Source organism: Vibrio rumoiensis 1S-45, from assembly GCF_000286955.2.
In the GTDB taxonomy this organism is placed as follows: Bacteria; Pseudomonadota; Gammaproteobacteria; order Enterobacterales; family Vibrionaceae; genus Vibrio; species Vibrio rumoiensis_A.
Window position 1 is genome coordinate 1 of record NZ_AJYK02000052.1, and the last position, 57,671, is coordinate 57,671.

The following is a 57,671-nucleotide window of genomic DNA, read 5'->3' on the forward strand; positions in this document are numbered from 1 at the left end:
CGTCACATTGGCAAGCCCTTTTTTAACTTTTTCTTACTTTTTTGATCGTTTGATTACTTTTGAAGCAAAAAGGCTTGTTTTTGATAGTTTCTTCGCTGTTTTTCATCATAATCAAGCCAACTAAGGAGTCAAAATGAGTCATATACGTAGCTATAAAGGCATTTACCCTAAAATTGGTGAAAATGTTTATATTGATGAGTCTTCAGTTTTAGTTGGAGATATTGTAATTGGTAAAGATTCCAGTATCTGGCCATTAGTTGCCGCGCGAGGCGATGTTAATCATATTCATATTGGTGAATGCACTAACATACAAGATGGTAGCGTATTGCACGTCACCCATAAAAATGCTGAAAACCCAGAAGGCTATCCGCTTATTATCGGTAATGATGTAACCGTTGGTCATAAAGTAATGCTACACGGATGCACGATTCATGATCGAGTATTGGTTGGAATGGGTACAATTATTCTTGATGGGGCAATTATTGAGTCGGATGTCGTCATTGGTGCGGGTAGTTTAGTCCCTCCCAATAAACGCTTAGAAAGTGGTTATCTTTATATAGGCAGTCCCGTTAAGCAGGCTCGCCCATTAAAAGAAGAAGAAAGCGCATTTCTATTAAAATCAGCAGACAATTACGTAGTGAATAAAAACGACTACCTTAACGAGATAAAGTAGTCGTAAATATTTAACCTAGCTCGACCTCTCCAGCTAGGTTAAAGTTTTCATCTTCTATCGCTTCTTCTGCTAAGTCTTCCAAATCAAATCGCAAAGCGTCGAATGCCAACAATATTTTATCTTCTTGTATTGGGTAGCCAGTCATTTCAGACAATTTTTCCAACGAAACAACACACTCAATAAGCTGACCGGCTTGTTGAGCTGGAAAAATAACAGCTTTACGTTTCGCTACCCAAGTTTGAATATCCGGGAATAAAATATTTTGATTCATAAGACGACCTTTCTCTGATACTCAACTGACGAGATTTTTTCTTAATTCACGTAATACTTGGCGATTACTGGGCCTTAACCCTCGCCATAACATGAAACTTTCAGCCGCTTGACCCACTAACATACCTAAACCATCATAAGCATGGATTACGCTATGGGATTTAGCCCATTCATTAAAGTGAGTATTACCCGCGCCATAACTCATATCATAACTAATACTTTGTGGTGTAAAAATGTTGGTACTGATATTTGGCAAGTTCCCACTTAACCCAGCTGACGTTGAGTTAATGATGATGTCAAAAGGCGTATCAATTGCTTCCATTGGCATGGCGTGGATATGACCAAAAGGGGTAAACACATCGGCGAGCGCTTTGGCTTTTTCGAAGGTTCGATTGGTGATAACTATTTCAGCAGGGTTTTGATCCAATAACGGCTTCAAAACCCCTCTTGCCGCGCCACCAGCACCCAGCAATAATATTTTAGCGCCTTTTATTTGTGACTGATATTGCAATAAGTCCTGAACCAACCCTTCACCATCGGTGTTGTCACCAATGATTTGTCCGTCATCCAACTTCTTAAGTGTATTCACCGCTTGAGCCAATTGCGCTCGTTCGGTTAGGCTATCGGCAAACTCAAAAGCATCCAATTTAAATGGCGCGGTTACATTGCACCCTTTACCACCTTGAGCAAAAAACTCACTTACTGCCGTTTTAAAACCATCAACCGGAGCTTCAATAATACCGTACTCCATTTGCTGACCAGTCTGACGAGCAAATAAAGTGTGGATGAAAGGTGACTTACTATGTTTAATCGGGTTTCCAAAAACCACATAATGATCACGTTGTGTATTAATGGCCATATCCTTGCCTTTTAAATAATTACCAATCTCTTGGTTTTAAGTAATTTTGGTATAAAGAAGCTTCTGCTGAATCAGCCTCAGGCGTGTAATCATATTCCCAACGCGCCAACGGAGGCATCGACATTAAAATAGACTCTGTTCGCCCGCCACTTTGCAGTCCAAATAACGTGCCGCGATCATAAACCAAATTAAACCCAACATAACGTCCGCGACGATAAAGTTGGAACTGACGCTCACGTTCGCCATATTCATATTCTTGGCGCTTTTCTACAATCGGTAAGTACGCTTTGGTAAATCCTTCGCCCACGGCGCTCATATACTTAAAGCAAGCATCAAAACCCCATTGGTTTAAATCATCAAAAAATAAACCGCCCACACCTCGGGTTTCATTACGATGAGGTAAGAAGAAATATTTATCACACCAAGCTTTATGTTCTTGATAAACACTGTCACCAAAAGGAGCACAAATAGCTTTAGAAGTGTCGTGCCAATGCTGGCAATCTTCTTCAAATGGATAAAAAGGCGTTAAATCAAACCCACCACCAAACCACCAGATAGGCTCTTCGCCTTCTTTTTCGGCAATGAAGAAACGCACATTAGCATGAGAAGTTGGAATATAAGGGTTCTTAGGATGAAGCACCAAGGAAACGCCCATCGCTTCAAACTGACGACCCGCCAACTCCGGCCGGTGTGCCGTCGCCGAGGCTGGCATTTTATCGCCAAAGACATGAGAGAAATTCACTCCCCCTTGCTCAAAAACACCACCATCTCGTATAACGCGGCTACGACCACCGCCGCCAAGCTCTCTCTCCCAAGCATCTTCTAAAAATTTGCCGCCATCGATAGTTTCAAGTTGCAGACAAATAGAATCTTGCAATGACATTAAAAAGGCTTTTACTGCTGCTTTGTCGACTTGTGACATGAGTTACCCTTGTCTTAATACGTTGGATGTTTTGGCATCTCGAATTTCGGTTGGTTGTGTTCTGCCACCGACCTTACCTTCTAAAATCGCCACCAGTTTATCCCCCAACTGTACTTGCACTTCTTCCGTGGTACGGCAAGGTTCAAGGCCAGTTAAATTAGCACTGGTTGAAGTAATTGGCTTACCAAAAGACAAACACAGCTTTTGCACCAGCGGATGATCAGTCACTCGCACCGCAATCGAATTAAACTGGCCAGTAAGATGAGAAGAAACATTGCTATTAACCGGCATCACCCAAGTAACAGGCCCCGGCCAACTTGCTTTGACCGCTTGAAGTTGCTCATCGGTTAGTTGAGAGTCATCAAGGTAGGGCAATAATTGCTGATAATTAGCCGCAATCAAAATGAGCCCTTTTTCTATTGGACGTTGCTTTAACTGAAGTAATTTATCAATCGCCGACAAATTATCAGGATCGCAACCTACACCAAATACCCCTTCGGTTGGGTATGCAATCACCTCACCTTGGTGCAGTGCTTGTACAACAGCATCAAAATTATCCAACATTTATCCCTCTTAAACCGTGTCATTCCACTTTATTCTGACCAGTGTATAAAACCTTCGTGCTCATGCCTAAAAATTTTTCATTTCAATCCCAATTTCTTTAGCTTGAATACAATTAGATAACTCGCTTAGGTAAAAACAACCTCACGCAAACGTTTTCCTTAGTGCGTTTTCACCGTATAATGCCGAGCAATTACCCTTTATCACTAATATTAAGACCTACATTAAGGAGTTTTCGATGAAAGTTGGAATCATTATGGGTTCAAAATCCGATTGGCCAACCATGAAACTTGCCGCTGAAATGCTAGATCGTTTCAATGTGCCTTATGAAACCAAAGTGGTTTCTGCTCACCGAACTCCCCATTTGTTAGCTGAATATGCAGAAAGTGCAAAAGACCGTGGCATTAAAGTGATTATTGCGGGTGCGGGCGGTGCGGCTCACCTACCAGGGATGACGGCAGCCTTCACTAGCTTACCTGTATTGGGCGTTCCTGTTCAATCACGCGCGCTATCAGGTGTTGATTCTCTCTACTCAATCGTTCAGATGCCAAAAGGCATTGCGGTCGGCACATTGGCGATTGGTGAAGCAGGGGCAGCTAATGCCGGTATTCTTGCTGCGCAAATTTTAGGTACACATGATGAGACAGTCATGGCCGCTGTTGAAGCTTTCCGTAAAGAGCAAACCGATACCGTTCTAGCCAACCCAAACCCAGCCGAGGATTAATACTCATGGCAAATCAGCAAGTTCTTGTTTTAGGTGCCGGCCAATTAGCTCGCATGATGTCTTTAGCTGGCGCGCCATTAAATATTGATATCACCGCCTTTGATGTAGAAAGCGAAAAAGTTGTTCATCCATTAACTGGGCATGTTATCGGTCACGGATTAAATAATGCCATCGCACAAGCGGATGTGATCACCGCTGAATTTGAACATATTCCGCATTCTATTTTAGATATGTGTGAAAAAAGCGGGAAATTCAAACCTTCAACTCAGGCAATCAAAGCTGGGGGAGATCGTCGTATAGAAAAGCAATTGCTTGACGATGCGAACGTTGCCAACGCTAAGTATGCCGTTATTACCAATCGTGCTGAATTTGATGCGGCAATCACTTATGTGGGCATGCCGATGGTGCTAAAAACCGCATTAGGTGGCTACGATGGCAAAGGGCAATGGCGCTTAAAACAGCTGGACCAAGTTGATGCTATCTGGCAAGAAATGGAACAAAGCTTAATCAACACACCTTACCAAGCAATTGTGGCAGAAGAGTTTGTTTCCTTTGATCGTGAAGTCTCTTTAATTGGTGCGCGTCGCACTAACGGTGAGGTCGTGGTCTATCCATTGGCAGAAAATATTCATGTTGATGGTGTACTAAGTCTTTCAACCGCAATCGATGAGCCTAAACTACAAGAACAAGCCAAAGAAATGTTTACCGCCGTCGCCGATAAACTCAATTACGTTGGCGTTCTCGCTCTGGAGTTTTTTGATGTGAATGGTCAACTTCTCGTCAATGAAATTGCCCCACGCGTACACAATTCTGGCCACTGGACACAGCAAGGCGCAGAAGTGTGCCAATTTGAAAACCATTTACGTGCGGTTTGTGATCTACCTTTGGGGGATACCAGCCTTATTCGCCCAACGGCCATGATGAATATTCTTGGTTTAGACCGTTTACCAGAAAGTCTATTAGCCATACCAAACTGCCATATTCACTGGTATGGAAAAGAAAAACGAGCAGGGCGTAAAATGGGGCATATCAATGTGTGTGCAAAATCGTCCGAGCAACTCAATACTACACTGAGCAAATTAGCCAGTATTCTGCCGGCGGAACATTTCCCAGCGTTACATCAACGTTAAGAATATCTGTTCTATACAATTGAGAATATAAAACCAAAAAGTGGGCCTAATATGCCCACTTTTTTGTCTCTACCGACCTTACGTTCAATATTATAAAATTTGAACATGCTGACATTTACGCTCAGCGCATTGTATTTTGCTTCCAGCAGAGTTTTTCTTCTCTATTAATAATGGAAAGCCGCACTCTTGGCATTCGCCAACGACAGGTTGCGCATTAAGAGAAAACTTACATTTAGGATAATTATCACAAGCGTAAAAGGTTTTGCCAAAACGAGATTGGCGTTCAACCAAATGACCTTTACCACATTCAGGGCAAGGAAAGGCTTCTTTTTCTTCAACCGTTAATGGTTTATCCATTGATTCGATGTGATGACACTCAGGAAAGCGGCTGCAACCAATAAACATACCGTATCGACCTTGGCGCAATACCAATTCACCGAGTTGATCGTGACCTTCAGCTTGTTTCGCGCATTCAGGGCACTCTACCCCTAAGGCTTTAATAATATGCCCATCGTTTTGATGTAATGGGCGAATATAATCGCAATGGGGATACTGGGTACACCCTAAAAAAGGGCCATGCTTACCATGACGAAGTTGAAGCTCCCCCTGATGGGTTTCAGCGCATTTAGGGCAAGCTTCATGCTCTAAGGCATGTTCGTGAGCAGAGAATAACTTTTGATCGATTTTTTTACTCATATTATCCGTTCACATTAATGAACTATGCCTTGTTCAGCGGAATACAGTAACTCTTCCATTTGGGTATAGGCATTTTCATTACCAGGAACATTAAATAACACCATTAAAATGACCCATTTTAAGTCATCTAATGTGAATTCTTGCGTCTCCAAACCCATAATCCGATCAATCACCATTTCACGAGTTTCAACCGTCAGCACTTTAACTTGCTCTAAGAAAAGCAGAAAACCACGGCACGCAACATCTAATCGAAGCGTTTCTTCTTGGGTGTAAATACGAGTGGAATTGGCAGAGCCCGTCGCCATATCAAGGCGCTCACCTTGTTGTAGGGCCGCTAAGCCTTCTAACCAATGGAGGGCTTTATAAATTTCTTGTTGGTGGAAACCCGCACGTAATAACTCATCTTCAAGTTCATCTTGATCAATCATGAGTTCTGCATCGCTATGGATATAGGTTTCAAACAGATACATAAGAATGTCCATCATAGCTTTACCCTCCGCGGCAACACTTTAACTTGGCTTACTTCCTATTATTAAGAATATAGCCTCCAGAAACCGAAATAACATGACCTGCGAGTTCGAGCTCTAAAATTTGCATCATTATTTCATGTACTGGTATATGGGTACGTTCAGCCAAAATATCAACAGGCGTTGGTTCATTGCCTACGTTAGCTAACAGTTGGGGAAATGGCAATGCCTGTTGTTGAGTCGGTGACATTTTTTCAAAATTAAATTGAGGCTGAACAGGCACATTAGATACCGATTCCTTACTTATTATAGACCGAGCCACCAACGGATTGATTTCATCAAGTACATCTTGAGCGCACAATGCCATCACCGCGCCCTCTTGAATTAAACGATTGGTGCCGGAATGTCCCGAATTATAGATAGAACCAGGCAATGCAAACACATCTCGATTTTGCTCTAAAGCGTAACGGGCTGTGATTAAAGAACCACTGCGTTCAGCCGCTTCAACCACTAACACACCTTGCGACAAACCACTGATAATGCGATTTCGACGAGGGAAGTGTTCGGGTCTTGGTTTGGCATGAGGGCGAAACTCAGACACTAAAGCTCCACCTTGTTGCACAATACGTTCCGCCAATCCTTTATGTCTGGCAGGGTAAACCTGATCAACGCCAGAACCGAGCACCGCAATCGTGGTGCCTTGCGCTTGCAGTGCGCCATCATGCGCATGACCGTCAATGCCAAGTGCCAAACCGCTAGTGACCGCCACACCTTGTGAAGCAAATTCATAAGAGAACTCACGTGCAGCGCGTAACCCATCCATGCTGGCATTACGGCTTCCCACAATGGCGATTTGCGGTTGATGCAGTGCTTTGGCATCCCCTTTCACAAATAATACTGGAGGGTGTGATGACATTTGCGTCATCAAGCGAGGGTAGTCATTCGATAAAGGCGTCACAATAGAATGATATTGCGAGCTTGCTAACCAAGTTAAACATTGATCAACATCGGCATGAGATTGTTGTTGAATATATTGTACTTGCGCAGGCTTCAGGCCTAGATTTTGCAATTCTAAGCTTGAATAGCCAATAATATTTTGTGGTGAGTCCACCGACAACAGGCGGGATATCGATACCCCGCCCAGTTTAGGTGTGAAGCTTAATGTTAACCATGCAACAAGTTGAGATTCAGTCATGGGGTATCAAACAATTAAGCATTATCATTAGAAGCTTCTGAAGCCACTGCCGTTTCGGTGGTTTCTTTTGTTTGATCAAATTGAATCGGTGAAATCGCAATACTATCGACTTCTATTGGCTCATCACTTTTGGTAATCAAAGCCAAACTAAATTTAGCATAAGGGCGAATCACCACCATTTGACCAATAGGAATAGCAGGAAGCTCAGCTGAACGAAACCCATTAACACCAATGTCTTTTTTATAACGATAATTGCCTTTGCTGCCATAAATAGCCGCGCCACGTTTAGCTAAATCAAAAGTACTGCCTTGACTCAAACCATCATCTGCGCCTCGGTCAATGACCACCACTTGGTTTACCGCCATAAAGTAATGGTTATCCACTGATCCTTTAATATTAGCAACAATACCAGCAGGCGCAGGGGTTGGGAAAAATACCGTAGATAATGCTAAGTCATCACCAATAACGGGCAAAGCAATATCATTAATCATTATCTCTTGCTGTTGATTAATTACTTGTAAACCACTGTATTTATCGCTGGTTTCTTTTAGGGTGGCGCGGGCAACCAAGCGTAAAGAATAAGCACTTGCATCAACATCATCACCACTACGATCATATTTTTCGACTAAACGATAAACCGTCCAATCTGGATGCGTCACTTTACCATCAATATAAATACGCTCATTGTGACTTAAGAACTTACGGCCTTCACTGGTGCCTAAAACGCGTAATGCTGACTTTTCATCATCATTGGTCAGTAATAAATCGGATTTTAAATAAGGCATAACCAACCCATCCGCTAAGGTTGGAATAGCATCTTTAGTTTGCTTACGAACATGAGGACCGACTTTTTTCATCGGCTTTAAACTTAATAAAGGTTCCCCATTGCGCCAGGTTAACGTCAAACGGTCACCGGGATAGATAAGATGAGGATTAGATATTTCAGGGTTAACTTGCCACAAACGAGGCCACAGCCAAGGGCTATCTAAAAACAGGGCCGAAATATCCCATAAGGTGTCCCCTTTTTTCACCACATAAGTCGTGGGCGCATCCTGCTTTAATACTAAAGGCTGCTGATTGGTGGCGGCAGAAATAGAAAAACTGACCACAAAAATGGCAAAAATATTCAATAAGTATCGCATTGCTTTAGGCATGACCTTAGATTCCTTGGTCGACATTTTGTCGCTTAATGTCATTAGATGCTGTCATTTGCCTTGTAAAATGTCTAGAATTGGAACCATTAGGTTTAAGCTGTTTTCGGCACAGTTCAATATTTAGAGTGTATATGTCTGTATTACAAGTATTAACATTCCCAGATGATCGCCTTCGCACCGTTGCAAAACCCGTTGAAAAGGTGACTCCAGAGATCCAAAAATTCATCGATGACATGATTGAAACCATGTATGACGAAGAAGGCATTGGCCTTGCTGCCACTCAAGTGGATTTTCATCAACGCATCGTAGTGATAGACGTTTCTGATGAGCGTGATCAGCCTATGGTGCTGATCAACCCAGAAATCATCGAAAAACGTGGTGACGATGGCATTGAAGAAGGGTGTTTATCTGTCCCTGGTGCACGAGCCTTAGTGCCTCGTGCTGCAGAAGTGACCGTTCGCGCTCTAAATCGTGATGGTGAAGAATTCACTTTTGAGGCGGACGATTTATTAGCGATTTGCGTTCAACATGAGCTTGACCACTTAATGGGTAAGTTGTTTGTTGATTATTTATCGCCATTAAAGCGTAAGCGTATCCAAGATAAGCTGACAAAAATAAAGCGCTTTAACGAAAAACAAGATAAATAACCACCAGCGTTATATCGACCGTAATTGAAACCTCGGCTTCAACTACCAAGAACATATTAAATAAAAGGAACACCACTTGAGTCAGTCTTTAAAAGTTGTCTTTGCTGGTACTCCGGATTTCGCCGCCCGTCACTTGGCGGCGTTGTTGTCTTCGGAGCATGATGTTATTGCCGTTTACACCCAGCCTGATCGCCCAGCTGGTCGTGGTAAAAAGCTCACGGCTAGCCCAGTCAAAGCGCTCGCGCTAGAGCATGACATCCCGGTATTTCAACCTGAAAACTTCAAATCAGATGAAGCAAAGCAGCAACTTAAAGACTTAGACGCTGATCTTATGGTCGTGGTGGCTTATGGTTTATTGCTTCCTCAAGTGGTACTCGATACCCCGCGTTTAGGCTGTATTAATGTACATGGTTCAATTTTGCCTCGCTGGCGTGGCGCTGCGCCAATTCAACGCTCAATTTGGGCAGGGGATGAGCAAACAGGTGTCACCATTATGCAAATGGACATAGGCCTAGACACTGGCGATATGCTGTCAATTGCGACCTTACCGATTGAAGCGAGCGACACTAGCGCTTCTATGTATGACAAGTTAGCCGAACTGGGCCCAACGGCGCTGATTGACTGCTTAACCGATATTGCCAATGGTCAAATCTCGCCACAAAAGCAAGATGATCAACAAGCTAACTACGCCAAGAAACTCAGTAAAGAAGAAGCGAAGATCAATTGGAATGATGAAGCTGAACATATTGAGCGCTGCGTACGCGCCTTCAACCCTTGGCCAATGAGCTTCTTTAGCGTTGAAGAAAATAACGTAAAAGTATGGCAATCACGTGTTGAAGCTAGCACCGAAATACACACACCGGGGCAAGTTATCCAAGCGGATAAAACTGGCATTTATGTTGCCACGGGTAAAGATGTGTTAGTTCTGGAACAGTTACAAATTCCGGGCAAAAAAGCGCTTTCGGTGCAAGATACTCTCAATGCTCGTAGCCATTGGTTTGAAGTAGGTACCATACTTAACTAACTAAGATTTCAAATAAAAGGTACAGAAATGTGCCTTTGTTTATTTTACCCATTTAATTGGGTTACTGCGTTAACCAGTAACCGACAAGAGAAAACATCATGAACGTTCGTGCCGCTGCCGCTAAAGTCTTATTTGAAGTTGTGGATCAAGGTTACTCACTCTCTTCTTCCCTTCCTGCCGCTCAGCAAACTATTCGCCCTCGTGACCATGCCTTGCTGCAAGAGATCTGCTACGGCGCGCTGCGTTATTTGCCACGTTTAGAGTCCATTGTGAATGAATTAATGGACAAACCACTGAAAGGCAAACAGCGAGTATTTCATCACTTAATCTTAGTGGGGATTTATCAATTAAGTTTTATGCGTATCCCTGCACATGCCGCGGTGGGTGAAACGGTTGAAGGTACTCAAGACCTTAGAGGCCCTCGCCTACGTGGACTTATCAATGCAGTATTACGCAATTACCAACGTAATCAAGAGCAGCTTGATGCCCAATCCATCAGCCACAATGCTGGTAAATATGCGCATCCAAGTTGGTTACTAAAATTACTGCAACAAGCCTACCCAAGCGATTGGGAAAGCATTGTTGAAGCCAATAATAGCAAAGCACCAATGTGGCTGCGTGTTAACCGCCAGCACCACACTCGTGATGAGTATCTCGCATTATTAAATGAAAATGAGATTGAAGCGGAAATTCACCCACAAGCTGAAGATGCGCTGCGTCTACTTTCACCTTGTGATGTCATGACGCTACCGGGCTTTGAGCAAGGTTGGGTATCGGTGCAAGATGCTGCGGCTCAATTGTCGGTCGACTACTTGAAACCCCAAGATGGTGAATTAATTTTAGATTGCTGCGCGGCGCCCGGAGGCAAAACTGCGCACATTTTAGAGCACACGCAAAACGCAGAAGTCGTCGCCATTGATTGCGATGATAATCGTTTAAGCCGAGTTCACGACAACCTACAACGTTTACAACTGCAAGCCGAAGTCATTTGCGGTGATGCTCGCTACCCTGAAGAATGGTGGAATGGGGAGAAATTCGATCGTATTTTGCTTGATGCCCCTTGTTCGGCCACCGGCGTAATTCGTCGTCACCCAGATATCAAATGGCTACGTCGCGCGAACGATATTGAAGCGTTATCAGCATTACAAAGTGAAATTTTAGATGCGATGTGGCGTCAATTAAAACCAGAAGGTACTTTGGTGTATGCGACGTGTTCGATCACCCCTCAAGAAAACGTTGAACAGGTTCGTGCCTTTATCGCGCGTACCACCAATGCACAATTAATTGGTAGTGAGATTGAGAACCCAGGTCGCCAAATTCTTCCGGGTGAAGAAAATATGGATGGCTTTTATTACGCGGTGTTACGCAAAACCGTTTAGTCTCCTCAAGCAAATATGAAGACCACACTTTAACATTGTGGTACATCGATACAGGCTTAATTTAGGTATAACACACACTATGAAAATCATTATTCTTGGCGCGGGACAAGTTGGCGGTACGCTGGCAGAAAACTTAGTTGGTGAAAATAACGATATTACGGTGATAGACCGCAATACGGATCGCCTGCGAGAGCTGCAAGATAAATACGATTTACGCGTGGTCAATGGTTATGCCAGTCATCCAGATACCTTACGTGAAGCAGGCGCACAAGATGCCGATATGCTGGTGGCCGTCACCAATTCGGATGAAACCAACATGGCCGCTTGTCAGGTTGCCTTCACCTTATTTAATACCCCAAGCCGTATTGCTCGTATTCGCTCACCGGAATACCTCGCCGAAAAAGATGCCTTATTTCAATCTGGCGCGATTCCAGTTGATCACTTAATTGCCCCTGAAGAGTTGGTCACCAGTTATATTGAGCGCCTGATCCAATACCCGGGTGCCTTACAAGTGGTGAGTTTCGCAGAACGTAAAGTAAGCTTAGTGGCAGTAAAAGCCTATTACGGCGGGCCATTGGTCGGTAATGCGTTATCTGCATTGCGTGAACACATGCCTCATATTGATACCCGAGTTGCCGCAATTTTCCGCCAAGGTCGCCCGATTCGCCCACAAGGCACGACTATCATTGAAGCGGACGATGAAGTCTTCTTTGTGGCGGCAAGTAACCACATTCGCGCGGTGATGAGTGAACTGCAACGCTTAGAAAAAACCTATCGTCGCATCATGATTGTTGGTGGTGGTAATATTGGTTCAAGCTTGGCTAAACGCTTAGAGAAAGATTACAGCGTCAAATTGATTGAGCGCAGTTACCAACGCGCTGAGCAACTATCAGAAGAGCTGGAAAACACCATCGTCTTTTGTGGGGATGCGGCCGATCAAGAATTACTTAACGAAGAAAACATCGACCAAGTGGATGTCTTCATTGCACTGACCAACGAAGATGAAACCAACATCATGTCCGCCATGCTAGCAAAACGATTAGGTGCCAAAAAAGTCATGGTGCTAATTCAACGCAGTGCCTATGTCGATCTGGTACAAGGCGGTGCAATTGATGTGGCAATTTCTCCTCAACAAGCCACCATTTCAGCGCTACTGACTCACGTACGTCGTGCTGATATCGTTAACGTATCCTCTTTACGCCGTGGCGCCGCAGAAGCGATTGAAGCGATTGCTCATGGTGATGAAAGCACTTCTAAAGTGGTTGGTAAAGCCATTGGTGATATTAAGTTGCCACCGGGTACCACTATTGGTGCGATTGTTCGTGGGGAAGAAGTACTGATCGCCCATGACCGCACCGTGATTGAACAAGACGATCACGTCGTGATGTTCTTAGTCGATAAAAAATACGTGCCAGACGTTGAACGTCTATTCCAACCGAGCCCGTTCTTCTTATAAATATGGCAATGTAAAACCATGGTTAATTATCGTCCGATATTATTCGTTCTTGGATTAGTGTTATCAAAAATAGCACTATTCATGTACGTACCCACGTTGATGGCTTTTTTTACCGGAACCGATGGGTTTATTGAATTTGGCCAAGCGGTGATCATTACTCATATTGCCTCGTTCATTTTATTAACTTTAGGTCGAACCAAAGATTTTCGTCTTGGCGTGCGAGATATGTTTCTCCTCACCAGTTTGGTGTGGACGATTGCCAGCTGTTTTGCGGCTTTACCTTTCATGTTCATTAACCACATTAGCTTTACCGATGCATATTTTGAAACCATGTCTGGTATCACCACTACAGGTTCAACCGTATTAAGTCATCTAGATGATATGGCTCCCAGTATTTTATTGTGGCGTTCTACCCTGCAATGGATAGGAGGCGTGGGCTTTATTGTGATGGCTGTTGCTATCTTACCTATGCTGAATGTCGGTGGGATGAAGCTGTTCCAAACCGAATCCTCCGATTGGTCCGATAAAAGCAGCCCAAGGGCAAAAAATGTCGCTAAAAATATCGTGTGGGTCTATTTGATTTTAACGCTACTGTGCGTACTTGGTTACTTTTACACTGGCATGGGGTGGTTTGATGCGATTAACCATGCCTTCACCACATTATCAACCGGAGGTTATTCCACCTCAGATCAATCAATGAATCATTTTTCTAATGGTTCTCATTGGGTTGGCTCGTTATTTATGTTCTTAGGCGGATTACCCTTCTTATTATTTGTGACTGCTCTACGTAAAAAAAGTTTAACGACGTTATTACGTGATGCTCAAGTTCGCGGATTTGCTTATCTAGTGCTTTCTAGCAGTTTATTAATCGCATTGTGGATGACCTTTAAAGATCATTATGACTTTGCCGATGCTATTCGAATATCAACGTTTAATATCATTTCCGTTTTAACCACCACAGGTTTTGGCCTAGATGACTTCACCTCATGGGGCGGCTTACCTACGGTGATCTTCTTCTTCTTAATGATCACCGGAGCTTGCTCAGGCTCAACCGCTGGCGGCATTAAAATCTTTCGCTTTCAAATTGCTTCGACCTTACTCAACAAACAAATGATGCGATTAATTCACCCATCAGGAGTATTTGTTCAAAGATACAATCAACGCCCGGTCAATGACGACATCGTCCGCTCTGTTGTCGCTTTCGTGTTAACATTTGTGCTCACTATTATGTTTATTGCTGGATGCTTAAGCGCCTTAGGTCTTGACCCTACGACCAGCATCACAGGTGCGATGACCGCAGTTGCCAACGTAGGGCCGGGTATGGGCTCGGTTATTGGCCCAACTGGCAACTTTGCCCCATTACCAGATGCCGCCAAATGGCTACTGAGTTTTGGCATGTTAATGGGTCGCTTAGAAATCCTGACCATTTTGGTTTTATTCTTTCCTGCCTTTTGGCGCACTTAACTTAAATAAAAATGGCGAATTCCAATAAAAGAATTCGCCATTTTGATGGTATAGCCGTAGAAATGGAAACTAAGCCACTACCGGCTGAACATACCAATAAATACTGATGAAGTGACAAACACACCCAGCCAAGACAAATAAGTGCCAGATAGCATGATTGTATGGGATCCGTTTACTGGCATAAAAAATAACACCCAATGAGTAAATCACCCCTCCCGCGACCAGCCACACCACCGCCATAATGTCCAAATGCGTCGCAAGTTGATAGACCACCACTAAAGATAACCAACCCATGGTTAAATAGCTGATCAATGAAAAAGAAGGAAAGCGATACACAAATGCTATCTTCATGATCACCCCTAAAATTGCAATCGACCAAATCACCACCATCAAACCAATCGCAAGTTCCGTTCTAAGCCCCACCAGTAAGAAAGGGGTATAACTGCCTGCAATCAGCAAATAAATAGCACTATGATCTAACGTTTTAAGCCAACGTTTAGCCGCTGGGTTGGCTATCGCATGATATAAAGTCGAAGCAAGAAAGAGCACAATAACGCTTGCCCCATAAACACTCATACTGATGTAAGTTAAAGTATCGGCATGATGCTCATACGATTTCATCAAAAGCGCGATTAAAGCAATAATGCCAAACAATATACCTAAACCATGGCTAATACTGTTGGCCAATTCTTCTCGAGGTGAGTATTCCACCGATTGCATATCAATAACCTAAGTGACTTCAATAATATTGTTATTCTGGCACATTCAGCTTACAAGTGTAAGCCAAAATTAATCAAAGCCATTAAGATATAGCATTCTCATTATGAAGATCGATCTAAAAACTCAATGACTTTACGTCCCGCAGTATGAGGGTCTTCATCATGCAGAAGTACCAATTCTCGTTTCAGTTTATTACTGCCAATCAAATTCGATAGCATGCCGCCCATGCCTTTTTTCTGACGATCGACCTCAAACCAAATTTTAAGATCATCTTGAGTTCGGTAGGTTACAACTTCCAACTCACGCCAACGCCCATGAAAATCACCATGCACCGGCACAAATTCAAATTCTTGTACAAAAGGAAGCTCAAATCCTTTTACCGCTTCGCATTCCACTTGTCGAATTCGTAAACCAGCTTCTTCCAACGCAGAAAAAATACCATCTTCTAATGGGTCAGGACGAACCGTGATTTCATCTTTATCCGTAGGATCAGCGGCAAGCGCAATATCAAGGCTAGTTTCAAGCCACACTTTAGAGTCACCAAGAGTGATCGGCGTATTCCATGGCACATCTAATACCACAGGAAAAACGCGATCTTGCTGAGGTTCGATATCAAAAGTTTCAGGTAAAGACCACTTAGCTAATACATGGGTTTTCGCTATTTTTTGTCCGGCCATTTCTCGGCCATCTTTATTCAAACGCTCTGCACGATAACGACAACACAGCTTCAGGTGAATGTTATCTATCGATTGCTTGGTTGAGCCCCCATAAACATGCACATCAACAGCAACAGATTGCCCTGGGTAAACCACATCTTGTTTAAGTATGGTGTCAACTCGAGCAGAACCAATACCTAAGCTGGCTAACGTTTTCTTAAAAAATGACATACCGGCTCCTTGTCTTTTTTAAATCTAAGTAAAATATTCACTTACCAATAAAAAGGTTATCGCATTAACAAATGTTTATGACTATACTATTACACAGTCGAAAAATTATTCGATTGCTGATCGTAATTTGGACAAACAATCAAAATAAATAAATAATGATTGGATCAGCTAACAATAGCAATGGATATGCGTTTTTATAGGTAGTTACTATATGCGTCCCGTTCCTGTTCGTGCATCCAGTTGTCGCGGTTCTGCTTCTCGTCGTCGCCATTGTTTTGCTGCTGCTCCCGTAGCTAAGCCAATACAAGCGCCAACGAATACGCAAAATCAACAATAGTAATGCACATAAACTGAACTTATTACAAGAGCGTAGCATCATTTAGGTGCTGCGCTTTTTTTTATAATTTGATACCGTATTGTTAGTCCTTACTATTATTATGGAATAAAAAATGAAATGCCACCGAGTAAATGAACTGGTCGAATTACTTCACCCTGAATGGCAAAAAGACTCCGATCTTAACTTATTGCAATTTATCGTGAAGTTGAGCAAAGAAGCAGGTTACCAAGGCCAGTTGGAAGACCTCACCGATGATGTTCTGATATATCACCTTAAAATGCGTAATAGCCAGAAAGAAGATATGATTCCAGGGCTTGCCAAAGACCAAGAAGATGATTTCAAAACCGCATTATTACGAGCGCGTGGCATCATCAAATAGTAGGCTTTGATTAGCCAAGCGCCCTTTTCACTCCAAATCAGCTTGGCTATATTTCTTTAATTTTCAATCGTTCAAATAATAAACCTTGAAGCGCGTAGCGACTTACTGTCATCCTTTCCTATATACTACGCCACAACAATTCCGCATTAATAACCTAAAGCAACGCACTTTAGGATCGGACAAGGAAGCAGCAATGGATCCAAATAGAATTGATGTGAAAATCATCGACCCTAAAACCAATCGTGATGCCAACGGTAAAATATACGTTCGCAAGAGCCAAGGTGCCTACCAAAAACTAAGGCGTTATGGTGGCTGGTTCTTAATGGTTCTCTTTGCCATGATTCCTTGGCTTTCTTACGACGGAAGACAAGCCATTTTATTTGATTTAGGCAAACAACAATTCTTATTTTTTGGGGCGACCTTTTTCCCTCAAGACCTCACCTTGCTTGCTCTCATTTTCGTTATTGCCGCTTTCGGCCTATTTTTTCTAACCACTTTTTTAGGCCGGGTATGGTGTGGCTATTTATGCCCACAAACCGTTTGGACTTTCATTTTTATTTGGTTTGAAGAAAAGCTAGAAGGCCCGGCCAACAAACGTCGTAAACAAGATAACAATAAATACTCCTCAAACCTTATCTTACGCAAAGCGATCAAGCACTTAGCATGGTGGTCAGTATCCATCATTACCGGCTTAGTGTTTGTTGGCTACTTCATTCCGATCAAAGAATTGTTCGTTGAATTTTTCACCTTTAAATTAGCTTTCTTACCTGCATTTTGGGTATGGTTCTTTGCCGCTTGTACTTACGGGAATGCTGGCTGGATGCGCGCCATTATGTGTTTACACATGTGCCCTTACGCTCGCTTCCAATCGGCCATGTTCGATAAAGATACTTATATCGTCGGCTATGACACTAAACGCGGTGAAAAACGCGGTCCTCGCTCATTAAAAGCGGAAAAACCAAAAGATTTAGGTGACTGTATTGATTGTGACTTATGCGTCCAAGTTTGCCCAACCGGAATCGATATTCGTAACGGTTTGCAATACGAATGCATTAACTGCGGTGCTTGTATTGATGCTTGCGATAAAACCATGGAACGCATGGGTTATGAGAAAGGCTTAATCAGTTACACCACTGAGCATAAATTATCGGGCAAAAAAACCAAAATTACCCGTCCAAAGCTGATTGGTTATGGCGTTGCTTTATTATTAATGATTGGTTTGCTGGTGACACAAGTGATTACCGTGGATCCGGTTAACATGAGTGTACTGCGCGACCGTAGCCAAATGTATCGCATTGATAACAATGGTTGGATTGAGAACACTTACACGTTAAAAATTCTTAATAAAACCCAACAAACCCAACAATACACGATTGATGTAAAAGGGTTAAAAGATGTGAAATGGTATGGTTCTCAAACCATCACCGTTCCGGCCGGTCAATTGGTCAGCGAACCTTTAAGCTTAGCGGTTAGCCCTGATGAATTAGCATCGCCGATAGTGAAATTTGAGTTTATACTCTCAGACAGTGATGGATTTACATTGAACGTCGAAAGTCGCTTTATTAAAAAGCTGTAAACGACCGATATTAAACGATACGCAATAAGGAAGGGCTTAGTAATAAGCCCTTTTATTTTATGAATGATATCAATACACAACCTGATACAGCCTTTAATTTTGACGCTTTAACGCCTGACTTTATGTGGTATGCGATAGAAAGCATTGGCATTAGAGCTGAATCAGGCTTACTGGCACTCAATAGCTATGAAAACCGTGTGTATCAGTTTATCGATGAAGAAAAGCAGCGTTACGTGGTGAAGTTCTATCGCCCTCAACGTTGGACTCAACAGCAGATATTAGAAGAGCACCAGTTCACACTCGAACTCTTAGAGCAAGACATCCCTGTTGCCCCTCCTTGCATTATTAATGGCTCGACGTTGCATCAATACCAAGGGTATTACTTTGCATTGTTTGTCAGTGTCGGTGGCCGTCAATTTGAAGTGGATAATATCGACCAGTTAGAAGGTGTAGGGCGCTTTTTAGGTCGAATTCACCAAGTAGGCCAAGCCAAACCGTTTATTCATCGCCCAACCATGAATCTAGACGAGTATTTATATCAACCACGTAAATTGCTTAATAACAGCACCTTTATTCCTAGTCATTTAGAAAATAGCTTCTTCAGTGATTTGGATATGCTAATTGGCCAATTAGAGCAACACTGGACTGAACCTAAAAACATCATACGTCTGCATGGTGATTGTCACCCAGGTAATATCTTATGGCGAGATGGCCCTATGTTTGTCGATTTAGATGATTCTCGTAATGGCCCAGCCATTCAAGATATCTGGATGTTACTCAGCGGTGAACGCCAAGATAAAATAATGCAATTGGATACGGTTTTAGAGGCTTATTCAGAATTTTGCACATTTGATGCAAATCAATTGAAACTGATTGAGCCTTTACGTGGTCTTAGAATGGTGCACTACATGGCATGGTTAGCAAAACGTTGGCACGATCCGGCTTTTCCGATTGCATTCCCATGGTTTAACGATGCAAAATACTGGGAAAGCCAAGTGCTGGCATTTAAAGAACAAATTGCCGCTTTACAAGAACCACCGTTATCATTAACCCCACAATGGTAATTCGCTTTTAAATGAAATGGAGTTGATTCACTAATGAAAAAAATCTTTACCCTGTTTGCTGCTTTGTTATTAAGCTTTGCAGCCCAAGCTGAGCGTTTCCCTGAAGGCGATTACTACAAAGTAGTCGACTTACCTCATTCATCAAGCCCAACAGTAACCGAGTTCTTCTCTTTTTATTGCCCACACTGTAATGACTTCGAACCTATGATTGGCGCATTGAAAAAACACCTTGATGGCAAAGCCGATTTTGAAAAAGTGCCCGTTTCTTTCATGGGTGGCAACATGGGTCAACCAATGAGCAAAGCTTACGCGACAATGGTGTCATTAAATGTAGATGACAAATTAGTACCTGTGCTATTTAACCGCATTCACGCACAACGCAATCCACCTAAAGATGAAGCTGAACTACGCCAAATTTTCTTAGACAACGGCGTGTCTGCTGCTGACTTTGATGGCACTTACAACAGCTTCGCGGTTGATTCTATGGTTCGTCGTTTTGATAAATCATTTAAAGATAGCGGCTTATCAGGCGTTCCAACGGTTGTGGTTAATAACAAATACATTGTTAACTCAAGCAAAATCAAAGATCTTAATGAATACTTTGATCTGATTGATTCTTTATTAAAGAAATAATAAACGCCCGTCAAATAGTTAATTTCAACTTTAAATAAGAATGGGAAGAGACAGTCGCTTCCCATTTTTTATAGATAGCAACAGCACACTACACCGCTTGGGCCGTAAGTTGTTTGAGCAATCTATCCATATTGCGATACCCTAACGCTTCCGCTAAATGCGCTTTACTAATGCATTCCGATTGAGCTAAATCAGCTATCGTGCGTGCCACTTTCAAGATCCGATGATAAGCCCGAACCGATAACCCTAATTGATGCAAAGCATGCTCTAAAAACTCCGCATCGGCTTTTTCTAAACGGCAGAAGGTTTCTATTTCTCGGCTAGAGAGCAAGGCATTAACCTTTCCATTTCGAGTGAGCATTAATTGCCTTGCTTGTAGCACTCGTTGTTTAACTGCTTCTGTGGTTTCTCCTCTGTCTCCACCTTGTGAAAGCGTGCCTTTGGGCAGTGATGGGATTTCTATCGACATATCAAAACGATCAAGCAGCGGCCCAGATAGACGGCTTAAATAACGTAAAATAATTTGTGGATTAGTCCGCGTTTGTGAGCCTTCATAATAACCTGTGGGGCTTGGGTTTAACGCCCCAACCAACTGAAATCGTGCCGGAAAGCGCGTTTTCCCAGCCGCGCGAGAAATAATAATCTCACCCGATTCAAGCGGCTCACGCAGTGAATCCAACACCTTTCGATCAAACTCTGGCATTTCATCTAAAAAAAGTAGGCCATTGTGCGCTAGCGAGATTTCTCCCGGACGAGGAATAGAACCACCGCCAACTAACGCCGCCATCGAGCTTGAATGATGAGGTGAACGAAAAGGGCGAGCCTTCCAGTTGTGATGATTAATTTCAATGTCAGTGAGAGACGCCACCGAAGCACTTTCTAACGCCTCATCATCACTCATTTCAGGCAGTAAATCGCACAAACGCGACGCTAACATGGTTTTTCCGGTTCCCGGTGGCCCTAAGAATAATAAGTTGTGAGACCCTGCTGCGGCTATTTCTAATGCTCGCTTTCCTTGTTGCTGACCAATAATGTCTTGTAAGTCCCGTTCATTGGGTTTGGCTTGCGGTGGGTTCGATGAGGTAAATAAGCTCATGGTTTGCTGACCACATAAATCTGCGCACACCTCCAATAATGTCGCAGCAGATTTATGCGTTCCTTGCCCAACTAAAGCCGCTTGGTCGCCATTGTCATTCGGCACCACTAAGCGACGATCTTGTTTCATACACGCCAATGCCGCAGGAAGCACCCCTTTCACTCGGCGCAATTCTCCTGATAACGCTAACTCACCAACAAACTCATGGCCTTCTAATTTGTTAACCGCAATTTGTTGAGAGGCCGCCAAAATCCCCAACGCAATCGGCAAATCAAATCGCCCGCCTTCTTTGGGTAAATCCGCTGGGGCTAAATTGACCGTGATACGTTTTGCCGGAAATTCAAAGTTCGAATTTAAAATGGCACTGCGCACGCGATCTTTTGATTCTTTAACCGTAGTTTCCGGCAGTCCAACCAAAGAAAAACCCGGCATGCCATTGCTAATATGCACTTCAACCGTCACTTCTGGCGCTTCCACCCCAACACACGCTCGGCTGTGTATAATTGCCAATTCCATTTATTCACCTATTGATTGATTCGCCATAATTGGCTGTTTTCTCTCTGTATACCTTTATATACAAGCTTTGAACTGAGTCGGATGGTGAAAAAAGTGTGAGTTTTTGCTTGTAATATAATCAAATTATGTGATACCACTAGAAGAACAAATTATTGTTACTGATTCAGACGGAATTGAAATGAATCCAATCGCTCGTATTCACACTCTGATTATTCTCATTAACGTGGTCATTATTCGGTCCGCGCGGGGTGTAGTGAGCGACAAGTAACAACCAACACTATCTAGCCCCCGCACTCAAGTCCGGGGGTTTTTTATTATCTTTTTTATACAAAAGTACATGAGCCAATAAAAATAATAACAAGCGAATGTCAGCCACGAGAGCAGGACAAGGATATGCCAATGAGCAATTCTCAAATGGAAGAATGTCGACAACACAACACAACACGCAATGAAATGCAGGAGTGCAACCAATGAATGGATCAGAACTGGTTGTAAGTGCATTACAACAAGAAGGGATAAAAACTGTATTTGGCTACCCGGGCGGTGCCATCATGCCAATTTACGATGCTTTGTATGACGGTGGAGTTGAACACATCCTATGCCGTCATGAGCAAGGCGCGGTCATGGCCGCAATTGGTATGGCACGTTCCACTCAAGAAGTGGCCGTTTGTATGGCCACATCAGGCCCAGGTGCAACCAACTTAGTGACCGGTCTTGCCGATGCATTGATGGATTCCATTCCAATTGTTGCGATTACCGGTCAAGTAGCCAGTACTCACATTGGTACCGATGCTTTCCAAGAAATGGATGTGATCGGTATGTCGCTATCTTGTTGTAAACATAGCTATCTAGTAACCGATGTCAAAGATCTTGCCCCGACATTGGCAGAAGCGTTTGAATTGGCTAAATCAGGTCGACCGGGCCCAGTATTAGTCGATATTGCCAAAGATGTTCAACTTGCCGAAGCACCCGTTAAAATCTTACCTGAATTCACGCCACCTGCGATTCCTGTTGCCAGTAAAAATTCCATCGAACAAGCGCAACAAGTCCTAGCCAAAAGCCGTAAACCTGTTTTGTATGTTGGTGGTGGGGTTCAACTGGCTAAAGCAACGCAAACCGTACGTGAGTTTCTAAAGTTAAACCCAATGCCAGCGGTGAGCACTTTGAAAGGCTTAGGTTCTATTGAGCGTCATTACCCTCATTATCTAGGCATGTTAGGCATGCACGGTACCAAGGCCGCTAACTTAGTGGTGCAAGATGCCGATTTACTGATTGTCGTGGGTGCGCGTTTTGATGACCGAGTCACCGGCAAACTAGATACCTTTGCGCCACACGCCAAAGTGATTCACTTAGATATCGATGCCGCTGAATTTAACAAGCTGCGTCATGCGCATGCTCCGTTACGTGGTGATTTGAATCTTCTATTACCTCAACTTGAATTAAGTACGGATATTTCAGAATGGATCGAACATTGCGATCGTCTTCGTACCAAATTCAAATGGCGTTATAACCACCCGGGCGATTTGATCTACGCACCAAAACTGTTAAAGCAATTAAGCGATATGATGCCGGATAGCGCCATCGTTTCAACCGACGTTGGCCAACATCAAATGTGGGCGGCGCAACACATTCAACCACGTGCCCCTGAAAATTACATCACTTCAGCTGGCCTTGGTACCATGGGCTTTGGTTTACCCGCGGCCATGGGTGCAAAAGTCGCGCGCCCAGATGATGAATCAATCCTGATCACCGGTGATGGTTCATTTATGATGAATATCCAAGAGCTGGGAACGTTAAAACGTCGCAAAATCCCAGTAAAAATGGTGCTACTGAACAACCAACGTTTAGGCATGGTTCGCCAATGGCAATCCTTGTTCTTTGATGGTCGCCACAGTGAGACCATTTTAGACGATAACCCAGATTTCATCATGTTGGCGCAAGCATTCGACATTCCGGGAAAAACCATTACTCGTAAAGAAGAAGTCGAGCCGGCATTAAAAGAAATGTTGGCCAGTGAAACCCCATACCTATTACACGTGCTTATTTCTGAAGAAGAAAATGTTTGGCCATTAGTGCCACCGGGCGCTGCAAACCAAGACATGTTGGAGAACACCTAATGGACAGATATCAACTCAACATTAAAGCCGATGATAAACCGGTATTACTTGAACGTGTATTGCGGGTTATCCGTCATCGTGGCTTTACTATTCGACAAGTGATCGCTACCGTAAACCATGAAAGTGATATCGCCACAGTGGAAATCATTGTCGATAGCGCAAGACCTATCAGTATTTTGATCAATCAAATTGAAAAGCTTTGGGATATTCGCACAGTAGAAACCCAACTGTTGCAAACACACCTCTCAGAAGAATAACGCGGATTTAAAAAGGAAGACAAAATGGCGACCAGCACGGCAGATTTTATTTGGTTTAATGGAAAGATGGTTCCTTGGGCAGAAGCTAATGTCCACGTATTAACGCATGCAATGCACTACGGAACCTCTGTTTTTGAAGGCATTCGTTGCTATAACACGCCAAATGGTCCGATTGTGTTTCGCCATAAAGAGCACATGCAACGTTTGGAAGACTCCGCCAAAATTTACCGCTTCCCTATTCCTTATACTGTCGATGAAATGATGGAAGCCTGCCGTGAAACGCTACGCGCGAACAAGTTAGATTCCGCTTATATTCGCCCATTGGGTTTTGTGGGTAATGTGGGTTTGGGCGTGTGCCCACCGGTGGATTCACAAATGGAAGTGATCATTGCTGCTTTCCCTTGGGGCTCATACTTAGGTGAAGAAGCACTGGCAAATGGCGTAGATGCGATGATTTCAAGTTGGAATCGTGCCGCCCCAAACACCATACCAACAGCAGCCAAAGCTGGGGGTAACTACCTATCTTCATTATTAGTTGGCGGTGAAGCTCGTCGCCATGGTTATGATGAAGGGATTGCGCTTAGCGTAAGTGGTTATATTTCAGAAGGTGCTGGCGAAAATATTTTTGTTGTGAAAAACGGCGTAATTGTAACCCCACCCGCCACCAGCTCAATTTTACCGGGCATCACGCGCGATTCGATTGTGATCCTCGCCAAAGAGCTGGGTTATGAAATACAAGAAGCAAACATTGCACGTGAAGCTCTTTATCTTGCCGATGAAATTTTCATGACAGGCACAGCTGCTGAAATCGTACCGGTGCGCAGTGTTGATCAAATCACCGTTGGCTCTGGCAAACGTGGCCCGATCACTGAACATATTCAATCAACCTTCTTTGGCTTATTTAATGGTACCACTGAAGATAAGTGGGGCTGGCTTGATCCAGTCTACCCACAAAAGAAGTAAGATTTTAACTCAATATTATCGAATTTAAATATATCGCTCCCCCAACGTAATTGAAGTTGCCGCTAGGCGAATGAACGCAGTGAACAACGCTGTAGCTTCAAGAACGAAGGGGGGGACATTAAAAGGATTTCAAATTATGCCTATCTATCGCTCCGCTACTACAACTCATGGCCGCAATATGGCTGGTGCTCGTGCTTTATGGCGCGCCACTGGCGTGAAAGAAGAAGATTTCGGTAAACCAATCATTGCCGTTGTAAACTCATTCACTCAGTTTGTACCCGGTCATGTGCACTTAAAAGACATGGGGCAATTGGTGGCTGCTGAGATTGAAAAATCAGGCGGGATTGCCAAAGAATTCAACACCATTGCGGTAGATGATGGCATTGCGATGGGTCACGGCGGCATGTTGTACTCATTGCCTTCTCGTGAATTGATTGCCGATTCAGTTGAATACATGGTGAATGCACACTGCGCCGATGCCATGGTGTGTATTTCTAACTGTGACAAAATCACTCCGGGAATGTTAATGGCATCACTACGCCTAAACATCCCAGTCATCTTTGTTTCAGGTGGTCCAATGGAAGCGGGTAAAACTAAGCTTTCTGATCAACTGATCAAACTGGATTTAGTCGATGCGATGATCCAAGGTGCCGACCCAAAAGTTTCTGATGCGCAAAGTGAGCAAGTAGAGCGTTCAGCGTGTCCTACTTGTGGTTCATGTTCAGGCATGTTTACCGCCAACTCAATGAACTGTTTAACCGAAGCGCTGGGCCTTAGCCAGCCGGGTAATGGTTCAATGCTCGCCACTCACGCCGACCGTGAACAATTGTTCTTAAAAGCAGGTCAACGCATTGTTGAATTAACCAAGCGTTACTACCTTGAAGATGATGAGTCTGCCCTTCCACGTAATATCGCTTCACGCGATGCATTTGAAAATGCCATGGCACTTGATGTGGCGATGGGTGGTTCAACCAACACCGTATTGCATTTAATTGCAGCAGCGCAAGAAGGTGAAATTGACTTCACCATGGAAGACATCGATCGCATGTCTCGCTTGATCCCAAACATCTGTAAAGTGGCACCGTCTACCCCGAAATACCACATGGAAGATGTGCACCGTGCAGGTGGCGTGATGGCAATTTTAGGTGAGTTGGATAGAGCCGGTCTTATCAACAACCAAACCAATACGGTATTGGGCTTAACCATGTCTGAGCAACTGGCTCAATACGACATCATGCAAACTGAGTCAGAAGAGGTGAAAACCTTCTTCCGCGCTGGCCCTGCTGGTATCCGTACCACCAAAGCTTTCTCACAAGATTGCCGTTGGGACACGCTTGATGATGACCGTGAAAATGGTTGTGTCCGCACCAAAGAACATGCCTTTAGCCAAGATGGTGGTTTAGCGGTATTAAGCGGCAATATCGCACTGAATGGCTGTATTGTAAAAACCGCAGGTGTGGATGAGAACAGCCTACAATTCCAAGGCCCTGCTGTGGTATTTGAAAGCCAAGAAAGCGCCGTTGAAGGTATTTTAGGTGGTAAAGTGAAAGCGGGTGACGTAGTCGTTATTCGCTACGAAGGTCCAAAAGGTGGCCCGGGAATGCAAGAAATGCTGTACCCAACCACCTATTTAAAATCAATGGGCTTAGGGAAAGAGTGTGCACTGTTAACCGATGGTCGTTTCTCTGGTGGTACTTCAGGTCTTTCTATTGGACATGCTTCTCCAGAAGCGGCCGATGGCGGTACTATTGGTTTAGTTAACCAAGGCGATATCATTACTATCGATATTCCAAACCGTACCATTGAACTTGAAGTTAGCGAGCAAGAATTAGCAGAACGTCGCGCCAAACAAGATCAATTGGGTTGGAAACCTGCCAATCGTGAACGTGTGGTGTCTTATGCCCTTAAAGCTTACGCGATGCTTGCGACCAGCGCAGATAAAGGCGCAGTACGTGATAAATCTAAGCTAGAGGGATAATCCCTATGGCGGATGATAGACATACAGAAGATCTACCAAGAACCGGCGCAGAGTACCTGCGTCAGATCTTGCGCGCGCCGATCTATGAAGTCGCAGTGGTGACGCCTTTACAAGAAATGACCCGACTGTCTGAACGCTTAGGTAACCTTATTCAGCTTAAGCGTGAAGACCGCCAACCGGTGCACTCTTTTAAACTGCGTGGCGCTTATAACATGGTTGCCAGTTTAACCGAGCAGCAAAAACAAGCGGGTGTGATCACCGCCTCAGCCGGCAATCATGCTCAAGGGATTGCATTATCGGGTAAGCACTTGTCGATTCGCGCCATCATTGTAATGCCGAAAACCACTCCAGATATCAAAGTCAATGCGGTACGCGGTTATGGCGGTGAAGTGGTTTTACATGGCAGTAATTTTGATGAAGCCAAAGCCGAAGCCGAACGCCTCGCCGAAAAACATAGCTACACCTATGTACCTCCATTTGATCACCCATTGGTGATCGCCGGTCAAGGCACCATTGGTATGGAAATGCTGCAACAAAATGGTCACTTAGATTATATCTTTGTGCCTGTTGGCGGTGGTGGTTTAGCCGCAGGTGTGGCGGTACTGATCAAGCAATTGATGCCAGAAATCAAAGTGATTGCTGTCGAACCTGAAGATTCTGCCTGTTTGAAAGCGGCATTAGATGCCGGCAAACCAGTGCCACTGGATCGCGTGAGTATGTTTGCCGATGGCGTGGCAGTGAAAATCATTGGTAATGAAACCTTCCGTTTATGCCAAGAATACCTTGATGGCCACATTACGGTTTCAAGTGATGAAATTTGCGCAGCAGTCAAAGATATTTTTGAAGATACCCGAGCCATTGCCGAGCCTTCTGGCGCACTGGCATTAGCGGGTTTAAAAAAATATGCCGAGAAAAACAAACTGAAAGGCAAGCAACGGGTACGGTACTTTCTGGTGCAAATACCAACTTTCACGGTTTGCGTTATGTCTCAGAGCGTTGTGAATTAGGTGAAAAACGTGAAGGTTTACTCGCGGTGACCATTCCGGAAAGACAAGGGGCTTTCTTGGAATTCTGCCATATTATTGGCGGTCGTGCGGTCACCGAATTTAACTACCGTTATAACGATGACAAACAAGCCAACATTTTTGTCGGGGTGCGTTTGCAAGATGGTCAGCAAGAATTAGATCATATTGTCGAAGAATTGCGTCAAGCAGGCTACCCGGTAGCAGATTTATCTGATGATGAAATGGCAAAACTGCACATTCGCTATATGATTGGTGGTAAACCATTAAAGCCGCTTAGCGAACGCTTATACAGTTTTGAATTTCCAGAGTCGCCTGGTGCCCTGTTAAACTTTTTAACCACCTTAGGCACGCATTGGAACATCAGCCTGTTCAACTATCGCAACCACGGCGCTGATTATGGCCGAGTGTTATGTGGCTTTGAGCTTGAAGAAAGTGATTTGGAGCGTTTTTCTGCTCACTTGCAAGAGTTGGGTTATCAATATAAAGATGAAAACGACAGCCCGTCGTATAAGTTCTTTTTAAGTTAACGTTTATCGTTCACTTTCTTAATCTGAGCGCTTGCTGATTGTGACTTGAAAAAGAGTCATGTACAGCAAGCGCTTTTTTCTTTTTCGAGCAACGATAAACGTTCACATCTTCTCCGCGTATATTCTACTCCAACCAATCCTGATACATCTTCTCGCTATCTCCTAGGTATTCAATCAACCATTCCACTAGCTTATTACCATCATCTTTGCGCCACACTAAGCAACAAGCGCTCAACGGTTTATCACCACTGATTTGTGCTTCAATTAATATCCCTTGATCAATAAAGTGCTCTGCCATGTGGCGCGGCATATAGCCCATGCCCACTTTATTTTTCAGGCACTCAATGGCACTAAACCAATTTGGCAACAATAAACGACGCTGCTGAGCTGAGTGCCAAGTATGGCGTTTAGGTAAAATGGTCGACGTATCATCTAAACAAATCGCCGGTATCTTTGATAAGTCCTCATTGGTTAGTGTCGCTTTACCCGCCAAAGGATGATCCGCGGCCATAACATACACCCAATCAAGACTGCCCATGGATTTAACGCCGTAGTCGCCACTGACCGGAATCGCCGACGTCGCACCAATCACCACATCAGCACGACCTTCCGATATCGCTTCCCACGAACCATTAAAGACTTCCATATTGATCTGAAGTTCAGCAAAATCAAAGGTTTGGTAGAAATCTTCAATCAAAGGTTTTAGCTGCTCAAGCTTGACGATGTTATCTAAAGTCAGCTTAACGGTTTTATGGTAACCATTTTCTACCCGCTTGGTTTGCGCTTTGACTTCTTCCATATGGCGCAATAATTGGCGAGCTTCATTGATAAAATGCTGCCCCGCTTCGGTTAACTCTACTTTTCGAGCTAAACGATTAAATATTTTCACACCAAGCTCATCTTCAACCTGTCTAACCGCATAACTAATGGCAGATGGTACTTTATGAAGCTGCTCAGCTGCCGCAGTAAAACTGCCTAAACGAGCAATAGTATCGAGCATTTGTAATGATTGTTTCGAATACATAATTAGAGCGCCCCACTACCCATCAAAAAATTTGAATGCTAACTCAAAATTATAACGTTTAATTTTGTCACAAGGAAAATTTATAATGCTTCTATCGGTATGGATGCGCTTATTGCCATCAACCACAAAGAACATGAATGGCACCGTTATGAATATTGCAAAAACACAACTTTTTTACCTCGCAGCACTTTCGATGTTGGGCTTTGTTGCCACCGACATGTACTTACCTGCGTTTAAAGTCCTAGAAACTCATTTTTCAACCGGCCCAGAATCAATTGCCCTATCTTTATCCATCTTCTTAGCGGGTATGGCATCGGGTCAATTATTATGGGGTTTAGCCTCTGATAAATTTGGTCATCGTAATACGCTGGCAGCAGGTTTAGTGCTGTTCTCATTAGCCTCACTTGGTTTAGGTTTTAGCCAAGAAGTATGGCAACTATTAACCTTACGTTTTGTTCAAGCGATTGGCGTGTGTGCTCCTGCGGTGATTTGGCAAGCCATGGTGATTAAGCGTTATTCAAGCTCTGTCAGCCAGCAAGTGTTTGCCTCAATTATGCCGCTAGTGGCATTGTCGCCAGCAATTGCGCCACAACTGGGCGTGTTTTTAATGAGTCACTTTGGTTGGTCGAGTATTTTTATCTTCTTAACTGTCGTGGGCGCTGCGCTAACGTGGTTTACCCTTGCTCAACCGCAAGATGAAGCAGAAGAACCAAAACAGACTTCCATTAAGCAAGATATCAAAGCGTTATTCAGTTCTCGTGTGTACTTGGGCAATGTGATGATATTTGCTATGGCTTCGGCTTGTTTCTTTGCCTACTTGACGGGCATGCCAGAAATCATGACGTCTATGGGATATGATGCTAAAGACATTGGTTTAAGCTTTATCCCTCAAACCATTGCATTTATGGCTGGTGGTTATTTTGGTAAACGCTATGTGACAAAAATTGGCGATGCTAAAGTGTTAAAAGTTCTGCTGGCACTATTCGCGGTGTCTGCAACGATCATGTTTGTTGCTTCGCACATGGCACTTAGCACTATCTGGCCAGTATTGATTCCATTTTGCTTTATTGCAGTAGCCAATGGTGCGCTTTATCCAATCGTAGTCAATCGTGCATTATCGAGCTGCAAAAATAGCCCAGCCACAGCAGCCGGTCTACAAAATAGCTTACAGATCTGTGTGAGTGGTTTAGCCAGTGCCTTGGTCGCCACTTATGCTAGCCAAGCATTACCAACAACAGGCATCACAGCTGTATTATGTACGGCAGGGTTATTGGCCGGTTATTTCTTATCAACGTCTAAAAAAGCACTCACGGTCGACCTTGTTGAAGAAAGTTAATCGTTTAGATGTAAATCATAGTTAAAATAACAATAAGCATAAAAAATGCCGCAACTCTTAAAAAAGTTGCGGCATTTTGTGTTTATCACTTGGTATTCAAAGTAATCGATATAACTTACTTCTTAGTTGGGCGTTTCCAATCCGCAATCACACGCTCTTTAGCACGAGTAATCACTAATTCTTTTTCACCAACGTCTTTAGTCAGTGTGGTTCCTGCACCAATAGTAGCACCATTTGCGATACTCACAGGGGCAATCAATTGTGAGTCAGAACCGACAAATACATCATCACCAATAATGGTTTTGAATTTATTGGCACCATCGTAATTACAGGTGATCACACCTGCGCCAACGTTAACACGCTCGCCTATCTCAGCATCACCAAGGTAGGTTAAGTGACCTGCTTTAGAGTCTTTACCTAAACGTGCATTTTTAATTTCAACAAAATTACCCACATGAGCTTTATTTTTAAGCTCTGTTCCTGGACGCAGGCGAGCAAATGGACCAACAGTACACTCTTCACCAACAGTCGCACCATCAATTACCGTGTAAGGACTGATCACGCTGTTATCGTCAATTTCACAATCTTTAAGAACGCATCCAGCACCAATAAAGACATTATCACCAATAGAAACATTGCCTTCGATAATTACGTTAACATCGATCTCAGAATCCATACCACACTGTAATTCGCCTCGTAAATCAAAGCGATCTGGATCGCGTAGCATCACGCCTTGCTCTAATAATTTTTGCGCTTGCATGACTTGATAAGCACGCTCTAAACGCGCCAGTTGCGAGCGATCATTCACGCCTTCAACTTCAATAGGGTTCACCGGATGTACCGCTTCAACCGCGCGGCCTTCATCATGCGCCGCCGCAATAATATCCGTTAGGTAATATTCACCTTGAGCATTTTCATTTTTTAATGCCGATAACCAACGCTTAAGATCACCACCGGTGGCGACCATCACACCCGTGTTAATTTCTTTAATAAGTTTTTGTTCTTCTGTGGCGTCTTTTTGTTCCACAATCGCCACAACTGGGCCATTCTTACGAATAATACGACCATAACCGGCTGGCTTATCTAAAATAACCGTCAGTAATGCAATACCACCGGTCGGTTGGGCATCAAGCAGGTTTTCAACCGTTTCACTTGAAATTAATGGCACATCACCATAAAGAATCAATACTTTTTCATCATCAGCAAAATCAGGAGAAGCTTGGTTAACTGCATGCCCCGTCCCTAACTGATCCGCTTGCAAAACCCAATTAACTGGCTCATTTTGCAACGTTTGTTTCATCTGGTCGCCGCCATGACCATAAACCAAATGAATATTTTTCGCGCCAAGACCAGTACAGGTATCAATAACGTGCTTAGCCATTGGGCGACCAGCTAAAGTGTGTAAGACCTTCGGCTTCTCTGAATACATGCGAGTGCCTTTACCCGCAGCAAGAATAACAGCGCTAAAATTCATTTACGTTCCCTTTGTATTTATAAACTCTTAGAATATTAACTTATTTATATACTATTTTAATTAAAACTTCGTAAAACTAAGCTCAATAAATATAAAAAAGGCGACCATATAGGGCCGCCTTTCCATTTACTCTACTAATGCTAATTACTTACGACGTGTCTGACGAGTTAGTTCAATAACTCGTAGCTGAGCAATCGCTTTCGCTAAATCACTTGCCGCTTGTGCGAAGTCGATATCGCCATGCTGATTTTGAATGTTCTCTTCAGCTTTGCGTTTGGCTTCTTCAGCCTTAGCGGCGTCAAGCTCTTCACCACGAATAGCCGTATCAGCCAGTACTGTCGCAGTACCCGGTTGAACTTCTACCATACCACCAGAAATATAAATAATTTCCTCGTGGCCGTGTTGTTTCACTAAACGCACCATGCCAGGCTTAATAGCAGTCAGAAGCGGGGTGTGGCCAGGGTAAATCCCTAGTTCACCTTCACTACCTGTCACCATGAAAGACTCAACCGTACCAGAGAAAAGTTTCTTCTCAGCACTTACGATGTCTAGGTGAAAAGTCATAGCCATGTTGCCTCCTAATTCGCTTTATGCTTATAAATTTAAGCTTATATAAACTTAAAGCTTCTTAGCATTCTCAACAGCATCGTCAATCGTACCGCAGTACATGAACGCTTGCTCTGGAATGTCATCGTAATCACCAGCAATCAGACCTTTAAAGCCGCGTAATGTTTCTTTTAGAGAAACGTACACGCCTGGGTCGCCAGTAAATACTTCAGCAACGTGATAAGGCTGAGTTAAGAAACGCTCAATCTTACGAGCACGAGATACAAGTTGCTTATCTTCTTCAGATAATTCATCCATACCTAAGATCGCGATGATGTCTTTTAGCTCTTTATAACGTTGTAGTGTCGTCTGTACACCTTGAGCAATACCGTAGTGCTCTTGACCAACCACTAATGGATCCAACATACGAGATGAAGAATCTAATGGGTCAATCGCAGGGTATAGACCCATTGCTGCGATGTTACGGTTAAGTACAACCGTTGCATCTAAGTGAGCAAACGTTGTCGCAGGAGATGGATCGGTTAAGTCATCCGCTGGTACGTATACCGCCTGAACAGAGGTAATAGAACCTTGTTTAGTCGACGTGATACGTTCCTGAAGAACACCCATTTCTTCTGCTAGTGTTGGCTGATAACCTACCGCAGATGGCATACGACCTAGTAGAGCCGAAACCTCTGTACCTGCAAGGGTATAACGGTAAATGTTATCGATGAACAATAGTACGTCACGACCTTCATCACGGAAACGCTCCGCCATAGTCAGGCCAGTCAGTGCTACACGTAAACGGTTTCCAGGTGGCTCATTCATTTGGCCATAAACCATTGCTACTTTTGATTTTTCAGGTTCTTCAACGTTTACAACGCCAGCTTCCTGCATTTCAAAGTAGAAATCGTTACCTTCACGAGTACGCTCACCAACACCGGCAAACACAGATAAACCTGAGTGTTGCAATGCGATGTTGTTGATAAGTTCCATCATGTTAACGGTCTTACCTACACCAGCACCACCGAATAGACCGATTTTACCACCCTTAGCGAATGGACAAATTAAGTCGATTACTTTAACACCAGTTTCTAGTAATTCCGTTACGTTAGATTGCTCTTCGTAACTTGGTGCTGCACGGTGAATAGCGTAATGCTCTTCCGCGCCAATTTCACCACACTCATCGATAGCATCACCTAACACGTTCATGATGCGACCAAGTGTTTTTGTTCCTACTGGTACTGAGATTGGAGCACCTGAATTCGATACTTCCAAACCACGACGTAAACCATCAGAGCTACCCATTACGATTGCGCGAACTACGCCACCGCCAAGTTGTTGCTGAACTTCAAGAACAAGACGCTCTTTAGAATCAGTAACATTCAGGGCATCGTATACACGAGGTACACTGTCCTGTGGGAACTCTACGTCGACTACTGCACCGATGATCTGTACGATCTTACCTGTAGCCATCGTTAAATCCTCTAAACTATTTAATTACCTAAGCACTAAAATTTAATAACCGTGCTGCTAATAACAAGACTAAACTGCTGCCGCACCTGATACGATTTCTGACAATTCTTGTGTAATCGCCGTTTGACGGGCTTTGTTGTACACAAGTTGTAAGTCATCAATCAAGTTGCTTGCATTATCTGTTGCAGCTTTCATCGCCACCATTCGTGCCGCTTGCTCACAAGCAAGGTTTTCTACCACGCCTTGATACACTTGAGATTCAACATAACGTTTCAACAAGGCATCTAGCAGTGGTTTCGGCTCGGGTTCATAAATATAATCCCAAGAATGAGTGCGTTTCATGTCATCGCTATCCGATTTAGGCAAAGGTAGCAATTGATCGATCTTTGGTTCTTGAACCATGGTATTAACAAAACTGTTAAATACCACGTAAAGGCGATCTAACTCACCTTCATCATATTTCTGCAGCATCACGCCGACACTACCAATCAAAGATTCTAGGCTTGGGTTATCCCCTAGGCCTGAAATTTGAGCGGACAGTTTCATACCTGTGCCTTTGAAAAAAGCGGTGGCTTTAGAGCCAATCACTGCAAGTTCAACACCTGCGCCTTTTTCAGACCAACCTTTCATATCGTTTAGGGCTTTTTTAAACAAGTTAATGTTCAAACCACCACATAAACCACGATCGGTAGAAATAATGATGTAACCAACTTTTTTAGCTTCACGTTCCTCAAGATAAGGGTGCTTATACTCAAGGGCAGCGTTCGCTACATGACCGATCACTTTACGCATTGTTTGTGCATATGGACGAGAAGATTCCATTGCGTCTTGCGAACGACGCATTTTGGAAGCTGCTACCATTTCCATTGCTTTCGTAATTTTTTGTGTGCTTTTAACACTACCAATTTTGGTACGAATTTCTTTTGCGCCGGCCATCGTTACACTCCGTTAATAGGGCCCCATAAAGGGAATCCCGTTAATGGATATTCGTTAGTGGTGATGCGACTTCGAGGATTTAAGTATTTTAAAATCACGAAAACATCACCCACGAATTACCAGGTCTGAGTTGCTATGAAGTCATCAACCAACTTTTTAAGTTTGGCTTCGATGTCATCGTTATAAGCACCCGTTTTGTTGATTTCAGCGACGAAATCAGCATGTTGACCATGAGCGTACGACAGTAGTGCCGATTCGAAATCCGCTAGCTTGTTAAGAGCGATATCGGTTAAGTAACCGCGCTCAGCAGCAAAAATCACAAGAGCCTGATCAAACACTGAGAAAGGAGCGTATTGCTTTTGCTTCATTAGCTCAGTTACTTTTTGACCATGGTTTAGCTGACGCTTCGTCGTTGCATCTAGATCAGATGAGAACTGAGCAAACGCTGCTAGTTCACGATACTGTGCAAGTGCGGTACGAATACCACCAGACAGTTTCTTAATGATCTTAGTTTGCGCTGCACCACCTACACGAGATACCGAAATACCTGGGTCTACCGCAGGGCGGATACCAGCATTAAATAGCTCAGTTTGTAGGAAGATCTGACCATCGGTAATCGAAATTACGTTAGTCGGTACGAATGCAGATACGTCACCAGCTTGTGTTTCAATGATAGGAAGAGCAGTTAAAGAACCCGTCTTACCTTTCACTTCACCATTTGTGAACTTCTCAACATACGCTTCGCTTACACGAGAGGCGCGTTCTAGAAGACGCGAGTGAAGATAGAAAACATCACCTGGGAAGGCTTCACGGCCTGGTGGACGTTTTAGTAGTAGAGATATTTGACGGTAAGCAACCGCTTGTTTAGATAGATCATCATAAACAATCAGTGCATCTTCACCGCGATCACGGAAGTATTCACCCATCGCACAACCTGAATATGGAGCCAGGTATTGCAATGCTGCAGACTCAGAAGCCGATGCTACAACCACGATAGTGTTTGCAAGTGCACCGTGCTCTTCAAGTTTACGTACTACGTTCGCAATAGTAGAGGCTTTTTGGCCAATCGCTACGTAGATAGAGTAAATGCCTGAATCACGTTGGTTGATAATGGCATCGATAGCCATTGCCGTCTTACCAGTCTGACGGTCACCGATGATAAGCTCACGTTGACCACGACCGATTGGGATCATTGAGTCAACAGATTTATAACCAGTTTGAACTGGTTGATCTACTGACTTACGGTCGATAACACCTGGTGCAATTACTTCTACAGGAGAAGTTAATTGAGCATTAATAGGACCTTTACCATCAATTGGCTCACCCAGTGTGTTTACAACACGACCAAGCATTTCAGGACCTACAGGTACTTCAAGGATACGACCAGTACCCGTTACTTTCATGCCTTCCTGAAGGTTAGCATACGGGCCCATTACTACCGCACCAACCGAGTCACGCTCAAGGTTAAGTGCAAGTGCGTAACGGCCACCCGGTAGTTCAATCATTTCACCCTGCATCACGTCCGCTAGGCCGTGAATACGGATAATACCATCGCTTACTGAAACGATAGTACCTTCATTACGAGCTTCACTTACAACTTCGAATTTCTCGATACGTTGTTTGATCAGTTCGCTAATTTCTGTGGAATTAAGTTGCATGCTCCAATCCCCATTAAGACATTAATGCGTCACTCAAACGGTTCAAACGACCGCGAGTTGAGTTGTCGATTATTAAGTCTCCGGCTCGAATAATAACTCCACTAAGTAGAGTCTCATCTACACTGCAATTCAGCTTTACTTTACGATCAAGGCGCTGCTCGAGTTTGCTGCTGAGTTCTGCAAGTTGAGTTTCAGTTAGTGTTGTTGCAGAAATAATTTCTACATCAACCTGATTTTCTAATTCTTTTTTCAGAATCAAAAACTCTTCACAGATTTCAGGAAGGGCCTTAAGGCGCCCATTCTGAGCCAGAACTTTAATAAAGTTTTGGCCATTTTCATCAAACTCTGCGCAAATCGAAATGAAAACTTCAGCCAATTGTTCAGCGGCAAGCGCTTTATTCAAAAGGTTGATAACATCTTCATTCTTTGCGACTTCTGCAGCGAAAGAAAGCATCTCAGACCATTGGTCTACTGCCCCTTTCTCAACCGAAAATTCAAAGGCTGCTTTAGCATAGGGGCGTGCGATTGTAGTCAAATCAGACATATGCTGCCCCTCTAGTTATAGTTTTGCAGTAATATCGTCGAGAATATCTTGGTGTGCATTCTGATCGATAGAACGCTCCAAAATTTTCTCAGCACCGGCAATCGCTAAAATAGCAACTTGCTTACGTAGTTCATCACGAGCGCGGTTGCGTTCAGTTTCAATTTCAGCTTGGCCTTGATCAATGATCTTTTGACGCTCAATTTGAGCTTCAGTTTGGCTTTCTTCTAAAATCTGACTTTTACGCTTGTTCGCTTGATCGATGATCTCAGCAGCGGCTTTTTTTGCTTCTTTCAATTTGTCGAAGCATTAGCTTGTGCCAGGCTCAAGTCTTTAGCTGCGCGGTCAGCGGCTGCTAAACCATCAGCAATATTTTTCTGACGGTTTTCGATCGCTGCCATTAGTGGCGGCCATACATATTTCATGCAGAACCACACAAAGATGACAAACGCTATCGCTTGACCTAACAGAGTTGCGTTTATGTTCACCGCATACTCTCCTTTGTTTGCAATTTAAAAACAAATACCAGGATAATGAATTATTATCCGGCGACCGCAAACATCACATACAGACCTAGACCAACCGCGATCATAGGAATCGCATCCACAAGACCCATAACGATGAAGAATTGTGTACGTAGTAGTGGGATAAGATCTGGTTGGCGAGCAGCACCTTCTAGGAATTTACCACCTAACATGCCGATACCAATTGCTGCACCGATTGCCGCAAGACCCATCATGATAGCCGCAGCAATGTACAGCAGATCCATGTTCAAGTTTTCCATTGTATAACTCCAAGTTTTATCTGAATGTTATGTAAAAAATTTTTTTATTAATGTTCTTCTGATGCTTGAGATAGATACACTATCGTCAAAATCATAAAGATAAATGCCTGTAGGGTGATGATCAATATGTGGAAGATCGCCCATGGCACGGAGAGAACCCATTGTGACCACCAAGGCAGAAGCCCTGCAATCAAAATGAAAATCAACTCACCTGCATACATGTTACCGAATAAACGCAGTCCCAATGAAACTGGTTTAGCCAACAACGTTACCCCTTCAAGCACTAGGTTAATTGGAATAAAAGCCCAGTGATTAAACGGTTGTAAACCTAACTCTTTAGCAAACCCAGTGATACCTTTCATCTTGATGCTATAGTAGATAATCAAGACAAACACGCCCAATGACATTGACATTGTAATGTTAACGTCGGCGCTCGGTACAACACGTAAATACGGGATTCCCAAGAGAGTCGCTGTATGAGGAAGAAAATCGACCGGAATAAGATCCATTAGGTTCATTAGGAAAACCCATCCGAAGACGGTTAATGCTAATGGAGCAACTAATGCGTTCTTTCCATGGAAAATATCTTTTACTGAGGCATCAACAAACTCAACGATCATCTCGATGAAACATTGAAGCTTTCCTGGTACACCGCTAGTGGCTTTTTTGCCAACACGGTAAAAGATCCACATCATTAAGGTTCCTAATAGAACCGAAACGATCAATGAATCGATATTAAACGTCCAGAAACCGCTACCAACATCTAAGTTCGTAAGATGGTGTGAGATGTACTCCTGAGGAGTTAATTCACCTGAACCAGCCATTAGATATCCTGTCTAATTACGTTTTATAAAACCAAATGACATGATGCATTGCACAACAAAGGCCAAGATATAACCTAAAAAGAAGGTGATAAGGTGCACTTCTGTATATTTAAAGAAATATACAAATAGAGCGCCGGTAATCACAAACTTATAAGCTATGCTTATATAGGCTTTCGCCATGACTTTTGCTGCCGTATCTGCGCCGGGTTTATTCAAATATAAACTCGTTACAATATACGGAATACAGTACACCAGCCCCCCAAAAATGGCAGATTGACTTGCCATCTCTCCCTGAACATACAAACTGATCAAGCTTAAAGCACCAACAACAATAAACTGAGTTAAGATTAAAAAAAACATTCTATTTACACCCAATTACATTTTTTTGGTTCAGCTGTATGCGCAGGACATACTACACCTTACTTTGCTTCTATTACAGAAAAGAGCAAGGTGTAAAATGATTATTTTCACATTCTGTTAAATGATTGGCGATATTCTACTAACAGAGTTAATTTATACTTAAGTTTGTGTTAAGGAGACTTAATACCTGCTCCATGTCCTCGAAATCAATGGTAATTTTCCCTTTCCCTTTAGCATTCCGACGAATCACAACCTTTGTGCCTAACTGTTCAGATAATTGTTCTGAAAAAGTCACAGCTGAAGTATCTTCTACCGTTTCTGTTTTTTCTTTCGGTTCTAAGTGTTTTTTCACTAGAGCTTCAGTTTGTCGAACGGTTAATTTCTTAGCAACCACAATTTTTGCAACATTACTTTGATCGTTAAAATCTAAAGATAACAAGGCTCTGGCATGACCCATTTCTATTTCTTTTGATATAACGCATTGCTTGACTTCATCATCAAGCGTATTGAGGCGTAATAAATTGGTGACAGCGGTGCGAGATTTACCAATAGCATCCGCCACTTGCTGATGAGTTAATTCAAATTCTTGTTGTAAACGTTCCAAAGCTTGAGCTTCTTCAATCGCATTTAAGTTTTCACGTTGAATATTTTCAATCAAGGCCATCGCAATCGCCGCGCGATCTTGAACATTCTTAATCACACAAGGAACTTGAGTTAAGCCCGCTAATTTGGCTGCACGCCAGCGGCGCTCACCAGCAATGATTTCAAATTGAGATTCAGAGACTCTACGCACCACCAAAGGCTGAATAATGCCTTGCGAGCGAATAGAGGAGGATAATTCTTCCAACGCTTCAGATTGAATATCTTTTCTTGGTTGGTATTTACCTGGAATCAGTTGAGAAATAGAAATTTCAGCCAATTGCCCTTCCGAGGACAAAGCTTGGCTATGTGCTACTTTTTGTTGTTTTTCTCGAGCAAGCGAGCTCGTTGAAAGTAGAGCATCAAGGCCTTTACCTAAACCACGTTTAGACATCTGAGCGGATTCCTTTATATCTTTAATGAATTATTGAGTTATAGCGCGAGTATTTCTTCACGGCGAAGCATTTCACCAGCAAGCGCTAGATAAGCTTTAGAGCCTGCTGAATACTTATCATAATACATGGCAGGCTTACCATGGCTAGGCGCTTCTGCTAAGCGGACATTACGAGGAATAACGGTACGGTAAACCTTATCGCCAAAGTGTTTCTTTAATTGCTCTGAAACGTCGTTAGATAGGCGATTTCTTGGATCAAACATTGTCCGTAAAATACCTTCAATTTTTAGTTCATTGTTAACGACTGCCGCTAATTTACTGATGGTATCCATCAAAGCAGTTAGCCCTTCTAATGCAAAATATTCACACTGCATAGGTACTAATACCGAGTGAGATGCGGCCATAGCATTGATAGTTAATAAATTAAGCGATGGTGGACAATCAATAAAAATATAATCGTATTGATCTTTAACGTTCGCTAACGTGTTTTTCAGTCGTAATTCTCGAGCAAACACTTCCATCAATTTAATTTCAGCTGCAGTCACATCACCATTGGCAGCGATTAAGTCATAACCTGCTGGAGTATTTTTACATACCACTTCATCAAATGAGGTTTCTTCAACCAGAAGATCGTAAGCCGTAAAATCGACAGAATACTTATCAATACCACTTGCCATAGTGGCATTACCTTGAGGATCAAGGTCAATAACAAGAATGTTTCTTTTGGTTGCTGCCATTGAAGCCGCTAGGTTAACGCACGTTGTCGTTTTCCCAACACCACCTTTTTGGTTAGCAATTGAAATGATTTTACCCACGAATACCTCGTTATTAATCCTTTTTTTCCAAAACGATTAAGTGGCGATCACCTTCTAATTCTGGAACTTGTAGTGCTTTTATCTCTAGCACATTGAATGCATTAGGTAACAGTGCAATTTCATCTTCAGGTAATTGGCCTTTTAACGCAAGGAAAACTCCACCATCAGGTTTTGGTAAATGATGACACCATTCCACCATATCGATCATAGAAGCAAATGCTCGGCTGATCACAGCATCAAAACCTTGTTCTGGTTGAAATTCTTCGACTCGGCTCTGTACTGGTTGTACGTTTTTAATGTCCAATTCGTGCAATACTTGTTTGATAAAACGAATTCTTTTCCCCAAACTATCAAGCAAAGTAAAGTCATAGTTTGGGTTTAAAATCGCTAACGGAATCCCTGGTAAACCAGGCCCTGTACCCACATCAATAAAGCGGGTACCAGATAAATATGGGCTAACAACCACACTATCCATAATATGCTTTACTAGCATATCCATAGGATTACGTACCGATGTTAAGTTGTACGCTTTATTCCATTTGTCTAATAACAACACATAGCCAACCAGTTGATCGCGTTGTCGATCATTTACCTCAAGATCTGTTTGAGATAATAGTGCATCCAGCTTATCTCTCAATTGTTTATTTATTAAACTGAGATTCATGCAGCATCACCTTTCTTTAATTGACCATGTTTTTTTAAGTGAACCAGTAAAATCGAAATTGCGGCCGGTGTAATACCGGAAATACGTGAAGCAATACCGATAGTTTCAGGCTTAGTATTATTTAACTTAGCCACCACTTCATTAGAAAGCCCTTTCACTTGAGAATAATCTAATTCTACCGGTAATTTGGTATTTTCATGGCGAAGCGATTTTTCAATTTCTTCTTTTTGACGCAAGATATAACCTTCATACTTCACTTGGATTTCAACTTGCTCAGTCGCTTGATGATCATCCATTTGTGAAGTGTATGCAGCTAATGATGTGAGTTTTTCATAAGTCATCTCAGGACGACGTAAAAGATCTTCACCACTGGCTTCACGGGTAATTGGCGTTTTAAGTAGCAGGTTCAATTCATCAATATTATCCGATTTTGGGTTCACCCAAATATCTTTCAAACGTTGACGTTCTTGTTCCATATTCTCTACTTTTTGATTAAAACGAGCCCAACGCGCATCATCCACCAAACCAAGCTCTCGACCTTTTTCAGTTAAACGCAAATCGGCATTATCTTCACGAAGTAATAAGCGATATTCCGCACGAGAAGTAAACATGCGATAAGGTTCTTTGGTACCCATGGTAGACAAGTCGTCAATCAAAACACCCATGTAAGCTTCATCACGACGTGGGCTCCAAGATTCTTTACCTTGAGTGTAAAGCGAGGCATTAAGGCCCGCCATTAAACCTTGAGCAGCTGCTTCTTCATAACCAGTCGTACCATTGATTTGACCGGCAAAGAATAAACCTGCAATGAACTTGGTTTCATAGCTTTGTTTTAAATCGCGTGGATCGAAAAAGTCATACTCTATCGCATAACCTGGGCGCATGATTTGTGCATTTTCAAAACCTTTCATTGATTGAACAATTTTGACTTGTACATCAAATGGCAGGCTGGTTGAAATACCGTTAGGGTAAAGTTCTGTCGTAGTTAAACCTTCCGGTTCAATAAATATTTGATGACTATTTTTATCAGCAAAACGCATCACTTTATCTTCAATTGAAGGACAGTAACGAGGGCCAATACCTTCGATCACACCTGAATACATCGGGCTACGATCAAGGTTTTTTCGGATCACATCATGCGTTTTTTCATTGGTGTGAGTAATAAAACATGGAATTTGATCAGGATGATCACTGGCCTTACCCATAAATGAAAATACTGGGATTGGCGTATCGCCATGTTGCTTTTCAAGGCAGCTAAGATCGACAGTACGGGCATCAATACGAGGAGGCGTACCCGTTTTTAAACGATCAACTCGAAAAGGAAGATCTCGCAGGCGTTGTGCTAGTGCAATCGATGGTGGATCACCAGCGCGACCACCAGAGAAGTTTTCTAAACCAATATGGATTTTACCACCCAGAAAAGTACCGACAGTAAGCACCACAGCTTTGGCTTTAAATTTCAAACCCATTTGAGTGATTGCACCAACCACTTGATCGTTTTCAACGATCAAGTCATCAACGGCTTGTTGAAATAAGGTTAGATTCGGTTGATTCTCAAGAGTGGTGCGAACTGCTGATTTATATAATAAACGATCAGCTTGAGCACGGGTTGCACGCACTGCTGGCCCTTTAGATGCATTAAGAGTACGAAATTGAATTCCTGATTTATCAATAGCTTGAGCCATTAATCCGCCCAAAGCATCGACTTCTTTAACCAAATGACCTTTGCCGATACCACCGATGGCAGGATTACAGGACATTTGACCTAAAGTATCAATATTGTGAGTTAGGAGTAGTGTTTTTTGGCCTGTACGAGCAGACGCAAGAGCAGCTTCCGTTCCAGCATGACCACCACCAACGACGATGACGTCAAAGTTTTCGTGATAAAACATGATCAGACCTCAAGAGTTCAATTTAACGATCATTCGTTTAATGATCTAGGAAATAAAAGGAGAGCTATTCTACCTTTTTTAATCTCCATAGAGAATCAATTTGTCTAATTAAATAAAGGCTTCAAAGGCTTTAATATATATAAGATCTTTATATAGATCTTTTATTAGATCTACTATTAGAGAAGCACGATCTTGTGGATAATCAAAAAATGATCTTAAAGATCATAGTGTTTAGGAGGATCGTTTCTTGTGATCTAACCTTGATCTTATTCTGTATTAGCTGGGATCTAAATTGCTAGTTATACACAGGCGATCTTGATGGAATAGTTATCCAGTGAATAACTATAGTAGGATCACAGGATAAAGTGCTACTTATCCACAGATGGTTTGATTAAAAAGTGAGCGGTTGAACCTTTTTATTTTATGAAAAAATGGAAATTAACAAAAATAGGAAAGTAAAGGCAGACATGTATTCTGCCTTTGGGAGGGATAATTGAAGTGATTAGCCAATAAAATGGGCCATATTTTCTTGTATCCAAGTTTCTGCAGCATCTTCAGGAACCGGAGTTTCGAGCACATCTATCTCTAAATGTGGGCATAATTCTTGTGTTCCAATGTCTAACAAGGCTTCTCTGGCACTCTTTCCTGCACCACAAAAGGTATCGTAACTTGAGTCTCCAATTGCTATTACGGCAAATTTCACGTCAGACATTCTTGGAGGGGCGTCCTGGAGTTGTGCCATGAAAGGTTGAATATTGTCTGGATAATCCCCTGCACCATGCGTTGAAGTCACAATTAACCAGATCCCTGAAGCTGGAATTTGTGTAAGATCCGGTTGATTATAAATAGTGGTTTGCGCCCCTTGTGCAATAAGAAGATCGCTTAGGTGATCGCCGACATATTCTGCGCTGCCTAGTGTACTGCCTGTGATGATATGGATCATGACCACTCCTGTGATGTGATTTTTATGCTATTGGTATTCATCGTGCGTTTTAACTGAAAATTGTGTTTATTTTCCAATACAGAATGAAGAAAAAATACGACCTAATAGGTCATCAGAACTGAATTCACCAGTAATCTCGTTGAGGTATTGCTGGGTAATTCTTAGCTCTTCAGCCAATATTTCCCCGGCCATGTAACCTTCAAGCTGTTGCTGACCAATCGCTAAATGCTCTGTAGCTTTATCTAAGGCTTCTAAGTGGCGTCGGCGAGCCATAAAGCTGCCTTCATTACCACCAGCAAACCCCATACAGGCTTTAAGATGATCACGCAGTGCATCAACACCTTCGCAGGTCTTCGCTGATAGACGGATCAAGGTTGGATTGTTGATGTGGCAAATGCCCAACACTTCTCCTGTTTGATCCGCTTTGTTGCGGATCACTGTCATTCCAATATTTTCAGGTAATTTTTCAACAAAATCAGGCCAAATTTCTTTGGGATCCGTCGCGCTAGTCGTCGTGCCATCGACCATAAATAACACTCGATCCGCTTGTGCTATTTCTTCCCATGCTCGTTCAATGCCGATTCGTTCCACTTCATCAGAGGCTTCACGCAGCCCAGCAGTATCAATAATGTGTAAAGGCATACCATCAATGTGTATGTGCTCTCTAAGAACGTCTCGCGTGGTTCCTGCTATATCGGTAACAATCGCAGACTCTTTACCCGACAGTGCGTTTAATAGGCTAGATTTACCAGCATTCGGTCGTCCAGCAATGACTACTTTCATACCTTCGCGAATTATCGCACCTTGGTTGGCTTCTTTACGCACCGCATTAAGGTTATCTATGATCGACTGTAGATCGGAACTGACTTTTCCATCGGCCAGAAAATCAATTTCTTCTTCGGGAAAGTCGATCGCGGCTTCAACATATATACGTAAATAAATTAACGATTCTACTAAGGTATTTATACGTTGAGAAAACTCACCTTGGAGAGAGTTTAATGCCGATTTCGCGGCTTCTTCAGAGCTTGCATCAATCAGATCGGCGATGGCTTCAGCTTGAGTTAAGTCGATCTTATCATTTAAAAAGGCGCGTTCAGAGAATTCACCAGGTCTGGCTGCGCGGATCCCTTTAATTTTTAAAATTCGCTTGATCAACATATCCATGACTACCGGCCCACCATGGCCTTGCAGTTCTAATACATCTTCCCCGGTAAAGGAATTGGGATTCGGAAAATAAAGTGCGATACCTTGGTCAAGCTGAGCACCGTTTTCATCGGTAAATGGAAGGTATTCGGCGTAGCGAGGCTTCACTTCACGGCCTAAGACTTCTAGTGCCACTTGTTTGGCTTGAGGGCCTGAGACTCGGATGATACCAACACCACCACGACCAAGGGCGGTAGCTTGAGCGACAATTGTCTCTGTATTCATAATAACAACCATTTAAATAGGAAAACGCTTACCAATTGTAATTCGCTTAATAGATTTATAAAGAGATAATTTAATCGTTTATCTTCAGTATTATGGAAAAGCAAATAAGCAAAAGGCGACCGTTTAGGCCGCCTTTGTTCGTTCAGTCATCTAAGAAACTTATTTGCCTTTCTTAGAATGCAGACCTTTCTTCTCTAGTGCTCGGTAGATTAGCGATTGCTGTACCAAGGTCACGATGTTCGACATTAGGTAATAAAGAACTAGACCTGATGGGAACCATAGGAAGAAGAAGATGAAGATGATTGGCATGAACATCATCATTTTCTGCTGCATTGGATCGGTAACCGTTGTTGGGCTCATCTTCTGGATGATCAACATTGAGATACCCATCAATACTGGCAGGATGTAATACGGGTCTTGTGCTGACAAGTCATGAATCCAACCAAAGAAAGGTGCATGACGTAATTCAACCGACTCCATTAATGCCCAGTAAAGTGCAATGAAGATTGGCATTTGCAGAAGAATAGGGAAACAACCACCTAGTGGGTTTACCTTTTCTTCTTTATACATTGCCATCATTTCTTGGCTAATACGTTGGCGGTCATCACCTAAGCGCTCTTTCATGGCAGTGATTTTCGGCTGCAACATACGCATTTTTGCCATGGAAGTGTACTGAGCTTTGGTAAGCGGGTACATAGCACCACGAACAATGAAGGTTAGGAGAATAATTGCCACACCCCAGTTCACAACAAATGTCTGAATGAAGGACAATAAAGTATGAAGTGGTTTAGCAATGAACCATAACCAACCGTAGTCGACAACAAGATCAAGATGCGGGGCGGTTGCTTCCATTGCATTTTGTAGCTTAGGACCAGCCCAAAGGGTGGCTTTAATTTCGCCACTTTGGTTGTTGGCAATCACTTGATTTGGAGTACGCACACCAATATCGGCAATATTACCAATCACACGAGAATAAAGAATAGTGCCTGGTTGATCGCGAGGGATCCAAGCTGATGTAAAGTAGTGTTGCAACATGGCAACCCAACCTTGACCATCTTCTAATTTAACGTTGAGGTTTTTGTCCTGCATTTCGTCAAATTTGTATTTTTTGTAATGATTTTCAGATGTAGAGAATGCACCACCGGTATACACTGGCATGCCTAAGTGACCTGCACCTTCAACCATCGTTTGGCGTAGGTGAGCGTACATACCTAATGTGGCATCTTGACCCGAGTTGTTTTTGATATCATAAACAACATCAATCGCGTAACTTCCGCGTTTAATGATAAAGGTTTTGGTGTAATCAATACCATTTGCGCTGTAAGTCAAAGGAATGCGTAATTCATCTTGACCATCAGCCAATTGGAAACTTTGTGCTGTTGTTTGGTATTGAGGACGTTTTGAGCTGCTGATATCGATACCTTGAGGGCCAACCAAACCACTTTGAGCAATGTATTCATGCTCAGGTGTTTCTTTTAGCAGAACAAAAGAATCTTTAGAATCCAGCGTCGCATTATATTTATTCAACTTAGCTGAAACGACATCACCACCAACTGGGTTGATAGCAAGCGTTAACACATCAGAAGTTACTTTGATGGTTGAAGCGGCAGGTTGATTGTTGACTTGCTGAGGGACGAGCGGATCGGATGAAGCCTCTGCAGGATCATGCGGCAAGCTGCTGTCAGTATTCGTTTGAGTCTGCTGCACGCTAGTTTGAGCTGGTTGAGCATCCTTATTATTCCATTGTTGGAACAATAAAAAACTTACTAGAGCAAAAGCGATTAACAGGATATTACGTTGAGAATCCATTGTTATTTATCTCTGTCGTGTTTTTGATTTGGCGGGACAGGGTCATATCCCCCAGCATTTAAAGGATGGCATTTTAATAGACGTTTGCCAGATAACCAACACCCTTTTACAAAACCGTGCTCATTAATTGCTTCTATAGCATAAGTTGAACACGTTGGTGTAAAGCGACATCGAGGTCCAAGCAAAGGACTAATGATTCCTTTATATAGGTAAATTAACCTAATTGCTAACCACGATAAGGGCGAGATAGGCGATGCCATAACTTCTCAAATATTTTAAAAACTTCTTCGTTACTCAAATCTTGAGCACTCTTTTTCGCAATTACAACAAAATCTTTATTTGGCAATTGGCTTTGCTGTAAACGAAAACTTTCACGAGCTAAACGTTTAAAACGGTTACGACCAACGGCGGTTTTGATTTGTTTTTTAGGAACTGCTAATCCAAGTCTTGGATGGAGGAGTGTATTATTGCGAGCGATAATAGTGAAATGAGGGGAGCCTGCTCGATGAGCTTGCTGGAAGACGTTTTGATAATGCTCGGGAGTTAACAAACGTAACTCCCGAGTAAAAGTAGACTTAGTCAAAATAATTCAAGAATTATTTTGAAAGGCGCTTACGGCCTTTTGCACGACGTGCATTAATTGTCTTACGACCATTCTTAGTTGCCATACGAGCACGGAAACCGTGAGTACGTTTGCGCTTAAGAACAGTAGGTTGAAAAGTGCGTTTCATGGTAATTACCTTTACTGATCAGTAGTTTATAGGTTCTTGTTAAACCCGGTGTGAGATGTTTTATCCGACACCTCTCAACAAAGAGGCGGAATTGTAATCATTGACCGTCAAAGAGTCAATGCTACATGACAGAATAAAGCGCATTTATTGTGCTTTATTCTTGTCGTTGGCCTAAAAATCCGTGTGCGGATTATACGGTTTCTTATTGTAAGTGCAAGGATCCTATTGGATCCCAACCTGATTTAAAAACTTAATAAGCTGTGGATTAGTGGGATCTTTAAATATTTGATCCGGCGTTCCTTGTTCCACTATCTTGCCATTAGCCATATAGATCACTCGATCCGCGACTTCCCGAGCAAATTGCATTTCGTGAGTGACCACCAGCATGGTTTGGTGCTGCTTGGCTAATTTTTTCATTAAGGATAACACTTCACCGACCCATTCCGGATCAAGCGCAGAAGTTGGCTCATCAAATAATAATAGCTCTGGTTCAAATGCCATGGCTCGGCCAATACCTACACGTTGTTGCTGACCACCAGAGAGTGCAGCAGGGTAGCTATCGCCCTTGTCACCTAAGCCTATGTCATCCAAAATTTGTTGTGCGCGAGCAAGGGCATCACTTTTCTTCCAGCCTCTCACCGTGATTAAGCCTTCAGCAATATTTTGCCTTGCTGTCTGGTGAGAAAATAACGCGTAATTTTGAAATACAAAGCCGGTTTTACGGCGTAATGCCAATATATCGGCTTTGGTGTGCTTCTCGGCATTCACGGTAGCATCATCAATGCTAATCACGCCTTGTTCCGGGTATTCAAGAAAATTGACGCAGCGTAAAAGAGTGGATTTACCGGTACCGCTTGACCCTATAATGACGATGATTTCGCCTTTATTAATCTCAATATCCACGCCACTAAGCACTTCGGTGTTACCAAACGATTTGTGTAGATTTGAAATAGTGATCATCGTTGATACGCCTTGTTTAATTTATTTTCTGCCCAAGTTTGTACTTGAGTGAGGACTAACACTACACCCCAGTAGATCAAAGCAACCGCGAGGAATGCTTCGAAGAATCGAAAACTAGAAGAGGCTTCCATTTGTGCTTTCGCCATGATTTCAGCCACGCCTAATGTAAAGGCCAGAGAGGTTGATTTAATCATATCAATGAAATAGTTCATTAAAGAAGGCAGCGCAACGCGCGTGGCTTGAGGGAGAATGATACGGCGCATTGATTGGTAACGCGTCATTCCAATCGATAAACTGGCTTCCATTTGGCTTCGATCAATGCCGATAATAGCCGCGCGAATACTTTCGGCCATATAAGACGCAAAGTGCAACGTTAAACCAATAACGGCAGCGCTAAAAGCATCAATACCCACCATGATCGGGAATATCTGCGGCAAACCGTAATACAATAAGAATAACTGCACTAACAGAGGGGTACCACGGAAAAAGCTGATGTACAGTTGGCAAAGTTGGTTTAATACAGGCACCTTAAAGACGCGAATATTAGCCACAATCACCGCTAATATTAAGGCGAATACAACGCCCCAGATTGCCATTTCTAATGTTGTGCCTAAATATTTGAATAAGATAGGCAGAAGATCCAACATGTAATTAAAATCGAAATTCATGACTAAAGTGTATGTCCTTCCATTGGGCTAAATTGCCAGTTAACTTGCTCATCCGAGCGCTCTGCATGTAAGCGATACTGGTGATAGTGAGCGACTTTGCTCCGATGCGCAATACTTACCAGTGTGGTATTTGGCAGTTGTTTTGCGAGAATTTGGTAAATGTCACTTTCGGTTTCCTCATCTAACGATGAGGTCGCTTCATCTAAAAATAACCATTGTGGTTGTAAAATCAAAGCCCTAACAATAGCCACTCTTTGTTGTTCACCCGCAGACATGGTGTGTGACCAGTGTTGATGTTGATCTAATTGTGACGCAAAGTGCCCTAAATGACATAGATTCAATCGTTCTATTATCTCACTATCTTGTATATTGGTATCACGCTGTGGATAGCATAACACTTCTCTTAATGTTCCCTCTGGAAGGTATGGCTTTTGAGGAAGAAACAAACTGTGTTGCGATATTTCAATATGACCTTCTGAATAAGGCCAAATACCAGAGATGGTTTTTAATAAGGTGCTTTTTCCTATTCCTGATTGACCAGAAATTAAGGTATGTTGCCCCGACTGTAGTTGAATATCGTCTAACTGGCTTAATATTGTGCCGTTTGGTAATTTTACTTGGCAATGATGAATAGTGAGTTGATCTTGTTGGGTTTTAGTGACAACTAGCTGGCTGTGTTGCGCTTGTTGTTTGGTGGCTTGCATATCGTCGTTATAGCTGGTTAAACGGTCAACACTGGCCTTCCAACTGGCAATACTTGCGTAAGAGTCAACAAACCAACTGACCGCGCCCATCACTTGACCAAATGCATTATTGATTTGCATTAAGCCGCCCAGTTTTATTGCGCCTGAGAAAAAACTTGGCGCGGCAATCATAATAGGGAAGATAATAGCAATTTGGCTATAACCACTATTAAAGCCAACAATTTGCTTTTGTTTACGCATAATTTGCCAAGTATTTTTCCATACTTGGTTAAATTTAACTTCAAGTTGCTCTCGTTCTTTATTCTCACCTTGATAAAGTGCAATTCCTTCGGCATTTTCTCGTAGCCTAACTAAAGAATAACGAAAGTTAGCTTCAAGTTTTTGTTGAATAAAATTTAAGTTAATTAAAGGTTTACCAATTTTATGCATGATAAAACTGCCGACCGTCGCATAGATTAATGCCGCCCAGACCATGAAGCCTGGGATCGTCACTTGGTGACCTGCCAGATGAAAACTAAACGGGCCAGATAGGCCCCATAAAATAGTAATGAAAGAGGCTAAGGTTACTACTGAATTTAAAAGGCCAAGTGATAAGCTTAACGTGTCATTGGTAAATTGGTCGATATCTTCGGCAATACGTTGATCGGGGTTATCGGTTTGATGGTTGCCACGTTCGAGTTGAAAATAAGAGCGATCGTTCAGCCAATGAGTCAGGTAGGCATTGGTTAACCAACGACGCCAACGAAGTTGCAGCATCATATTTAAGTAAATTCGATAGACCGCGATAACAATGAAGATGGCCGCGATGATTGAAAATTTGATCAACAGGTGAGTAAACGCCGTTTTATCTAATTCTTGTAATGCATTATAAAAATCAGAATTCCACTGATTTAAGATCACCGACATGTACACCATGCCTAAATTGAGTGCCACAATGGCAATTAATAGCCCCCATGCCATCCATTTCTCTTCCGATTGCCAATAGGGTTTCGATAACTGCCAAACTTTTCCCAGAAAATGTTGGGAAGTAAGATGAAAAGATGGGCGGCTATTCATGTGTGGATTCCTAAAGGCAAAAAAGATGCAACTATGACCAAGAGTTGAAGATGAGGTTCATTGAACTAAGGGTAAAGGCAAAAATAAAGTTACATTTTGATACAAATAGCGATGAAAGGGTAGGGATTGAAAGTAAAAGGGCAGTAAAAGATAAACTAAAAAGCCGCGTTAAGCTGTCATAAACAGGCTCAACACGGCTTACATTATTGTTATTTGAATCTATGGTGAGCTAGGGAGTATTACTTTTTAGTAATATCCGCACCAAACCATTTTTCAGAAATCTTACCTAGTGTGCCGTCAGCACGCATTTCGCCTAGAGCTTTATTGACTTCAGTTTGCAGTTTTTGGCCTTTAGCATTATTGACAAATGGCCATGCGTTTTCGATGGTTTCAAACGGTTCGCCAGCCAGTTGAAGTGGCAAGCTAGTTTGTTTGATCAGCTGTAAAGCTGATAAACGGTCCATAATGAAAGCGTCAGAACGACCTAAAGCCACATCTTGTTCGATACCAGCATCGTAGGTTTTGATGTTGATCTTACCTTCTTTATCGTAACTACGAAGCACTTGCTCAAAGTTCGATCCTAGGTTAACCGCAACGGTTTTACCGGCAAGATCATCGACGCTTTTGATCGAATCATTGCCTTTCTTAACGGTGATTTGTACACCATCAACCACATAAGGATCAGAGAAGATATATTTCGCTTTACGCGTATCGGTGATCGTGACCTGATTTGAGATAGTATCAATTCGGCCAGTTTCTAATAATCCGAATAACCCAGAGAAGTTTGCAGTCACGTAAGTCACATGGTAGTCATTACGTTTTCCTATCTCATCCCATAAATCAACTTCAAAGCCTTGAAGCTTATCAAGTTTTTGAAATGTAAATGGAAAGTATGTGCCAGACATACCCACTTTAACTTCTTGCTCAGCAGCTTGTGCAAAATGGGTAACAGAAAGAAAAAGGGCTGCAGCGGTGACAATTTTATTTATAATACGGCTCATGGTTTATTCTCCAGATGATTTGGCCTTTATACTACGTTAAGTGCTATTGATAAATCTAAGAACAAGATGTTATTAACCATAACTAATGGTCTCAAACTTGCATAAGATATCAGCAAAGTAGCTGTGGGTAACTTTATCCTCTTTTTAGGTTATGCACATCCTAAAAGTGGGCTTAACTGCTTGGTTTAACATAAAATTGGGATAGCAATAGAAAAAACTGTGAATAACTTAGATCTTATTCACCGATCTAAGGATCTATTACTGGTGATCTTGTTGGTCAAGATGTAGAATTACATTCCTTTCAGATCATTTCATTTCGTGTGGGGTTAATGTGTCGTCTTCGTTATGGTTGCAATGCTTGCAACAGCTTCAAGAAGAGCTTCCTGCAACTGAATTCAGTATGTGGGTAAGACCCCTACAAGCTGAGCTCAATGACAATACTCTCACCTTATTTGCGCCTAACCGTTTTGTGTTGGATTGGGTGCGTGATAAGTATCTCAATAGTATTAATCGTTTATTGAATGAGTTTTGTGGGGCAGATACACCGAATCTTCATTTTGAAGTAGGCAGTAAGCCCGTTCAATCTACCAATGCTGTACCAAGAAGAACTGCTGCTGATGTTGCGGCTGAATCTTCTGCGCCTGCACAAGTACAACAAAGTCGTCCTTTGAATAAATCGTGGGATACGGGTCAGCGTGAAGTGGTGGTGGATGTTAACCATCGTTCAAACGTGAACCCTAAGCATAAGTTTCATAACTTTGTTGAAGGTAAATCAAACCAGTTAGGTTTGGCGGCTGCAAAACAGGTTGCTGATAACCCAGGGGCTTCTTACAACCCATTATTTTTATATGGTGGGACAGGCTTAGGTAAAACGCACCTTTTGCATGCTGTGGGTAATGCTATTGTTGCCAGTAAACCTGATGCTCGAGTGGTGTACATGCACTCAGAGCGTTTTGTGCAAGATATGGTAAAAGCATTGCAAACTAATGCGATTGAAGAATTCAAACGTTACTATCGTAGCCTAGACGCTTTACTGATTGATGATATTCAATTCTTTGCCAATAAAGAGCGTACTCAAGAAGAGTTTTTCCATACCTTTAATGCTTTATTGGAAGGTAATCAGCAAATCATCTTAACGTCTGACCGTTATCCAAAAGAGATCAACGGGGTCGAAGATCGCTTAAAATCTCGCTTTGGCTGGGGTTTAACCGTGGCGATAGAACCGCCAGAGCTTGAAACTCGTGTGGCGATTTTGATGAAAAAAGCCGAAGACCATCAAATTACCTTGGCTGATGAAGTAGCGTTCTTTATTGCTAAGCGCTTGCGTTCAAATGTTCGTGAGTTGGAAGGCGCGCTAAACCGCGTTATTGCCAACGCTAATTTTACTGGCCGTCCAATCACTATTGATTTTGTGCGAGAAGCATTGCGTGACTTATTAGCGTTACAAGAAAAGCTGGTCACTATCGATAATATTCAAAAAACCGTCGCAGAATATTACAAAATTAAAGTAGCTGACTTATTATCTAAACGTCGTTCTCGTTCGGTAGCGCGTCCTCGTCAGTTGGCGATGGCATTATCGAAAGAATTAACCAACCATAGCTTGCCAGAAATTGGCGATGCGTTTGGTGGTCGCGACCATACAACGGTGCTTCATGCTTGCCGTAAAATCAAAGAACTTCGTGAAGAGAGCCATGACATTAAAGAAGACTATTCGAATTTGATTCGTACCCTTTCTTCTTAATAGCTTATCCGTTACGCAAGCTTAGGCCGTGTTTTTAATAGAATTAGATTATTTAGAGTAGATTATGAAATTTACCATTGAACGAACCCAATTGATTAAACCATTACAACAAGTTTCTGGTGCTTTAGGTGGCCGTTCCACCTTGCCTATTTTGGGCAACTTATTAATCAAAGTTGATAATGGTGAACTTTCGATCACGGCTACGGACCTCGAAGTTGAACTGGTTTGTCGTTTAACTTTGAGTGGCGACTTTGAACCGGGCAGCACGACCGTCCCTTCTCGTAAATTCTTGGATATTTGCCGAGGCTTACCCGATAGCTCCCAGATTGATGTGACGTTAGATGATGAACGCTTGCTGATCAAATCAGGCCGAAGCCGTTTCTCTTTGGCAACCTTGCCAGCGTCTGATTTCCCAAATATTGAAGATTGGCAAAGTGAAGTTGAAGTGACGGTGACCCAGATTGAGTTACGCCACTTAGTCGAAAAAACTCAGTTTTCTATGGCGAACCAAGATGTTCGTTATTACTTAAACGGTATGTTGTTTGAAATAGAAGGTACGACGCTACGTGCTATCGCGACCGATGGCCACCGTATGGCGGTATCGGAAACCGCGTTGGTTGGAGAATATCCACAACAACAAGTGATCGTGCCACGTAAAGGGGTGCTTGAGCTGGTTAAGTTGTTGGATCGCCCTGATGAAAGCGTGACACTGCAAATTGGTAGCTCAAATATTCGCGCCAATGTAAATGAATTTACCTTCACCTCTAAGCTGGTGGATGGTCGTTTCCCTGACTATCGTCGCGTTATGCCTCAGCACAGTAATAAAACGCTTGAAGCCGATTGTGAAGCGCTGCGTCAATCATTTTCTCGTGCGGCAATTCTATCCAATGAAAAATTCCGTGGCGTACGCGTGAACCTTGCAGGGTCAGAAATGCGTATTACCGCCAATAACCCAGAACAAGAAGAAGCGGAAGAAAACCTCGATGTGAACTATCAAGGTGAGCCGTTAGAAATAGGTTTTAACGTGAGCTATGTGTTGGATATTTTAAACACCTTAAAATGCCAAACGGTTCGTATGTCATTAAGCGATGCTAACGCCAGTGCTTTAGTTGAAAACGTAGATGATGCCTCGGCCATGTACGTTGTAATGCCAATTCGCCTGTAGTCATACCGGTTAGTGAAACCGTTACTTTGAAAGTAAAGATAACTCTATTGAAATATCCTAAAGTGATGGGCTAATTAATGCCTTTGGTACGTTTAGCCATTCAACAGTTTCGTAATATTAAAGCCTGTGATCTTCAGTTATCACCAGGCTTTAATTTTCTTGTCGGGCCTAATGGCAGCGGTAAAACCAGTGTGCTTGAGGCTATTTACTTGCTGGGGCATGGTCGCTCATTTAAAAGCACATTGACTGGACGAGTGATCCAAAATGAGCAATCGGAACTGTTTGTTCATGGTCGTTTCATGTCTGAAGATGACTATGAATTACCGATTGGGATCAACAAACAGCGCGATGGCAGTAGTGAAGTAAAAATTGGTGGGCAAAGTGGGCAGAAAATTGCTCAATTGGCGCAAATTTTGCCTTTGCAACTAATTCATACTGAAGGGTTTGAATTACTCACTGAAGGGCCTAAGTTTCGTCGCTCGTTTATTGATTGGGGCGTTTTTCATACCCAACCCAGTTTTTATGAAAAATGGTCTCGTTTAAAACGTTTAATTAAGCAACGCAACGCATTATTGAAAAGCGCCACGCATTATCAAGAATTAAGTTACTGGGATTTGGAATTAGCCGAATTAGCCGAAACCATTAGCCAATGGCGCTTGGAGTATGTTAATCAGCTTAAACAGGTCGCCCAACAGATTTGTGGTGTATTTTTACCTGAATTTGAAGTGAAAATTCAGTATTATAGGGGCTGGGATAAAGACACCCCATACGCGGATATTTTACAAAAGAATTTCGAGCGAGATCAGCAACTCGGCTACACGTTTAGCGGGCCGAATAAAGCGGATCTCAAACTCAAAATCAATGCGACACCGGTCGAAGATGTGTTGTCTCGTGGACAACTTAAATTAATGGTTTGCGCATTGCGGTTAGCGCAAGGGCAACATCTAACACAATCGACAGGTAAGCAATGTATTTATTTAATTGATGACTTTGCTTCAGAGCTAGATAGTCAACGCCGAGGGCGACTTGCTGAGTATTTAAAGCAAACGCAGGCACAGGTTTTTGTAAGTTCTATTACTGCAAGTCACATTGCTGAAATGCAAAGTGAAAATAGCAGGATGTTTCATGTGGAACATGGCAAAATAGAGCAAGGATAATTAAGGCGAGAACAATTCATGTCGAATAACAATGATTCTGCAAATAGCTACGATTCATCGAGTATTAAAGTACTTAAAGGGCTGGATGCAGTGCGTAAGCGTCCAGGAATGTATATCGGTGATACCGATGATGGTACCGGCCTTCACCACATGGTGTTTGAGGTCGTCGATAACTCAATTGATGAAGCATTAGCTGGTCATTGTTCAGACATCATTATTACCATTCACGAAGATAATTCGGTTTCGGTA

57 protein-coding genes and 2 pseudogenes (1 of these 59 running past the window's edge) are annotated in these 57,671 nt (G+C 42.7%); 23 read left to right on the forward strand and 36 right to left on the reverse strand.

Annotation, left to right across the window (positions count from 1 at the left end; translation table 11 throughout):
* Positions 1-133 precede the first annotated feature (133 nt).
* Positions 134-673 (forward strand): gamma carbonic anhydrase family protein, encoded by a 540-nt coding sequence (locus A1QC_RS06370; RefSeq protein ID WP_017024214.1) that lies wholly within the window; start codon positions 134-136, stop codon positions 671-673.
* A 10-nt stretch (positions 674-683) separates the two neighbouring features.
* Here the strand turns inward: A1QC_RS06370 and A1QC_RS06375 are convergent, their stop codons facing one another.
* Genes A1QC_RS06375 through A1QC_RS06390 form a run of 4 tightly spaced genes read right to left on the reverse strand, consistent with a single transcriptional unit; the run spans position 684 to position 3,285 of the window.
* The gene (locus A1QC_RS06375) at positions 684-944 is read right to left on the reverse strand and encodes a DUF1488 domain-containing protein (protein WP_017024215.1); all 261 of its coding nucleotides are present in this window, start codon (positions 942-944) and stop codon (positions 684-686) included.
* A gap of 21 nt (positions 945-965) precedes the next feature.
* Positions 966-1,802 (reverse strand): shikimate dehydrogenase, encoded by an 837-nt coding sequence (gene aroE, locus A1QC_RS06380; protein ID WP_017024216.1) that lies wholly within the window; start codon positions 1,800-1,802, stop codon positions 966-968.
* Between the two features lie 19 nt (positions 1,803-1,821).
* Positions 1,822-2,724 (reverse strand): oxygen-dependent coproporphyrinogen oxidase, encoded by a 903-nt coding sequence (gene hemF / locus A1QC_RS06385; RefSeq protein ID WP_017024217.1) that lies wholly within the window; start codon positions 2,722-2,724, stop codon positions 1,822-1,824.
* A 3-nt stretch (positions 2,725-2,727) separates the two neighbouring features.
* Positions 2,728-3,285, reverse strand: coding sequence for a Sua5/YciO/YrdC/YwlC family protein (locus A1QC_RS06390; RefSeq protein WP_026025707.1), 558 nt, complete (start codon positions 3,283-3,285; stop codon positions 2,728-2,730).
* Positions 3,286-3,523: 238 nt separating this feature from the next.
* Between A1QC_RS06390 and purE the strand changes: the two genes are divergently transcribed.
* Positions 3,524-4,009, forward strand: coding sequence for a 5-(carboxyamino)imidazole ribonucleotide mutase (gene purE, locus A1QC_RS06395; protein ID WP_017024219.1), 486 nt, complete (start codon positions 3,524-3,526; stop codon positions 4,007-4,009).
* A 5-nt stretch (positions 4,010-4,014) separates the two neighbouring features.
* On the forward strand, positions 4,015-5,139 hold the full coding sequence (locus A1QC_RS06400) for a 5-(carboxyamino)imidazole ribonucleotide synthase (RefSeq protein ID WP_017024220.1): 1,125 nt from the start codon (positions 4,015-4,017) through the stop codon (positions 5,137-5,139).
* Positions 5,140-5,229: 90 nt separating this feature from the next.
* Here the strand turns inward: A1QC_RS06400 and A1QC_RS06405 are convergent, their stop codons facing one another.
* From A1QC_RS06405 to A1QC_RS06420, 4 genes are read right to left on the reverse strand one after another with little or no spacing between them, the layout of a single operon-like run.
* Positions 5,230-5,835, reverse strand: coding sequence for a DNA topoisomerase family protein (locus A1QC_RS06405; RefSeq protein WP_017024221.1), 606 nt, complete (start codon positions 5,833-5,835; stop codon positions 5,230-5,232).
* A gap of 14 nt (positions 5,836-5,849) precedes the next feature.
* Entirely contained in the window at positions 5,850-6,320 is a 471-nt protein-coding gene (locus A1QC_RS06410) for a DUF494 family protein (protein WP_026025708.1), read from the reverse strand.
* 34 nt (positions 6,321-6,354) lie between these two features.
* A complete protein-coding gene (dprA, locus tag A1QC_RS06415) occupies positions 6,355-7,497 on the reverse strand; it encodes a DNA-processing protein DprA (protein WP_017024223.1) in 1,143 nt (380 codons plus the stop codon).
* A 14-nt stretch (positions 7,498-7,511) separates the two neighbouring features.
* Positions 7,512-8,639, reverse strand: coding sequence for a LysM peptidoglycan-binding domain-containing protein (locus A1QC_RS06420; RefSeq protein WP_050990304.1), 1,128 nt, complete (start codon positions 8,637-8,639; stop codon positions 7,512-7,514).
* Between the two features lie 143 nt (positions 8,640-8,782).
* Between A1QC_RS06420 and def the strand changes: the two genes are divergently transcribed.
* From def to A1QC_RS06445, 5 genes are all read left to right on the forward strand, one after another.
* The gene (gene def / locus A1QC_RS06425) at positions 8,783-9,298 is read left to right on the forward strand and encodes a peptide deformylase (protein ID WP_017024225.1); all 516 of its coding nucleotides are present in this window, start codon (positions 8,783-8,785) and stop codon (positions 9,296-9,298) included.
* Between the two features lie 76 nt (positions 9,299-9,374).
* On the forward strand, positions 9,375-10,322 hold the full coding sequence (gene fmt, locus A1QC_RS06430; RefSeq protein ID WP_017024226.1) for a methionyl-tRNA formyltransferase: 948 nt from the start codon (positions 9,375-9,377) through the stop codon (positions 10,320-10,322).
* Positions 10,323-10,420: 98 nt separating this feature from the next.
* A complete protein-coding gene (rsmB, locus tag A1QC_RS06435) occupies positions 10,421-11,701 on the forward strand; it encodes a 16S rRNA (cytosine(967)-C(5))-methyltransferase RsmB (protein ID WP_017024227.1) in 1,281 nt (426 codons plus the stop codon).
* A 79-nt stretch (positions 11,702-11,780) separates the two neighbouring features.
* Positions 11,781-13,157, forward strand: a complete 1,377-nt coding sequence (gene trkA / locus A1QC_RS06440; protein WP_017024228.1) for a Trk system potassium transporter TrkA — start codon at positions 11,781-11,783, stop codon at positions 13,155-13,157.
* A gap of 18 nt (positions 13,158-13,175) precedes the next feature.
* The gene (locus tag A1QC_RS06445) at positions 13,176-14,621 is read left to right on the forward strand and encodes a TrkH family potassium uptake protein (protein WP_017024229.1); all 1,446 of its coding nucleotides are present in this window, start codon (positions 13,176-13,178) and stop codon (positions 14,619-14,621) included.
* Between the two features lie 69 nt (positions 14,622-14,690).
* On the opposite strand, the gene trhA is transcribed toward A1QC_RS06445, so the two are convergent.
* Complete coding sequence (gene trhA / locus A1QC_RS06450) at positions 14,691-15,341, reverse strand: PAQR family membrane homeostasis protein TrhA (RefSeq protein ID WP_017024230.1); 651 nt, start codon at positions 15,339-15,341, stop codon at positions 14,691-14,693.
* A gap of 101 nt (positions 15,342-15,442) precedes the next feature.
* Positions 15,443-16,228, reverse strand: a complete 786-nt coding sequence (locus tag A1QC_RS06455; RefSeq protein ID WP_017024231.1) for a sporulation protein — start codon at positions 16,226-16,228, stop codon at positions 15,443-15,445.
* Between the two features lie 211 nt (positions 16,229-16,439).
* Between A1QC_RS06455 and A1QC_RS15760 the strand changes: the two genes are divergently transcribed.
* From A1QC_RS15760 to A1QC_RS06475, 5 genes are all read left to right on the forward strand, one after another.
* Positions 16,440-16,565, forward strand: coding sequence for a hypothetical protein (locus tag A1QC_RS15760; protein WP_017024232.1), 126 nt, complete (start codon positions 16,440-16,442; stop codon positions 16,563-16,565).
* Positions 16,566-16,677: 112 nt separating this feature from the next.
* Positions 16,678-16,944 carry a YihD family protein gene (locus A1QC_RS06460; RefSeq protein ID WP_017024233.1) on the forward strand — a complete coding sequence of 89 codons (267 nt, stop codon included), beginning with the start codon at positions 16,678-16,680 and terminating at the stop codon, positions 16,942-16,944.
* Between the two features lie 193 nt (positions 16,945-17,137).
* Positions 17,138-18,520: a cytochrome c oxidase accessory protein CcoG gene (gene ccoG, locus A1QC_RS06465; RefSeq protein WP_017024234.1), complete on the forward strand. Its 1,383-nt coding sequence runs from the start codon at positions 17,138-17,140 to the stop codon at positions 18,518-18,520.
* Between the two features lie 59 nt (positions 18,521-18,579).
* Positions 18,580-19,584, forward strand: a complete 1,005-nt coding sequence (locus A1QC_RS06470) for a serine/threonine protein kinase (RefSeq protein ID WP_017024235.1) — start codon at positions 18,580-18,582, stop codon at positions 19,582-19,584.
* 33 nt (positions 19,585-19,617) lie between these two features.
* A complete protein-coding gene (locus tag A1QC_RS06475; protein ID WP_017024236.1) occupies positions 19,618-20,217 on the forward strand; it encodes a thiol:disulfide interchange protein DsbA/DsbL in 600 nt (199 codons plus the stop codon).
* A gap of 88 nt (positions 20,218-20,305) precedes the next feature.
* Here A1QC_RS06475 and A1QC_RS06480 read toward each other — a convergent pair whose 3' ends face one another.
* Complete coding sequence (locus A1QC_RS06480) at positions 20,306-21,829, reverse strand: YifB family Mg chelatase-like AAA ATPase (protein WP_017024237.1); 1,524 nt, start codon at positions 21,827-21,829, stop codon at positions 20,306-20,308.
* Between the two features lie 470 nt (positions 21,830-22,299).
* On the opposite strand from A1QC_RS06480, the gene ilvG reads away from it, so the two are divergent.
* The 5 genes and pseudogenes from ilvG (at position 22,300) to ilvA (ending at position 28,696) form a co-directional block, all read left to right on the forward strand.
* Positions 22,300-23,946: an acetolactate synthase 2 catalytic subunit gene (gene ilvG, locus A1QC_RS06485; protein ID WP_017024238.1), complete on the forward strand. Its 1,647-nt coding sequence runs from the start codon at positions 22,300-22,302 to the stop codon at positions 23,944-23,946.
* Positions 23,946-24,203, forward strand: a complete 258-nt coding sequence (gene ilvM, locus A1QC_RS06490; protein WP_017024239.1) for an acetolactate synthase 2 small subunit — start codon at positions 23,946-23,948, stop codon at positions 24,201-24,203. Before ilvG ends, ilvM begins: the two co-directional genes overlap by 1 nt.
* Positions 24,204-24,227: 24 nt before the next feature.
* Positions 24,228-25,166 (forward strand): branched-chain-amino-acid transaminase, encoded by a 939-nt coding sequence (ilvE, locus tag A1QC_RS06495; RefSeq protein ID WP_017024240.1) that lies wholly within the window; start codon positions 24,228-24,230, stop codon positions 25,164-25,166.
* A gap of 136 nt (positions 25,167-25,302) precedes the next feature.
* Positions 25,303-27,144, forward strand: coding sequence for a dihydroxy-acid dehydratase (gene ilvD / locus A1QC_RS06500; RefSeq protein ID WP_017024241.1), 1,842 nt, complete (start codon positions 25,303-25,305; stop codon positions 27,142-27,144).
* Positions 27,145-27,149: 5 nt separating this feature from the next.
* Positions 27,150-28,696 (forward strand): annotated as a pseudogene (gene ilvA / locus A1QC_RS06505) (threonine ammonia-lyase, biosynthetic).
* 124 nt (positions 28,697-28,820) lie between these two features.
* On the opposite strand, the gene punR reads toward ilvA, so the two are convergent.
* Positions 28,821-29,720 (reverse strand): DNA-binding transcriptional activator PunR, encoded by a 900-nt coding sequence (gene punR / locus A1QC_RS06510; RefSeq protein WP_017024242.1) that lies wholly within the window; start codon positions 29,718-29,720, stop codon positions 28,821-28,823.
* 148 nt (positions 29,721-29,868) lie between these two features.
* Here punR and punC point away from each other — a divergent pair, with 148 nt between their 5' ends.
* The gene (gene punC / locus A1QC_RS06515; protein ID WP_026025710.1) at positions 29,869-31,056 is read left to right on the forward strand and encodes a purine nucleoside transporter PunC; all 1,188 of its coding nucleotides are present in this window, start codon (positions 29,869-29,871) and stop codon (positions 31,054-31,056) included.
* Between the two features lie 115 nt (positions 31,057-31,171).
* On the opposite strand, the gene glmU is transcribed toward punC, so the two are convergent.
* The 24 genes and pseudogenes from glmU to A1QC_RS06630 form a co-directional block, all read right to left on the reverse strand.
* Positions 31,172-32,530 carry a bifunctional UDP-N-acetylglucosamine diphosphorylase/glucosamine-1-phosphate N-acetyltransferase GlmU gene (gene glmU, locus A1QC_RS06520; RefSeq protein WP_017024244.1) on the reverse strand — a complete coding sequence of 453 codons (1,359 nt, stop codon included), beginning with the start codon at positions 32,528-32,530 and terminating at the stop codon, positions 31,172-31,174.
* Positions 32,531-32,674: 144 nt separating this feature from the next.
* On the reverse strand, positions 32,675-33,100 hold the full coding sequence (locus A1QC_RS06525) for a F0F1 ATP synthase subunit epsilon (protein ID WP_017024245.1): 426 nt from the start codon (positions 33,098-33,100) through the stop codon (positions 32,675-32,677).
* Between the two features lie 48 nt (positions 33,101-33,148).
* Positions 33,149-34,552: a F0F1 ATP synthase subunit beta gene (gene atpD, locus A1QC_RS06530; protein ID WP_017024246.1), complete on the reverse strand. Its 1,404-nt coding sequence runs from the start codon at positions 34,550-34,552 to the stop codon at positions 33,149-33,151.
* Between the two features lie 69 nt (positions 34,553-34,621).
* Positions 34,622-35,488, reverse strand: coding sequence for a F0F1 ATP synthase subunit gamma (gene atpG / locus A1QC_RS06535; protein WP_017024247.1), 867 nt, complete (start codon positions 35,486-35,488; stop codon positions 34,622-34,624).
* A gap of 116 nt (positions 35,489-35,604) precedes the next feature.
* A complete protein-coding gene (gene atpA, locus A1QC_RS06540; RefSeq protein ID WP_017024248.1) occupies positions 35,605-37,146 on the reverse strand; it encodes a F0F1 ATP synthase subunit alpha in 1,542 nt (513 codons plus the stop codon).
* 13 nt (positions 37,147-37,159) lie between these two features.
* A complete protein-coding gene (gene atpH / locus A1QC_RS06545; protein ID WP_017024249.1) occupies positions 37,160-37,690 on the reverse strand; it encodes a F0F1 ATP synthase subunit delta in 531 nt (176 codons plus the stop codon).
* Positions 37,691-37,705: 15 nt separating this feature from the next.
* Positions 37,706-38,175, reverse strand: a pseudogene (gene atpF / locus A1QC_RS06550) (F0F1 ATP synthase subunit B).
* A 53-nt stretch (positions 38,176-38,228) separates the two neighbouring features.
* Positions 38,229-38,471 carry a F0F1 ATP synthase subunit C gene (atpE, locus tag A1QC_RS06555; RefSeq protein WP_017024253.1) on the reverse strand — a complete coding sequence of 81 codons (243 nt, stop codon included), beginning with the start codon at positions 38,469-38,471 and terminating at the stop codon, positions 38,229-38,231.
* A gap of 47 nt (positions 38,472-38,518) precedes the next feature.
* Positions 38,519-39,295: a F0F1 ATP synthase subunit A gene (atpB, locus tag A1QC_RS06560; RefSeq protein ID WP_017024254.1), complete on the reverse strand. Its 777-nt coding sequence runs from the start codon at positions 39,293-39,295 to the stop codon at positions 38,519-38,521.
* 12 nt (positions 39,296-39,307) lie between these two features.
* Positions 39,308-39,655: an ATP synthase subunit I gene (locus A1QC_RS06565; RefSeq protein WP_017024255.1), complete on the reverse strand. Its 348-nt coding sequence runs from the start codon at positions 39,653-39,655 to the stop codon at positions 39,308-39,310.
* Between the two features lie 148 nt (positions 39,656-39,803).
* Positions 39,804-40,688 (reverse strand): ParB/RepB/Spo0J family partition protein, encoded by an 885-nt coding sequence (locus A1QC_RS06570; protein ID WP_017024256.1) that lies wholly within the window; start codon positions 40,686-40,688, stop codon positions 39,804-39,806.
* Between the two features lie 38 nt (positions 40,689-40,726).
* Positions 40,727-41,503, reverse strand: a complete 777-nt coding sequence (locus tag A1QC_RS06575; protein ID WP_017024257.1) for a ParA family protein — start codon at positions 41,501-41,503, stop codon at positions 40,727-40,729.
* A 13-nt stretch (positions 41,504-41,516) separates the two neighbouring features.
* Positions 41,517-42,167, reverse strand: a complete 651-nt coding sequence (gene rsmG / locus A1QC_RS06580) for a 16S rRNA (guanine(527)-N(7))-methyltransferase RsmG (RefSeq protein WP_017024258.1) — start codon at positions 42,165-42,167, stop codon at positions 41,517-41,519.
* Positions 42,164-44,059: a tRNA uridine-5-carboxymethylaminomethyl(34) synthesis enzyme MnmG gene (mnmG, locus tag A1QC_RS06585; protein ID WP_017024259.1), complete on the reverse strand. Its 1,896-nt coding sequence runs from the start codon at positions 44,057-44,059 to the stop codon at positions 42,164-42,166. Before mnmG ends, rsmG begins: the two co-directional genes overlap by 4 nt.
* A gap of 502 nt (positions 44,060-44,561) precedes the next feature.
* Positions 44,562-45,002, reverse strand: a complete 441-nt coding sequence (gene mioC / locus A1QC_RS06590; RefSeq protein ID WP_017024260.1) for an FMN-binding protein MioC — start codon at positions 45,000-45,002, stop codon at positions 44,562-44,564.
* A gap of 66 nt (positions 45,003-45,068) precedes the next feature.
* Entirely contained in the window at positions 45,069-46,430 is a 1,362-nt protein-coding gene (gene mnmE / locus A1QC_RS06595; protein WP_017024261.1) for a tRNA uridine-5-carboxymethylaminomethyl(34) synthesis GTPase MnmE, read from the reverse strand.
* Positions 46,431-46,589: 159 nt separating this feature from the next.
* Complete coding sequence (gene yidC / locus A1QC_RS06600) at positions 46,590-48,239, reverse strand: membrane protein insertase YidC (protein ID WP_017024262.1); 1,650 nt, start codon at positions 48,237-48,239, stop codon at positions 46,590-46,592.
* Positions 48,240-48,241: 2 nt separating this feature from the next.
* Complete coding sequence (gene yidD, locus A1QC_RS15335) at positions 48,242-48,499, reverse strand: membrane protein insertion efficiency factor YidD (RefSeq protein WP_084021853.1); 258 nt, start codon at positions 48,497-48,499, stop codon at positions 48,242-48,244.
* The gene (gene rnpA / locus A1QC_RS06605; RefSeq protein ID WP_017024263.1) at positions 48,466-48,789 is read right to left on the reverse strand and encodes a ribonuclease P protein component; all 324 of its coding nucleotides are present in this window, start codon (positions 48,787-48,789) and stop codon (positions 48,466-48,468) included. The genes yidD and rnpA overlap by 34 nt, the downstream gene beginning before the upstream one ends.
* A gap of 46 nt (positions 48,790-48,835) precedes the next feature.
* Positions 48,836-48,970: a 50S ribosomal protein L34 gene (gene rpmH / locus A1QC_RS06610; protein ID WP_017024264.1), complete on the reverse strand. Its 135-nt coding sequence runs from the start codon at positions 48,968-48,970 to the stop codon at positions 48,836-48,838.
* A 222-nt stretch (positions 48,971-49,192) separates the two neighbouring features.
* Positions 49,193-49,930: an amino acid ABC transporter ATP-binding protein gene (locus A1QC_RS06615; protein ID WP_017024265.1), complete on the reverse strand. Its 738-nt coding sequence runs from the start codon at positions 49,928-49,930 to the stop codon at positions 49,193-49,195.
* Positions 49,927-50,598 (reverse strand): amino acid ABC transporter permease, encoded by a 672-nt coding sequence (locus A1QC_RS06620; protein WP_017024266.1) that lies wholly within the window; start codon positions 50,596-50,598, stop codon positions 49,927-49,929. The genes A1QC_RS06615 and A1QC_RS06620 overlap by 4 nt, the downstream gene beginning before the upstream one ends.
* 2 nt (positions 50,599-50,600) lie before the next feature.
* On the reverse strand, positions 50,601-52,358 hold the full coding sequence (locus A1QC_RS06625) for an ABC transporter ATP-binding protein/permease (protein ID WP_017024267.1): 1,758 nt from the start codon (positions 52,356-52,358) through the stop codon (positions 50,601-50,603).
* A gap of 239 nt (positions 52,359-52,597) precedes the next feature.
* Entirely contained in the window at positions 52,598-53,359 is a 762-nt protein-coding gene (locus A1QC_RS06630) for a transporter substrate-binding domain-containing protein (protein WP_017024269.1), read from the reverse strand.
* 331 nt (positions 53,360-53,690) lie between these two features.
* Between A1QC_RS06630 and dnaA the strand changes: the two genes are divergently transcribed.
* The 4 genes from dnaA to gyrB form a co-directional block, all read left to right on the forward strand.
* A complete protein-coding gene (gene dnaA / locus A1QC_RS06635; RefSeq protein WP_017024270.1) occupies positions 53,691-55,100 on the forward strand; it encodes a chromosomal replication initiator protein DnaA in 1,410 nt (469 codons plus the stop codon).
* 64 nt (positions 55,101-55,164) lie between these two features.
* Positions 55,165-56,265, forward strand: coding sequence for a DNA polymerase III subunit beta (gene dnaN / locus A1QC_RS06640; RefSeq protein WP_017024271.1), 1,101 nt, complete (start codon positions 55,165-55,167; stop codon positions 56,263-56,265).
* A gap of 77 nt (positions 56,266-56,342) precedes the next feature.
* On the forward strand, positions 56,343-57,422 hold the full coding sequence (recF, locus tag A1QC_RS06645) for a DNA replication/repair protein RecF (RefSeq protein ID WP_017024272.1): 1,080 nt from the start codon (positions 56,343-56,345) through the stop codon (positions 57,420-57,422).
* Between the two features lie 18 nt (positions 57,423-57,440).
* A protein-coding gene (gyrB, locus tag A1QC_RS06650; protein ID WP_017024273.1) for a DNA topoisomerase (ATP-hydrolyzing) subunit B crosses the window boundary here: on the forward strand, positions 57,441-57,671 show its beginning. It continues 2,208 nt past the right edge of the window; the window shows 231 of its 2,439 coding nt (coding positions 1-231); the start codon lies at positions 57,441-57,443; its stop codon lies beyond the right edge, outside the window.

Coding starts and splice junctions, on each gene's coding strand:
- atpH (WP_017024249.1), bottom strand. CDS start 37,690: ATGTCTGATTTGACTACAATCGCACGCCCCTATGCTAAAGCAGCCTTT.
- mnmE (WP_017024261.1), bottom strand. CDS start 46,430: ATGAATACAGAGACAATTGTCGCTCAAGCTACCGCCCTTGGTCGTGGT.
- A1QC_RS06475 (WP_017024236.1), top strand. CDS start 19,618: ATGAAAAAAATCTTTACCCTGTTTGCTGCTTTGTTATTAAGCTTTGCA.
- A1QC_RS06445 (WP_017024229.1), top strand. CDS start 13,176: ATGGTTAATTATCGTCCGATATTATTCGTTCTTGGATTAGTGTTATCA.
- punR (WP_017024242.1), bottom strand. CDS start 29,720: ATGTATTCGAAACAATCATTACAAATGCTCGATACTATTGCTCGTTTA.
- atpB (WP_017024254.1), bottom strand. CDS start 39,295: ATGGCTGGTTCAGGTGAATTAACTCCTCAGGAGTACATCTCACACCAT.
- A1QC_RS06470 (WP_017024235.1), top strand. CDS start 18,580: ATGAATGATATCAATACACAACCTGATACAGCCTTTAATTTTGACGCT.
- atpG (WP_017024247.1), bottom strand. CDS start 35,488: ATGGCCGGCGCAAAAGAAATTCGTACCAAAATTGGTAGTGTTAAAAGC.
- A1QC_RS06625 (WP_017024267.1), bottom strand. CDS start 52,358: ATGAATAGCCGCCCATCTTTTCATCTTACTTCCCAACATTTTCTGGGA.
- dprA (WP_017024223.1), bottom strand. CDS start 7,497: ATGACTGAATCTCAACTTGTTGCATGGTTAACATTAAGCTTCACACCT.
- yidC (WP_017024262.1), bottom strand. CDS start 48,239: ATGGATTCTCAACGTAATATCCTGTTAATCGCTTTTGCTCTAGTAAGT.
- A1QC_RS06570 (WP_017024256.1), bottom strand. CDS start 40,688: ATGTCTAAACGTGGTTTAGGTAAAGGCCTTGATGCTCTACTTTCAACG.
- atpD (WP_017024246.1), bottom strand. CDS start 34,552: ATGGCTACAGGTAAGATCGTACAGATCATCGGTGCAGTAGTCGACGTA.
- def (WP_017024225.1), top strand. CDS start 8,783: ATGTCTGTATTACAAGTATTAACATTCCCAGATGATCGCCTTCGCACC.
- rpmH (WP_017024264.1), bottom strand. CDS start 48,970: ATGAAACGCACTTTTCAACCTACTGTTCTTAAGCGCAAACGTACTCAC.
- A1QC_RS06455 (WP_017024231.1), bottom strand. CDS start 16,228: ATGTCATTTTTTAAGAAAACGTTAGCCAGCTTAGGTATTGGTTCTGCT.
- aroE (WP_017024216.1), bottom strand. CDS start 1,802: ATGGCCATTAATACACAACGTGATCATTATGTGGTTTTTGGAAACCCG.
- hemF (WP_017024217.1), bottom strand. CDS start 2,724: ATGTCACAAGTCGACAAAGCAGCAGTAAAAGCCTTTTTAATGTCATTG.
- A1QC_RS06630 (WP_017024269.1), bottom strand. CDS start 53,359: ATGAGCCGTATTATAAATAAAATTGTCACCGCTGCAGCCCTTTTTCTT.
- yidD (WP_084021853.1), bottom strand. CDS start 48,499: ATGGCATCGCCTATCTCGCCCTTATCGTGGTTAGCAATTAGGTTAATT.
- mioC (WP_017024260.1), bottom strand. CDS start 45,002: ATGATCCATATCATCACAGGCAGTACACTAGGCAGCGCAGAATATGTC.
- rsmG (WP_017024258.1), bottom strand. CDS start 42,167: ATGAATCTCAGTTTAATAAATAAACAATTGAGAGATAAGCTGGATGCA.
- mnmG (WP_017024259.1), bottom strand. CDS start 44,059: ATGTTTTATCACGAAAACTTTGACGTCATCGTCGTTGGTGGTGGTCAT.
- recF (WP_017024272.1), top strand. CDS start 56,343: ATGCCTTTGGTACGTTTAGCCATTCAACAGTTTCGTAATATTAAAGCC.
- ilvE (WP_017024240.1), top strand. CDS start 24,228: ATGGCGACCAGCACGGCAGATTTTATTTGGTTTAATGGAAAGATGGTT.
- A1QC_RS06370 (WP_017024214.1), top strand. CDS start 134: ATGAGTCATATACGTAGCTATAAAGGCATTTACCCTAAAATTGGTGAA.
- A1QC_RS06410 (WP_026025708.1), bottom strand. CDS start 6,320: ATGATGGACATTCTTATGTATCTGTTTGAAACCTATATCCATAGCGAT.
- A1QC_RS06460 (WP_017024233.1), top strand. CDS start 16,678: ATGAAATGCCACCGAGTAAATGAACTGGTCGAATTACTTCACCCTGAA.
- atpA (WP_017024248.1), bottom strand. CDS start 37,146: ATGCAACTTAATTCCACAGAAATTAGCGAACTGATCAAACAACGTATC.
- ilvG (WP_017024238.1), top strand. CDS start 22,300: ATGAATGGATCAGAACTGGTTGTAAGTGCATTACAACAAGAAGGGATA.
- glmU (WP_017024244.1), bottom strand. CDS start 32,530: ATGAATTTTAGCGCTGTTATTCTTGCTGCGGGTAAAGGCACTCGCATG.
- A1QC_RS06525 (WP_017024245.1), bottom strand. CDS start 33,100: ATGGCTATGACTTTTCACCTAGACATCGTAAGTGCTGAGAAGAAACTT.
- A1QC_RS06405 (WP_017024221.1), bottom strand. CDS start 5,835: ATGAGTAAAAAAATCGATCAAAAGTTATTCTCTGCTCACGAACATGCC.
- ilvD (WP_017024241.1), top strand. CDS start 25,303: ATGCCTATCTATCGCTCCGCTACTACAACTCATGGCCGCAATATGGCT.
- rsmB (WP_017024227.1), top strand. CDS start 10,421: ATGAACGTTCGTGCCGCTGCCGCTAAAGTCTTATTTGAAGTTGTGGAT.
- ilvM (WP_017024239.1), top strand. CDS start 23,946: ATGGACAGATATCAACTCAACATTAAAGCCGATGATAAACCGGTATTA.
- trkA (WP_017024228.1), top strand. CDS start 11,781: ATGAAAATCATTATTCTTGGCGCGGGACAAGTTGGCGGTACGCTGGCA.
- A1QC_RS06480 (WP_017024237.1), bottom strand. CDS start 21,829: ATGGAATTGGCAATTATACACAGCCGAGCGTGTGTTGGGGTGGAAGCG.
- punC (WP_026025710.1), top strand. CDS start 29,869: ATGAATATTGCAAAAACACAACTTTTTTACCTCGCAGCACTTTCGATG.
- A1QC_RS06620 (WP_017024266.1), bottom strand. CDS start 50,598: ATGAATTTCGATTTTAATTACATGTTGGATCTTCTGCCTATCTTATTC.
- A1QC_RS06420 (WP_050990304.1), bottom strand. CDS start 8,639: ATGCGATACTTATTGAATATTTTTGCCATTTTTGTGGTCAGTTTTTCT.
- purE (WP_017024219.1), top strand. CDS start 3,524: ATGAAAGTTGGAATCATTATGGGTTCAAAATCCGATTGGCCAACCATG.
- A1QC_RS06375 (WP_017024215.1), bottom strand. CDS start 944: ATGAATCAAAATATTTTATTCCCGGATATTCAAACTTGGGTAGCGAAA.
- A1QC_RS15760 (WP_017024232.1), top strand. CDS start 16,440: ATGCGTCCCGTTCCTGTTCGTGCATCCAGTTGTCGCGGTTCTGCTTCT.
- A1QC_RS06615 (WP_017024265.1), bottom strand. CDS start 49,930: ATGATCACTATTTCAAATCTACACAAATCGTTTGGTAACACCGAAGTG.
- atpE (WP_017024253.1), bottom strand. CDS start 38,471: ATGGAAAACTTGAACATGGATCTGCTGTACATTGCTGCGGCTATCATG.
- A1QC_RS06400 (WP_017024220.1), top strand. CDS start 4,015: ATGGCAAATCAGCAAGTTCTTGTTTTAGGTGCCGGCCAATTAGCTCGC.
- A1QC_RS06565 (WP_017024255.1), bottom strand. CDS start 39,655: ATGTTTTTTTTAATCTTAACTCAGTTTATTGTTGTTGGTGCTTTAAGC.
- trhA (WP_017024230.1), bottom strand. CDS start 15,341: ATGCAATCGGTGGAATACTCACCTCGAGAAGAATTGGCCAACAGTATT.
- ccoG (WP_017024234.1), top strand. CDS start 17,138: ATGGATCCAAATAGAATTGATGTGAAAATCATCGACCCTAAAACCAAT.
- dnaN (WP_017024271.1), top strand. CDS start 55,165: ATGAAATTTACCATTGAACGAACCCAATTGATTAAACCATTACAACAA.